The following is a 57,671-nucleotide window of genomic DNA, read 5'->3' as shown; positions in this document are numbered from 1 at the left end:
GAACAAGAACGGTGCCATGCTCGATCCCAATATCGATCGTGCGAGGAAATAACGCTTTGACTTCTGCTGGAAAAGCGCTGGTAGCAATATCCACATCATGGATCGGCTGGTTCAAAATCGTGTCCCGCACGCTGCCGCCGACAAAATAGGCTTCAAAACCTGCTTCTTCGATTTTTTGTAATAACGGGGTTGCCTGAACAAAGGCCTCAGGTAGATTATTCAGCTTCATATACTTGCCCATCTTTTCTTTCAAAGCGATAGCTGTCCCGTTGATTGAACTTTTGCATATTCGCATGGAATACTTCTGTTAAATCAATATTTAAAGAATTCGCCATGATCATGGTCACAAAGAGTACATCGCCCAATTCTTCGGCAACCGTTTTTTCAGCTTCATCATGTTTCTTGCTTTTCTCTCCATAATAATGATTCACTTCTCGCGCAAGCTCACCTACTTCTTCTGTGAGCCGTGCCATTTGCGCGAGGGGGCTAAAGTAACCAGCTTTGAATTGTTGGATATATGCGTCGACTTCTGCTTGCATCGACGACAAGGATTGTTTGTCTGTCATTGTCTTCACCCTTTCTCTGTTATCTTACCAAAAGATCCTGCCCCTGACTAGACACCCGTCTTTAGGTCTGTTATTGTACAATCCCCCATTTCGTGCTACATTGATACTTGTGAATTTATAAAAAACGGAGGATAACAATTTGCGTACTTTATTTTCATGGCGAACAGTTCGTGATATTGTCTTGATTTTATTTGGCACGAGTATTTATGCCTTTGGTCTTGTTTATTTAAATATCCCAAATGACTTAGCTGAAGGCGGCGTGACGGGGATCACCTTGATCATGCGGGCATTATGGGGAATCAATCCAGCCATTAGTACATTGATTTTGAATATTCCCATCATTTTGATCGGCGGCAAGATTTTAGGTCGACGCTCGTTGATCTACACCATATTAGGCACCTTTGGTCTATCTTTTTGGTTGGCTTTTTGGCAAACGATCCCTTTTGCTATCGATTTGCAGCATGACTTGCTGATCGTTGCCTTGCTTGCCGGCTTAGTCGCCGGTATTGGTAGCGGTATTGTCTATAAAGTTGGTGGTACCACGGGCGGTGTCGATGTTTTAGCACGGATTTTAGAAAAAAACTTTGGGGTCACGATTGGCCGCTCCTTACTGATTTTTGATGTCTTTGTCTTACTGCTTTCCTTATCTTATATCGATTTGAAACGGATGATGTATACGTTGATTTTCTCCTATGTCTTTTCTCGTGTGATCGATTCGATCCTTGACGGCGGTTATTCAGCCAAAGGGATCTTGGTCATCAGCAATCATACAGAAGAGATGACACCAGTACTCATGGATGAACTGGAACGGGGCGTGACCTTCTTGCACGGAGAAGGCGGCTACTCTCGCGTAGATAAGCAAATCATTTATATGGTCGTCAGCGGTCGAGAAATCTCAGAGGTCAAACGAATCGTCCATGACTTTGATGCCCAAGCATTTGTTTCAGTCATCAATGTCCATGAGGTGGAAGGTGAAGGGTTTACTTATTTACGACCTAAATCACGCTTTTTGCAACGCAAAACAAATACACCCAAAACAAAATAAAAGGATTGAAGAATCATTGCTGATTCTTCAATCCTTTTTGCTTTTTAATGACTGCCTTCTTTTTGTTGCAGCAAGTAACGATTGACTTCGTCTGATAAAGCCAGAAAAGCATCTCGATCGCCATCTTCTAGCGCCATATCGATTTGTCGATATAAGGTATCGATCTTGGTTTGTGTTTCTTCTTCCGAAAGGAAACGCTGCACATTTTCGGCCATTTCCTGATCTAAATGATCATTCCAGCGATCATTGGGGTTATCTTCTAAAACCGCTAGATAAAAAGCATGGCTCCACGCATCGGGAAACAGACATTCCAAATATAGAGGTTTTTTCCAATTCATCCGTATCTCATGAAATATCTGATCGATATCAAAAAACGTCTGCTCAGCAATCGTCAATACAAAAGGTTCCCCACCGATTTCAGTGCTGCGGACACTCAAACCGCGGTCAGTCAACGCAGCCCCTTCAACAAAATGAACATTGTTCAAGATCGCTTCGTGATTTGCTAAATAGTTCAATACCCATGACACTTCGCGCCGGCTAAAAGACACAGTCGAAACAAGCCAATTCAGAAATTTTTTCTTTTCCTGTACATTGATGTTCATTTCTCTCACCTATCTTTCCAGAAGGTCCTCCAGAATGGATTGTACTTCTAAATCACTGGGTTCGTGGGCCAAATAATGCTGCAGTATCTGTTTTGCTTCTTGCAATCGGCCTTCTTCTCTCAAGAAAAGACCATATTCTTTCATAAAGGCTGGTTCATGATGCAGAGCCTCATTGGCTTCCTCGTAATATTTGGCAGCCAAATCATAGTCTTCCATTGCATGATAGGCTTGCGCCAGATTCCACAATGCATGGGGTTGTTCATTGTCTTCCATTTTTTCAATGGCCAAAACAGCTTCTTGCCAGCGTTCTTCATTTATATACAGATTGCTGAGGGTCAATAAGGTTTCATCTTCCTTTTCACCTGTTTCCAAAGCTTTTAATAAATACTGCTCTGCACTATCGCTATCATGCAGGCGATACGCATTCTCAGAAGCAAAATGATAAAAATCGACTTGAAACGGATCTTCATTGATGCCCTCTTCAATGACCCGCTGTGCTTCTTCTAATTGTTCTTCTTCTTGTAAGGCTTCCGCTAAGTAGAGATAGACTGCACGATATTGAGGATTCATCACCCGCAATTGCTGCAAATAGCGAATCGCCTGTTCATTTTCTTTCAATTGCAAGTATACCAATGCGGTTTGGAACAATCGTTCATCTGTCTGATTGTCCGCCAAACTCGCTTCAAAATACTCCACAGCTTCTTCAAATCGTCCTGCCATGCTCAAGGATGTACCCATCCGTTCCACCACAGAAATACCAGATACATCTGACACATCATCCGTTAAGAGCCCTTGGTAAAGATCTACAGCCTCTTGGTAACGGTCGGTGGTCATCGCTAACTCTGCCAACGCAAAGCGAATCAGCGCTTCTTCAGGCAGCAACGTTTGCGCTTCTTTCAATTTCGCTTCACTGACTTCCGGAATGCCAATCATTTGGTAAAGATCCGCACTCAACAGCAACGCTTGTACATACGCATCGCTGGTTGCCGGAATTTGATCCAGATAGGTGAAGGCTGTTTCGATATCATCATTTTCCATCGCAATTTCTGCTAGCGGTAATAACAGTGCCTCGTTGTCAGGGTATCTTTGCTGCAATGTTTGATAGAGTGTTTTTGCCTCTTCTAAAAAGCCGATTTCAAGTAACTCTCCCCCAAGGGCATCTAATGTTTCATCCTCATCGTTTTGCAAGGCTTCCGTAAAGTTCAACTGTGCTTCTGCTAAATCTTCAGCAGCCAAAGCTTTTAACATTTTTTCGCTATATGTATCCATTTAATTCCCTCTAATCTGCTTGATTAATTGCTCATAAGACGTAAGTGTTTGAACTAAGTCTTCTTCATTGACAGCAACTCTGCCCCCTATTGTACCAACTTTTGACAAGAATAACAGTTTTTTTTCTTTCTTTTGCAAATCCAACACGTGCGTCAAGTAATCGCTGATTGAAAAACTTTCCGGTAAGGCAACAGGATAACCCAAACGATAAAGCCACTGCCCAAACTGCACGAGATCAACAGTCAACTGCTGCTGATTGACTGTCCAAATAAAATGAAACAAAAAACCATAAAATATTTTCATCGTATCAGATAACAAGTGGCCATTTTCGGTTTGATACAAGGCCTCCGTAAACAGTTGCCCAAATTCTTCCAAATACGCGCCTTGCTGCTGATAAAGTTCAATGACTTTATCTGTATATGCTGCAAAGGATTGTTTCATCATGCTCGATTGATCAGGATAACTTCGATATAACGCTTTTATGAACTGCGGATCGCTGACGATGCCACAGCGGATCAAGAGTAAGAAATCAACTATTTTCCCCTCCTGCTGCTTGTCGGCAATCGTTTGATCATAGATCACATAACCCGGCGCATTCGGATTTTCCAACATGGGAATATCCGGCTTTCTGACCACGATTGCCCGTTCTTTGACACTCTTAGCCAACCCCCGCAGCGAGACAGGAATCAACCATAGCTCTGTGTTCAATACAGCTGTTGCATGAATAAAACTGCTCAATGCCATGATGCCTTCATTGCCAAAGCCTACGATCAGCACGCGGCTTTGTTTAGGATAATGCCCTAAAAAATCCATTCCATGCGTAAATTCAGTAAAATTATTGCAATACACTTGATTGGTACAAATATACCAGCTAACAGATTTAGGCAAGAATAAGCGTGTCAGCTTTTCATAAAAGCGATCATAGTAACGCTGATTCGTAAAGATGATCACTTGCTCAGCAACTACTTTCTGTTCTCGTAAAACAGAGGCCAACGTTTCACCGTATAAAATCACCGTTTCCTGTTGCGCCCTAGAAAATAGAAACTCCATAGATTGGCCTCCTTTCATATGCATCTATTATACCAAGAAGGCGCTTAATCACCTACTAAATCGCAAGCCCCTGCGAAATCATGCTGTTTAAACAAAAAAAGTGCCTCATGACTGACAAGCAGTACAAGACACTTCTGATAACATGTTTAGACAAGCAACGAGTATAATGATTGATTGTCCTGCAGATTGATATATTGCGCATCAAACGCGGCAATCCGTGCCAACAAAGCATCTAGATCAGATGTCCGTTTTAACAAGATGCCCAGCATGACCGGTCCTGTCCCACGATTGATTTTTTTGGTGTACTCGAAGCGTGTGATATCGTCATCTGGACCTAATACGTGACTGACAAATTCTTTGAGCGCGCCTGGGCGCTGCGGAAAATTGATGATAAAGTAATGCTTCAAGCCTTGATAAATCAAAGACTTCTCTTCGATTTCCGCCATTCTAGAGCTGTCATTGTTGCCCCCGCTGATCATACAGACAACGGTTTTTCCTTTGATTTGCTCTTTGATCAACTCAAGGGCCGCTACACTTAAAGCCCCCGCAGGTTCAGCAACGATTGCTTGTTTCGTATAAAGTTCGAGAATCGTTTGGCAAACCGCCCCTTCTTCGACGGCTACTAGGTGATCCACATATTCTTTGGCATGTTGATACGTAAGCTGACCGACTTTCTTGACAGCCGCACCATCAACGAATTTTTCGATCTGCGACAGCGCAACTGGTTCCCCCTGATCAAAGGCTGCTTGCATTGAGGCGGCACCGATTGGTTCCGCACCAATGATTTGAATATTGGGTCGTTTCCCTTTTAGGTAAGCCGCGGTACCGCTGATCAAGCCACCGCCGCCGATAGCTGCCACCACGATGTCGATATCATGATTTTCTTTGTCTGCATCTGCCAATATTTCAACTGCTGCGGTTCCTTGTCCTGCAATGATGGCTGGGTCATCGAATGGCGCGATGAAAGCCATCTGATTGTCCGCAGCATACCGCTGAGCTGCTTCAGCCGCAGCATCAAAAGTATCGCCGACCAATTCGATTTTGACGAAATCCCCCCCGAAAAATTTCACCTGGTTGATTTTTTGTTGCGGGGTCGTCGTTGGCATATAGATCACTGCTGACAATTGCCGTTCTTGACAAGTATAGGCAACCCCTTGCGCATGGTTGCCCGCACTGGCACAAACAACGCCGCGGGCGACCTTTTCTTGTTTTGCAGCAATCGCATAATAGGCCCCTCTGAGTTTGAAAGAGCGGACTATTTGCAAGTCTTCTCGTTTCAGCAGAATCGTCGCTTGGTATTTTTCAGACAAGAAACGATCATATTGCAGGGGGGTATGACTCACGACAGGTGCCAATTCTTGATAGGCTTTTTCAATCTCACTGACAGTCACAAACAAATTACTCCACCTCTAGTCTTTTGACACGAAAGGCATCATTTTTCTTAATTCACTGCCTACTTTCTCAATTTGATGGTTGCCATTTTCTTCCCGCATTTTATGGAATTCAGGGAAACCATTTTGATTGTCGGCGATAAAGCCTTTCGCGAATTGTCCATTCTGAATATCTGTTAGTACAGCTTTCATGTTGGCTTTGGCCTGATCAGTGATCACGCGGGCACCGGAAACATAATCGCCATATTCAGCTGTGTTAGAAATAGAATGACGCATTTTTTTGAAGCCGCCTTCGTATATCAAGTCGACGATCAATTTCATTTCGTGGCAAACCTCAAAATAAGCCAATTCTGGTTGATAACCTGCTTCAACGAGTGTTTCAAACCCAGCTTCGATCATACTCGTCAAGCCGCCGCATAACACCGCTTGTTCCCCAAATAGATCGGTTTCCGTTTCTTCTTTGAAGGTGGTTTCTAAGACGCCCACGCGGGTAGCACCGATACCTTTTGCATAGGACAATGCCGTATCTTGCGCTTGACCAGTGGCATCTTGATAAACAGCAAATAATGCCGGTACAGCAAAGCCTTCAGTAAATGTCCGGCGCACCAAATGTCCCGGTCCTTTAGGTGCAACGAGGAAAACATCTACATCTTTTGGTGGTGTGATCACATCGAAATGAATATTGAAGCCATGAGCAAAAGCTAAGGCATTGCCTGCAGAAAGATTCGGTTCGATTTCGTTTTTGTACAAGTCACCTTGGATTTCGTCTGGTGCGAGGATCATCACCACATCTGCTTGTTGCACAGCTTCCGAAACAGGGTACACAGCAAAGCCATCATTTTTCGCCGCATCGGCTGATTTTCCTTCTCGAATCCCGATAAAGACTTCATGTCCGGTATCTCGCAAGTTCTGTGCATGGGCATGACCTTGTGATCCGTACCCGATAATGGCGATTTTTTTGTCTCCTAGATTGTCTGTGACTTCCTCGTTATAATATACTTTTACCATAGCTGTTTCCCTCCGAATTCTTTCTTTATTAAAGCAATAAGATTGCGTTTAACCTCTTGTAAAGCCAGTCACACCTGTCCGTGCCAGCTGTTTGATGCCGTAAGGCCGTAACACATCGATACAGGCTTCGACCTTCTTCGTATCGCCTGCTACTTGGACCACGATCGTTTTCAATGCTACATCTACGATACGGGCACGAAAGGGATCGATCACGGCTTGGATCTCAGAACGGGTAGTCGTTGGCGCATTGACTTTGATCAGTACCAATTCCCGTTCGATGTGGGGCTCTTCTGTGATATCCGATACTTTCATCACATCGATTTGTTTGTTCAATTGTTTGATGACTTGTTCGGTTTCTGCCAACTGATCCACATGGACAATGATTGTCATGCGGGAAAAGTCTGGCTGTTCTGTGACACCAACTGAGATACTTTCAATATTGACTTGTCGCCGATTCAATACGCTAGTAATGCGACTCAATACGCCAGCTTCATTGTGAACGATTGCGGCCAATGTACGTCTCATACTCAAACCCCCATCATTTCATGATTCTCTTTGCCTGGCGGGATCATTGGCAAGACATGCTCAGAAGTTGAGACCATCACTTCAATCAGTTGTGGTCCTTTTTCGGCAAATGCTGCTTCTAGATCCGATGTAAGCTTGTCGTTGTCCGTGATCCGTATGCCTTGGACGCCATAAGCCTCAGCTAATTTGATAAAGTCTGGTTGTTGGCTGAACACCGAAGCAGATCGCCGTTCACCATGGAACGTTTCTTGCCACTGACGTACCATTCCTAGGGATTGATTATTCAGCAGCACGAATTTCACGTTCAAACCGTATTCATTGAGGATCGCAAATTCTTGATTGGTCATTTGAAAACCGCCATCTCCTACGAACACCACGATCGTTTTATCTGGATAAGCAAATTGAGCACCAATACCAGCAGGAATGCCGTATCCCATCGTTCCCAGCCCTCCACTAGTGATCAATTGTTTGGGAAATTGGAATGGATAGTATTGTGCGACCCACATTTGGTGCTGGCCCACATCCGTCACAACGTAAGCTTCTCCTTTTGTGATACGGCCCACTTCTTCAATGACCCGTTGCGGTTTGATCTCTTCTTGTTGTGTGCGGTCATAGCGATAAGGCTTTTCCGCTTTTCGGGTTTGGCAGCAGTCGACCCAGTCATGCCATTGATTCGGACTTGGTTTGTAGCGCAGCATTTGCTGCAGCGCGGCTTTGGCATCCCCTACGATAGGAATCTTTGTTGCAACGATTTTACCGATTTCAACAGGATCGATATCGATATGCGCCACAACGGCTTGCTTGCCGAAACGACTCCCCGCCGTTGCCAAACGATCGTCAAAACGTGAACCGATATTGATGATCAAATCAGCTTCTGATAAAGCCATATTTGCTGCATAGGTGCCATGCATGCCCCCCATTCCTAAAAACAAAGGATGCGCTACTGACAATAAACCTAATCCTAACAGCGTCGTGACCGTCGGTATTTGGTACTTGCCGACAAAACTGTGCAACTCTGCTGCCGCTTCTGCCGCGATCACACCGGCACCAGCTAAGACAACAGGGCGTTTGGCCTTACTGAGGACTTGCATCAGTTTCTCTATTTGCAGGATCGAAGGATCAATGGTCGGTTGATAACTCTTTCGCTGCACCGGCAATGAAAAACGGGCGGCTGTTTCTTGCAGCGTGATGTCTTTAGGCAGATCAATCACTACTGGCCCCTTACGGCCAGTATCTGCAATATGAAAAGCTTCCGCGATTACTTTAGGCAAGTCATCTACACAGCGTACTTGGTAATTGTGTTTTGTGATGGGCAATGTGATCCCCAAAATATCAGCCTCTTGAAATGCGTCCTTGCCAATACCTGCAGTGGCGACTTGTCCTGTGATCACGACTAAAGGCACTGAATCACTCATGGCATCAGCGATGCCAGTCACAACATTGGTTGCACCAGGACCGCTTGTCACTAGCACGACCCCCACTTTGCCAGTGGCTTTGGCATATCCTTCAGCTGCATGGATCGCGCCTTGTTCATGTCGCGTCAATATATTCGGGATAGCCGCATCGTAAAGTTGATCATATAAAGGCAATACAGCACCGCCAGGGTAACCGAAGATCATTTCCACGCCTTGGTCTAGCAGACTATCGACTAAGACTTTGGCACCTGTCCTCAAAAGATTGGGTTGATATTCGATATTTTCCATTGCTATTCCTCCTCTGGCACGCGCATCACGCCGCCGGTATTTGCTGATGTGACAAGTGCTGTGTATCGTCCCAGCCATCCATTTTTGACTTTGGCACGAAACTTTGGTCTAACTAAAGCACGTTGTTGCAAAATTGCTTCTGATACGTCTAAGTGAATAGAACGTTGCTGCAGATCGATCACGATCGTGTCACCGTCTTCTACGAGGCCTAACGGTCCGCCAGCAGCTGCTTCCGGCGAGATATGCCCAACCGCAATCCCTCGTGTTGCACCAGAGAAGCGGCCATCTGTGATCAAGGCCACATCTTTGCCTAATCCTCTACCGACGATACTTGAGGTAGGCGCCAACATTTCCGGCATGCCTGGTCCACCTTTCGGTCCTTCATAGCGAATCACCACTACATGCCCTTTTTGAACAGTATGATTATCAATGGCAGCAACGGCGTCATCATGAGCGTCAAAACAAATTGCTTTACCTTTAAAGACTTGGACACTTGGATCGACTCCGCCAACTTTGATCACACTCCCTTGTGGCGCGATATTGCCATAAAGGATCGATAGACCACCTACCGGACTATACGGATTTTCTTTTGGGTGGATCACTTCTTCATTGTGGATGATCGCATCTGCAACGTTCTCTCGCAGTGTTTTTCCAGTGACTGTCATTCGGTCAGGATGGATTGCCCCCTCGATATCGATCAGTTGTCGAATGATAGCAGATACACCACCAGCTTCATGGACATCATGCATTGAGTATGCGGAGGACGGTGCGATTTTTGATAAATAAGGGACCCGTTCTGCAATATCATTGACACGCTTCAAGTCGTAATCGATCTCTGCTTCACTTGCGATAGCCAATGTATGCAAGACGGTATTGGTGGAGCCGCCCATTGCCATATCTAACGCAAAGGCGTCATCAATGGCCTCTTTCGTGACAATGTCGCGCGGCTTGATTTGCGCTTTGACCAAATCCATCAGATGGAACGCTGCTTGACGCACAAGTTCTCGCCGTTCTTGAGAAACAGCTAAGACCGTCCCATTGCCTGGTAAAGCCAATCCGAGAACTTCCAACAGACAGTTCATAGAGTTGGCGGTGAACATCCCTGCACAAGATCCGCAAGTAGGGCAGGCATTTTGTTCCATAAACTCAAAATCAGCCTTTGACATTTGTCCATCTTTGTATGCCCCCACAGCTTCAAACATAGAAGACAAGGTGGTTTGATGGCCTCGGGGATCGATTCCTGCTTTCATCGGTCCCCCTGAACAAAAGATCGCTGGTACGTTGGTACGCATCGCAGCCAAGATCATTCCTGGTGTGATTTTGTCGCAATTTGGTATATAGAAAACACCATCAAACCAATGGGCATTGATGACCGTCTCGGCCGAATCAGCAATAAGTTCGCGACTAGGTAATGAATACCGCATGCCGATATGCCCCATGGCGATCCCATCATCTACCCCAATCGTATTGAATTCAAAGGGAATTCCTCCCGCTTCTCTGATCGCTTCTTTGGCCACATCGGCTAATTCTCTTAAATGAACATGGCCAGGAACGATACCAATATACGAGTTGCAAATAGCAATAAACGGCTTATTCATATCGTGGATATTTTTTACCTGCCCTGTCGCATACAGCAAACTTCTCGCTGGTGCGGCATCAATGCCTTTTTTGATCTGATCACTTCTCACCTTTACCATCTCCTGCATTCTCGTATAAAAAAAAGCACCCCGGTTATAAAAACTGGGATGCTTTGTCAGAATCCCATTTTACTTACGCAAATAGGACTAAAACAAACGGATAAATTTTGCTTCCGTGTTCTAAGTCCTGGTATCAATAATAATGACTAATAAATATTGAGTGTAATTGCGCATGTAAAATGGCTCCTTCATGAGAAAATATGTTGTTGTTGTAATTGTTTACCAATATACCGCTTAGAAAAACCAAAGTCAACAAATTTTCAGAATTATTTTTCAATGATTACAGAACAAGACGGTTATTTTTCGGAAGTTTCGTCATTTAAGATGATAGGAATATAGGGTTAAAACCTCACAACATAAGCTGTTCAATATGTGCTTGCATTCAAAAGTATTTAGCTAGATAGTTATTTTATAATAACAAAAAAAACAATATATAAATTTGAATTTTCTGACTATTCAAAGGAAAAGAAGAGCAAAAAAACCCTTGATTTCTCAAGGGTTTCATCAGACGAAATTATTTCACTGCGTCTTTAAGAGCTTTACCTGGTTTGAATGCAGGTACTTTGCTAGCAGGGATCTTGATTTCTTCACCAGTTTGTGGGTTGCGTCCTTTGCGTTCCGCACGAGAACGAACTTCAAAGTTACCAAAGCCGATTAGTTGAACTTTTTCACCGTTAGCTAAAGCCTCTTGAATTGTAGAGAATACAGCATCAACTGCTGCAGTTGCGTCTTTTTTAGTTAAATCAGTAGCTGATGCAACTTTTTCGATTAATTCTGCTTTATTTGCCATGGATGGTTTCACCTCCTGATATTTTTTTTGATGTCATACATCAACAAAAATCTTGAGTGGTCCAAGGTTTTTGTCAAATATTGATTACCATCAATATTCTGATATAACGTTATCATAAGAACCTTGTAATATCAAGGATTTTAACGTTTTTGAGCTGCTTTTTTTTGGTTTTTTTGCTTTTTTCTAGAAAAGAATAGATTTCTTTGTAAAAAGAAACAAAGTGTGTTAGAATCCTTACTTTCTTTTGCGTGGAATAATTCGGATCGGTGTCCCTTCAAAGGTGAACGCTTTGCGAATTTGGTTTTCCAAGAAACGATTATAAGAGAAATGCATCAACTCTTCTTCATTGACAAAAATAACAAAAGCAGGTGGTTTGACCGCCACTTGTGTTGCATAAAAAATCTTAAGGCGTTTGCCTTTGTCTGTTGGTGTTGGGTTGATTGCAACGGCATCCATGATGACATCATTCAACAATGCCGAAGGAATGCGCAAGTTTTGGTTCATGCTGACTTCCTCGATCAATGCTGGTAGTTTGTTCAATCGTTGTTTGGTTACCGCAGACACAAAAATGATTGGTGCATAATCCAGATACTGGAATTCTTCTCTGATTTCTTCTTCAAAATCTCGTAGTGTATTGGTTTCCTTCTTCAATGTATCCCATTTATTGACCACAATGATGATCCCTCGACCAGCTTCATGGGCATACCCGGCGATGCGCTTGTCTTGTTCACGAATGCCTTCTTCTGCGTTCAAGACCATCAAGACGACGTCTGAACGTTCTATGGCACGCATCGCACGCATTACGCTGTATTTTTCGGTTGACTCATATACTTTCCCTTTTTTACGCATACCTGCGGTGTCTATCATGGTGAATTCTTGTCCTGAATCGCTGGTAAAATGGGTATCGATCGCATCGCGGGTCGTCCCTTCGATCTCAGAAACGATCACCCGCTCTTCGCCTAAAATTGCGTTGATCAAGGAAGATTTCCCTACATTCGGACGACCGATCAAGCTAAACTTGATGATTGAGTCATCTTCTTCTTCTGCTTCATTGGTAAAATGTTTGACTGCTTCATCAAGAACATCCCCAATACCTAGTCCATGGCTCCCAGAAATCGGATATGGATCACCCAGTCCTAAAGTATAAAACTCATAGATATCGGCCCGCATTTCTGGATTATCGACTTTATTGACAGCTAAAATCACTGGTTTGTTGCTCTTAAATAACATACGAGCCACCATTTCATCGGCATCTGTCACACCTTCTCTGGCACTCGTAATCAAAACAATGACGTCTGCTTCGTCAATGGCAATCTCTGCTTGATGCTTGATCTGATCCATAAATGGCTCATCACCTAAATCGATCCCGCCAGTATCGATCACACTAAATTCTCTGCCTAACCATTCGCCAGTTGCATAGATACGATCTCTGGTCACTCCTGGAGTATCCTCAACGATCGAAATTCGCTCTCCAGCTATCCGGTTGAAAATGGTCGATTTACCCACGTTCGGACGTCCAACGATCGCTATTGTTGGATTTGACATTTTTTACCCTCCATTAAAAAACTGCATCTGTACTTGCCTGCAGTTTTGTATTCAATCTTACTTAGTTTACCTAATGCTGCGAAAAGTTGCAAGCTTTCTAAGAAAACAAAAAACCAGCTTATAACAAATTCAACTATCGAATCGTTATAAGCTAGTTGGCTATTCTTACTCTTCGTCGCTATCCTTTAAAGCATCACCTAAAATATCACCCATAGTGAATCCAGTTGACTCTTCAGGTAATTCATATGTGTCATCAGTTGCTTCTTCTTGGGCATCTGCCTTGTCATTTTTTTCAAGGGCTTTGATACTCAACGCGATCCGATGTTCTGCAGGGTTGACTTCAAGCACTTTCACTTGTACTTCTTCCCCTTCTTGCAAGACCTCATGCGGTGTTGCAATGTGTTTGTGGGAAATTTGGGAAATATGGATCAATCCTTCAACACCTGGGAAGACTTCGACAAAAGCACCGAAACTAGTCAACCGTTTCACGGTTCCAGTCAATACGCTGCCGACTGCTGCTTGTTCTTCAATGTCGTTCCAAGGTCCAGGCAATGTGTCTTTGATAGATAAAGATACACGCTCTTTGTCAGCATCAACAGATAGCACACGGACTTTGACACTGTCGCCAACTGACAATACATCAGCAGGTTTGCCTACATGGCCATGAGAAATTTCTGATACATGGACTAAACCATCAATTCCGCCTAAATCAACAAATGCACCAAAATCAGTCAAACGAGCTACTTTGCCTTCGATTTCTTGGCCTTCATATAAATCAGCCAAAATGGCTTCTTTTTGTTTTGATTTCTCTGCTTCAACAACCGCCTTATGAGAAAGGATCAATCGGTTTTCTGAAGGTTCGATCTCTACGATTTTAAAGGTCAATGTTTTGCCTTTATATTCTTCAAAGTCAGCTACAAAATGATCTTCCACCATTGAAGCTGGCACAAATCCACGCACACCCACATCGACGACTAAACCGCCTTTGACAACATTCGTCACAGGTGCTTCGATGATTTTGCCTTCTTGGAAGTCTTTTTCGATATCTTCCCATACTTTCTTGGCATCTAAGCGGCGTTTAGACAATAGGTAGCTGCCGTTTTCTTTGTCTTTACCGATGGCTGAGATCACAACCAATTCCAAGACATCCCCCACTTTGACTACTTCGTTGATGTCTTCTACAGGTGCAGTAGATAGTTCTTTCGCTGGAACAACACCTTCAACGCCGGCACCTTCGATACCAACGATAGCTTGGCGATCTTCAATGGCCAATACCTCGCCCTTTACGATATCCCCTACATTTACTTCTTGGAAATTATCTAAAGCAGCTTCCATTGATTCATTTCCGTTATCAACCTGTTTATTTTCAAAATCTGTCATCACTCGTGTCCTCCTAACCAACAATTCTGCATAATTGCACTACATCTTTTAGTTTAAATTAGAATGTAAAAAAAATAAAGCGATTTCGCTTATTTTCATAAAAAACTCTTATCTTTTCCCCTTAAAAATCTATTCAAATCAGTTTTCGCAAGATTTACACCATTTTTCTTTCTGAAAATAAAAAAACAGCGGGGAACACCCACTTGTTTTTTTAATATCCTTTTTTTGCTATTGTCTGTTTGATGGCTGAGACAACCGCTTCGATCGACATGCCTGACGTATCGATGCGTACGGCATCGGCTGCTTGTTTCAAAGGTGAAACAGCCCGATGAGAGTCTACGTAATCTCGTTGCTGGATTTCTTCTTTCAATACCTCAAAGGTCGTATCGATTCCTTTTTGCTGATTCTCTTTGAATCGACGGGCTGCGCGTTCTTCCACACTGGCAACTAAGAAAATCTTGACTTCTGCTTGCGGTAGGACTGCGGTACCGATATCGCGACCGTCCATCACGACGCCGCCATTTACAGCAATCGCTTGTTGTTGTTCAACGAGCTTCTTTCTTACAGCCGCATGGGCTGAAACCTCAGACACAGCATTTGTAACGGCGGGTTGACGTATCGCCTCTGTCACTTCTTCAGAACCAACGAAGACTGATTGGCCATTCGTTCCCAGTTTAAAGGTGATGGGATATTGGTCGACCAAAGTGGCAATAGCCAGTTCATCGTTCAGTGCACAGCCGGTTTTTAGTGCCATATAAGTAATGCTTCGGTACATCGCGCCTGTATCGGTATAAATAAAGCCTAAATCGTTGGCAATGATTTTCGCCACGGTACTTTTGCCTGATGAAGCCGGTCCATCAATCGCAATATTGATTTTTTTCATTCGTTGATCGCGCCTCGTTTCCTTGCAAAGAACATCCATCATGTCATGCACTTTGCGTTACTAGATTCTTTCAAGAAAAAAAACCGCCAAAGCGGTTTTTTATTTAATTCGTAACGTGTCTCCTGGATAGAGCATAAAGTTATTCGGATCGATGCCATTTAATTCATACAACGTTTCCACTGAGATGCCGTTACGGGCAGCTACTTGCTCTGGACCTTCACCAGATTGAACCGTCGTATATTGTTCGGTCGTCCCTTGATCCGTCTGTGTATTGTCATCAGCGGCGTCATTGTTTTGTGCTTCAGAAGATGCACTGCTTGATGGTGTTGTCGCTACACTGCTGCTTGATGATGTACTGCTTGATGCACTAGACGAACTCGACGAACTTGAAGATTCACTTGTTGATGAACTGGTAGACTCAGTCGTAGATGATTCTGCCGTCGATGACTCTGTTGTTGAAGATGCAGTCGTACTTTCCGAAGAACTGCTATCAGCGACTGCTGCAGAATCATTGTTATGATTCAAGACCCAGATTCCTGCGCCTACTGGAATCGCAACGATCAAGAAAAGCAAAACTAACACGATCGTCAAAAAGAGTGAATTCCCCCGTTTTTGTTGTCGATGTTGTGATCTTGACGCAGAATCTTCAGACTCTGTATCATAAATTGGTTGTTCCCACGGTTCTTGATTGTCTGAATTGTAGTTGTTGTCTTTCTTACTCACTCGTATTCCCTCCTAGTATCGTTCCGATGTATTATACCATAGGACAATGAAAACTGTCCTGCAAAATCAAAATCAATTTACATCTTTAAACATTTTTAGTAAAAGAGTTTGCCAGGTATCCTGCTGACCAGAAACGTGGCTTTCTTTTTCTTGGTCGATCACCAATCCATCGTTATCACAACACGGATCGATTGTTTGACTATTTTCGCCAAAATACTGCAGCAAAAAAGTACGGCGACAGGTAGTCAGATTGATATAACGCAGCATTTCTCTCAGTTTTGCGCGTTTGTTTTGCTCATTTTGCTCGACGGTTTGCTGCCATTGGTCGACACCGATCTTGCGAGATTTTTGCAGCCATTTTTCTTGCAAAGGGGTCCATGGGACACCCTGGTCGACCTCAGACCGCTCAATAAGCTGATTGATTTGTTCTTGGGTTTCCCGCTGAAAAAAATAATGGATCTGTTCGTCATGTGTTTGATAGAGTAATATCGCCTGACTCGCCAATCCATCCCGACCAGCTCGGCCAATCTCTTGACTATAATTTTCTAAAGAGTCAGGTAAATCGTAATGGATGACAAAACGAATATCACTTTTATTGATCCCCATCCCAAATGCATTGGTTGCTACCAGCAACGTCAATTGATTTTGGGAGAACTGCTGCTGCAGCATTTTCCGTTGGTCACTTGCAAGTCCGCCGTGATAAAAACCGATGGCATAACTGCTCTTCAACGATTGGTAGACTTCCTCTACTTGATGTCGTGTGGCACAATAGATAATGCCCGCCCCATTCAATCGTGCCACGTAAGACCGCAGTGTCGCCATTTTATCTGTCGTCTTTTCTACGATCAAGCCTATATTGCTGCGATTCATCGAGTAGCGGAAAACAGCAGCTTCGCCTGGCAGCAGATAGCGGCGAATATCTGCTTCTACTTCTTTCGTTGCTGTGGCCGTCAAAGCCAATGTGGTCGGATGATGTAATTGTTGTCTTGCATAGGCTAAATCAAGGTACTCCGGACGAAAATCGATCCCCCACTGAGAAACACAATGGGCTTCATCGACTACAAATAAAGCAATCGGTACTTGGCTCAGACGATTGAGCACTGCCTCTTGCAACAGCATTTCTGGACTTAAAAATAAAAACTTATAGGCATGCAAGTGGTGCAGTACATACTGACGATCAGTACCTGTCAGCTGACTATTAAAGGCAATGCCGCGCTTTTCTCCTTGCTTTTGTAAGCCAAATACTTGATCCTCCATTAAAGAAACCAACGGTGAAACGATCACGACCAATCCCTCTAGTAAGTAGCCAGGCAACTGATAACACAGGCTTTTCCCGTTACCTGTAGGCATGATCGCTAATGTATTCTGCTGATGCAGCACACTGTCGATCACTTCTTTTTGGCCAGGACGAAACGTCGCAAAACCGAAATACCGCATTAAATCGTTTTCTAACATATAATCCCTCGTTTTTGTGCAATTTGAAAGAGGCGGATCGGCAGAAAATCTGCACCCAGCAGTTGTTGCAGGTCTTGATAGCGATACTGCCAGGAGGATGCGGGCAATAGCCGATATATCTGACGATCAAAACGTGCATAAGGGAAGTTTTGATCTAATAAGGCCCACTCAATCAAATGGTCATTGACTGTGCCTTCTTTTAAATTCCTTTGGTGCATGATCTCTTTAACGGATAATCCCTCTTGGAACAACCGCTGTGTTTCTAGCATACTTTGATTGGCATTTTGCTGCAAAAACGGTGCTATACTACGATAGAGAACCGATTCTTGCTGCGCCTCGACCAATGCAATAAAGTGTTGGATCGCAGCAGCTGTATAAAGGTGCTGCCACGGTTTCTCCTGATAGTCTTCTGGTACTAGCTGAAAGAATGTCTTCCCTAAAACATGTGGTCCCGTCAAGGTACCCGCCAAAAAGTCAGCCTTTTCTGCCGGCATTTGTTCAAAGATTTGCCATAATTCTTGAAATAGTTTATCCTTTGCATTTGGCACTTGTCGCAAAATCTGTCTCACTGGCTCTGTATACATCGGCGTGTTTTCGACCGGTATGTATCGATTGGTGACCCCTTGATAGCTGGCGGCTTGGATTAACAGGCGCAGCAGGCGCCAAACAGATTGCCACGTTCGTCCATAACGATAAAAAGAAGCAGCTGCCAATATGTCTGTATATCCAGCGCGTGTATCCTCTGCTTGATCAACGGTCTGGATCAACCCTGTTGGATCCGCTACTAAAGCACCTTGCCGCAGCATCTGATCGATTTGCTGCTGAAATGCTTCTTCTGTTAAATCAGGCAAAGCTTGAAAAAGACCCAGACGGTCATAAAAACAGCCATAACTCAACACTGAACTCGTTCGTTTGCCTGTCAACAACTGATAAAGTGTAGACGGGCGCAACTTGTCAGTATGCGCAAATAGCGCTAAAATAAATACATCCATGTTTGCCTCCAGAAAGGAAAGTCTGATGTCACAACGTTGTAAAATCATCCCAGAACGGTGTATTGCTTGCGGTCTATGTGCCCTCTATGCACCAAACACCTTTGATTATGATGAAGACGGAATCGTCTTATTTATCCAAGAACCCAACGCTCGCCAACAGTTTATCATAGATGCTGAACAAGCAAAAGTCCAAACCGCCTATCGCAAATGTCCCACACGGGCGATTCTTTTAGAAAAATAAGCCATAAAAACCCGCAAAACATCGCTGTCAGCGACATTTTGCGGGTTGCTTTGTTTCATTGGATCGATATTATTTTCGAACAGTTGCATGATTGGGCTGTTTTCGAGCCAACCAAGGCAAGAGTTTGGCATGAAGGACCAAAAAGACCCCGCTGACGATCGCACCTTTGATGATATTGAAAGGAAAAATACCGATCGCAACATAACGTGCCAAAGACATCCCTAAGAACTGATCCGCATTCATCCCAAAGAAGTGCAAATATAAAGGGGTGATCACAAATAAATTAGCGATACTCATAAAGATAGCCAATGACAGGATCCCGCTTATGACACCTACTGTTTTATTTCTACGATGGATCCCTTTACGGAAAAAATAATACATCGGTAAGGTAAAGGCACAAGTAGCAAAGAAACTGGCTGTATCTCCTACTAAATCAGTTGGTGAGAATCCAGATAAAAACAAATGCAAAACTGAGCGCAATAGCGCTGTTAAAACACCACTAAATGGACCAAAAAGGAACATAATGATCATCACTGGGATGTCACTAAAATCGATTTTTAAAAAACTAAACGCTGGAAAGATCGGAAAAGCAATAAATTGCAATATCGTCCCCATTGCCGCACACATAGCGATTGTTACCATTCTTCTTGTCTTATTGTTCATCAATACAAAATCCTCCTAAGTTCAGGATTCCTCTTCAAACGAACCTATTAAATTTCCACTGGTATTTCTTGTCGGCGCCTGACAAAAAATGCCCTCTTTTTTCCGCAGGGAAAAAAGAGGGCATTCGAAATAACCATAGGCAAATCAAATACGCTCTATCTTCTTTATCCAGACTATACTGTCGGTATCGGAATTTCACCGATTCAGCTATTTCTAGGAAATAGGTCGTGGACTTTAACCACCGGTCGGGAATTACACCCTGCCCCTGAAGACGAACCTTTATTTTATGTTACACCAATCATTATACACAAAAAATATGATTTGACAAATTCTTTTGTTTCCAAAAAAGGTCATTTGATACTATTTTTCAGCTGGCTCACTTCTTTTTTTGACAATTCACGAAACTCGCCGGGTCTTAAACCTTCTAAAGTCAGTGGGCCATATAGTTCACGTTTCAATTTTTGCACTGGCAATCCAACAGCTTTCAACATATTCTTGACTTGATGGTTGCGCCCTTCATGGATCGTCAATTGCACAATGCTGGTTTGTGCAGTCATATCTGTCGAGAGAATATCAAAGCGTGCTGGCGCCGTTTTGCGCCCTTCGATACGGATACCTTTTGTTAAAGGCAGCAATTGTTTTTTATCTGCAACACCTTTCACTTTAGCCACATAGACTTTATCCACTTCATGTTTGGGGTGCATCAATGTTTGGGACAATTCACCATCATTGGTCAACAACAGTAGACCAGACGTATCGTAATCCAAACGCCCTACCGGATAGATACGGGCAGTCACACCTTCAAAATAATCTAGGACCACTTTTCGTTTTTTATCATCACTGACAGCGGAAATGACTCCCCGCGGTTTGTAAAAGACATAATACACATGTTGTTCTTGTTCAATTGGTACTCCGTCAACTTCTACAGTATCTTTGCTGCTGACTTGCACCCCTAATTCTTTGACTACCTGACCATTGACCCGAACACGGCCGGCGGTGATCAATCCTTCTGCTTTTCTTCTCGAGGTGATTCCTGCATGTGCAATCACTTTTTGCAAACGTTCCATCATCATTCTCCTTCTACTTGCTTGTATCGGTCATAAAAAAGATCAAAAGGCGCATCTTCTTCTAGTTCATCTTCCATTGATTGGATATCTGGCAACTCGGCCAAACTTTTCAAACCAAAATAATCCATAAAATAATCGGTGGTCCCATATAAAATCGCACGTCCTGGACCATCGACACGCCCTTTTTCTTCAATCAAACGCTTGGCAGTCAATTTTTGCACAGAACCGCTGGATTGGACCCCGCGAATCTCTTCGACTTCCATTCGCGTAATCGGCTGCTTATAGGCAATGATCGACAGTGTTTCCAACGCTGCTTGCGACAGCGAACTGCCTATTGGCGATTCCGCATATTTTTTGAGCAATGGGGCAAACACCTTTTTGGTAGATAGGATAAAATGATTGCCGACTTCTAAAATATGCAGTGCTGTCAGCTCATTTTCTTCATATCGCTGATTCAATTCTTGCAGTTGTTGATAGACATTGGCCGTATTGTCCTTGACGAGATAACTTAGCTCTTCAAGTCCGATGCCTTCGTCCCCAACAACAAATAATATGGCTTCGATCTCACTTAATTTATTCATTCACTGTACCTGTTGGGTAGAGCATGATCGACGAAAAATTGTCATCTTGTTCTACACGTATCGTTCCTTTTTTCATTAATTCCAACAATGCCATAAAGGTCACAACGACTTCACTTTTGATGTAGGAATCAAAAAATGAATCAAACGGACGGCCTTTTTTGGCACTAATATACTGCATTTCCATTTGGATTGCAGCCATTTTCTCATCAATCGTATTTTCATCCGGCGTGATCTTTGTTTCCAATACTTGCCGGTTTTTCTTTTTGGCGATCATTTTTTGAAAAGCCATGAACAAATCGATCGTATTGAATTGATTGGCTGTCAAATGGTCGTCTTGTGCTTTGTATGCATCGACATCCATTGGGTCCTTTGTATAATACAGACTGCGCTCTTTTGCTTTTTCTGACAGTTGTTCCGCAGCATATTTATACTTTCGATACTCCAATAATTGGGCCACCAGAACATCGCGGGGATCTTCTTCATATTCTTCGATCTCAACAGCTAGTTCTTGCTTCGGCAACAGCATTTGACTTTTGATCGCCATCAACGTAGCGGCCATGACTAAATACTCGCCTGCCACTTCTAACGCCAAAAATTTCATAGTATGGATATAAGCCATATACTGTTCGGTGATCGCTGCAATGGGAATATCATAGACATCGATCTCTAATTGTTTGATCAAGTGCAGCAGCAAATCCAGCGGTCCTTCAAAGACAGCCAACTTAATATTGATTTCTTCCATCTTTGTCCTCTTTTTCTATGCACGGGGAAAATGCTGTTTGTAAACTTCTGTCATTCGTTTCTTTGTGATATGGGTATAAATTTGGGTCGTTGAAATATCTGCATGGCCCAATAATTCTTGAACAGTCCGCAGATCGGCCCCATTTTCCAACAAGTGGGTAGCAAAACTATGCCGCAACGTGTGCGGTGTGACATTTTTGTTGATCCCGGCTTGACGAACAAGACTTTTGAGATTTTTCCAAATACCTTGCCGTGATAAGTGGCGGCCGTGATTATTGACAAACAAGTGCGGCTCATCGGTATTTTTTCGAGTCAAGTAAGGCCTAGCTTCGCTCAAATAGGTTTCGATCCATTGAATCGCCAAATCTCCCAATGGCACGATCCGTTCTTTATCGCCTTTACCAGTTGTTTGCAACAAGCCCATACTGAGGTGCAGATCATTCAATTTCAATCCAATCAATTCACTGACCCGCAAGCCGGTGGCATACATGACTTCCAAAATCGCACGATCCCGAATGCCCAAAACTTCCCGTGTATCTGGCGATTCGATCAAACGTTCTACTTCGTTCAAACTTAATGTATCTGGTAATTTTTGTTGTTTTTTTGGTGAATCAATATGCTGCATCGGATCATGGTCCGTCACTCTTTCTTGTCGCAAGTATTGATGAAACCGTCTTAAACTCGACACCATGCGAATGATTGTCGCGGATGACTTTCCAGCAACTTGCAAACTTTGTAAGAATGTTAAGACAACGACTCGATCCACTTGCTGCCAATCCCTCACCTGATGTGTCTTCAAAAATGCAGCGTACTGCATAAGATCCCGTTGATAGCTGACGCGAGTGTTTTGAGATAAGCCGCGTTCGATCGTTAAATAATGCAGATAATCTGTGATTTGTTCTTCCATCTCGCACCCCTTCGTTCAACTTTCTTATCATATCAAATTCTTGCCCGTTATGCTAGGTGATTGAGGCAATCCCAAGTGAAAAACAAAAAAACCAGAAACACAGGGAGAATCGTGCTTGCAGCAAATGATCATGCTGCAAAGATCCACCTATGTTCCGGTCACTAACTACCGTGATGCCCCTAAGGGAATTACTGTTTGTTCTGACAATTTTGGCAGACACCATGAAAAGTCAAACGATGGTCTTTGACCAAAAAATGATACTTCTGTTCAACGATTTCTTCTACACTGCCTAAAAGATCTTCTTCGACCTCTTCAATATTGCCGCACTCTAAGCACAGCAAGTGGTGATGAAAATGTTTGGCGCCTTCTTTACGCAGATCATAGCGTGCCACGCCATCATTGAAACTGACTTTATCAACAATCCGCAAATCGGTCAAAATTTCCAATGTTCGATAGACTGTCGCTAAGCCAATCTCAGCATTTTTTTTCCGAACAAAAAAGAAAATCTCTTCAGCGGATAAATGGTCTTTCTCATTTTCTAACAAAACCTGCAGTGTTGCTTCACGCTGCGGGGTCAATTTAAATCCTGATTCATGCAATTGTTTTTTGGTCTTTTTTAAAGCTGCTGTTGTATTCATGGCTGCCTCCACACGAAAATAATTTATAATTATTACAATCTAGGCAGAAACCACCTCGATGTTTATTGTAATCATTATAAATTAGAACGCGAAAAGATACAAGCATTCTCAATTAGGTTTTTTGATCAACTTTGTAACCCCATCTTTTTGTTCGATCAAACGTTGTTTGAAGAGATTGCCTATCGCACGTTTAAACTGACCTTTACTGATACCAAAAGTTTGTAAGATTTCTTCTGGTGTCGATTTATCTGTATATGGGATTTGATGATCTGCCGCTCGTTCTAGGAAAGTCAAAATCATGGCTGCATCATCTGATATAGCTTCATATGCCCGAGGCTTCAAGGATACATTCAACACACCATCTGGTCGCACACCAATCACACGTCCTTTGACCACTTCCCCTAAGCGAGGCTCTTGATACCGCTCTGACGGATGCACAAAGCCAACATGAAAGTCTTCCGTCAATAGATAACTGCCCGCCAATTTCAAACGATAGACCGTGCCAGTGATATCTTGATTTTTCATGGCTTCTGTGCCATTTTTGCTTAATGCTTTAAAGATTTTCTCGTCTGCTACTGTTGCCCAGATCCGTTCTTTCTCATCTACTCGAAGGCTGACCATCAAACGATCGCCTTTTTTGGGCCACAATTCCCGAATCGTTGGCAATTCATCTAAAGAAACCACCATATCTTTGTCTTTCAATCCGATATCAACGAAAACACCTAAATCCCGACGACTGCCCGTCACTGTACCAAAAGCATAATGCCCTTTACGGCTTTTCGGGATAATGGTCGTCAGTACATTTTCCTGTTTTTGGTTTTGATAACCAAAGCCTTCCACGGCTTCCCCTAAATGATGTTCGCCTTCTTCTTTTGCTAAGCGGAATGTCACACCGCTTTTTTGAACAAAATAATTTTGATCATTTTCATCGATGATCAGTCCGCTAAAAACGGACGCTAATAAATCTATCATGTGTTCCTCCTTCAATTAAATACAACGTTGGTCAAGGAAAGACCAACCGAATCAATGCCATGGTCACGATACCTGTCACAACGATTTTCATCAGATCTTTCGTATAATAGCCAACGACAAGTGCTGGCAAACAAGCAATCGTTTCTTTGATTTTCAACAACGGCAATTGTCCTTCTCGAAAAACCAATAGATTCTGCACAAGCAGCGCGGCCAAAATACACAAAGGCAAGTAGCTCAAAAATACCGTAAAAGTTTCAGGAAACGCCATTTTTTTAGAAAACATAAACGGCACTACCCTAGGTATCCAAGTGACGATGCCGCAAGCTATCATCAGTATAACAAATTCACCCATGATGTGTCACCGTCCCAACCAAACAACCGGCAAGTGTAGCAATGATCACTGCTACCTCGGCCGTAGTCCAAGCCATACAGACCACAAGTGTCCCTATGACGGTCGCCAGGATCATGAGGGTTTGTTTTGTTTTTTTCTTCAGCGGCCGCTCGACTTGAAATAAAAATAAACCGATAAACATAGCCACGAGGGCGAAGTCCAACCCTAGTAATTCTGGATCTGGAATAAATGAACCCAGCAATCCCCCTAGGAAAGTTGCCAAGATCCAACTCAAATATGCCATGACATTCAACCCATGGGTCCATTTGGCTGTCACTGGTTTATTTTGTTGCAGCGCAGTCGTCAACACACCGTATGATTCGTCTGTCAATAATGAGCCGATCCCGATTGCAGACAAAAAGGGTGTTTGCTTAAAATAAGGGGCAACCGATAGACTCATCAAGAAATGGCGCAAATTGACCAAAAAGACAGTTGCCACGATCGTGGTCATCGGGGCCTGGATGGCCAGAAGTGCACAAATAATAAACTGCGCACTGCCAGCATAAACAATAATGGACATGATAATAATTTCTGCAACCGATAACCCAATGCCTTTTCCTACGACACCCATCGCAAATCCAATACCTAAATAGCCTAGAATAGTTGGAATACACGCGATCACGCCGTCTTCAAAACGATCATACCTTTCTATTTTCTGCACACAAAAACCTCCTTGTTCGAACGATTATCTTCCATCATATCGAAATCAAGGAGGAGAAACAAGTGTTTTTCACATCTCTATGGTATCTCTAGATTGTCTGTTGCCGATCATTAGGCGTTAGCGAACAGTGTGGTCGTTCCCATTGCCTCTAAAGTACCCTGTTTTGGCATTCACGGTAAACAAGTACATTGGCAAGGCAGCGTCGCCTGTTCCTTTTAATAAACTGCCTTGGGCGTTGGTAGCATAGAAATTATAATACCCTTCGCCATCAACGATGCGTACGCGCTCAAACGTATACCCGCCTTCAACGACATAGCCTCGGGCGATGGCTGTTGCAATGATTTTTTCCTTCACGCCATCTCCCCAGTTCCATGCACTATTGTTGGTGTCTGCCAAATCACTTTGGCGTGCAGGAATGATCGGCTGGTTATTGGTATTTGTTGGTGTGTTCGGCGATAAAATATATTCTTCTTCAGAAGAACTTTGCGCAGTGCTGTTGCTTGCACTTTGGGCAGCTTCAGCGGCAGCGGCTTGTTCAGCAGCAGCTTTTTCTGCAGCGGCCTTCTCGGCAGTTTCTCTTTTGGTCAAACTGGTATCGACTGTCTTGAGCGCTTCAGACAAAGTCGTTACCTCTGATTCGATTGGCAGTGCTTGGACTTTCTTCACCAAATCATTGTAGTTCGATCGGGTCACACTGTCTGGTGCCTCACCGTCTTTGATCAATGCAGTCATGCTTTTGACTGCATTTTGAACTTCTTGTATTTCTTGGTACTGAGATTGTCCCATGGTGATTGCTTGATTGATCAATGTATCAAAATCATCATTTTCTGCTCTCTTACTCATTGAAACAGCTGTAGCTTCTTTGAGTGACACTTGATTCAATTGGTCCTCGACAACTGCTGGGTCTGTAAAGTAAGCATTGATCTCATCCAATGCAGCTATTTTATCTGAGAGCGCCGCAGCTTCTGCCGACAAGTCTTGGTAGCGATCACTTTCCTTGAACGCGTCTAATTGTTCCTGCAATGCTTCCACAGAATCTGCCGTCACATCGCTGTTCAAGTAAACGTGTGCTTGGCTTGTATACATATCGTTCAGGGCTGACTCAATTTGATCCAACTCAACTGTATCTTGTGCCGCTTTAGCTTCTTGGGCTTCTTGGGCTGCGGTTTGTTGTTGCTGATAATACAGCCAGCCACCGCCAGCAGCGATCAAACAAACAGCCGCGGCTAGATAAACGATTCTCTTTGATTTTTTCTTTGGGGCTGGTGATCCTTTCGTCGAGTTGCTGTCATTCGTTGCTTCTACTGCAGGGACTGATTGCTGAGGCACTGTTTCCTCTGTATCTATTCTCTGGGTTTCCGCAATCGGACTAGTTGGCTCTTGCACTTTTGCTTCGTTTTGTTTCTCTATTTCTGCTTCGGCATCAGGGGGCGTAAGCTGTTGTGCTGTTGTATCCTTCGTATCAGCGGGCACAACTTGATCCGCATCCTCTGCTTCCGCCGATTCTTCCAATTCCCCTTTGTGACGACGGATATAAGCAGACAAAATTTCGGCATCATGCGCGGCCAACATCTCTGCTGTTTGCTCGTCATCTGTTTCTCTCGTCACTGGGTCTGCTGTTTGTTTATGTGAAAATACCGACGTGTCCTCAGGGTCTTCATCGACAGCTTCATCTTTTGGCTGAAAACCAGTCACACGGGAGGTCGTTTTATTTTTTTCTTCTGGGTCACGGTGCGCTTCACCAAAGTGTTCTTCCATTTCACCGATCGACACGTGTTTATAATCTGACCAGCGAATATCATCATTTTCACGACCAAGTTGCTCATCCCCGATGGGTGCACCAGTGGACGGATCTTCTTTTTCTGCCCATTTAAAACCACAATTAGGACAAACTGGGGTTATTTCACTTGCTTTAAATCCACAATTAGGACATATCTTTTCCATATGGCTGTATTTGCTCCTTTTTACATCTGAATAAGGCGAAAAATTGAATTCACAAATTTAAATTTATCATATTCTGGTCCATTAGCCAACACTTGCTTGGTTACGTTTTTATTAAGTTATCTTACAAATGATCGGTTTTTTTATAACAAATAAAATCGGACTTTCCAAAGCATCGCTTTGAAAAGCCCGATCATTCTTGAATTATTCCAAGAAATCTTTCAATTGTTTTGAACGAGAAGGGTGGCGTAATTTCCGCAACGCTTTTGCTTCGATTTGTCGGATCCGCTCTCTAGTTACCCCAAAGACTTTACCTACTTCTTCCAATGTCCGTGTACGGCCATCATCGATCCCGAAACGTAAACGCAGTACGTTTTCTTCACGGTCAGTCAAGGTGTCAAGAACGTCTTCTAATTGTTCTTTCAACAATTCATAAGCCGCATGTTCAGCTGGACTTGTCGCATCTTGGTCTTCAATAAAATCGCCTAGATGTGAATCATCTTCTTCACCGATCGGTGTTTCCAATGAAACCGGCTCTTGTGCGATTTTAAGGATTTCCCGGACTTTTTCAGTTGGAAGATCCATTTCAGCACCAATTTCTTCTGGTGTAGGTTCTCTGCCTAGATCTTGCAGCAATTGACGTTGGATCCGAATCAATTTATTGATGGTTTCTACCATATGAACTGGAATACGAATCGTCCGTGCTTGGTCAGCGATCGCGCGAGTGATTGCTTGACGGATCCACCAAGTGGCATAGGTCGAGAATTTGAATCCTTTGCGGTAATCAAATTTTTCTACAGCTTTCATCAAGCCCATATTGCCTTCTTGGATCAAATCTAGAAATTGCATGCCCCGACCAACATAACGTTTGGCAATACTGACAACCAAACGCAAGTTCGCTTCTGCTAAGCGTTGTTTGGCTTCTTGGTCGCCTTCTTCGATTTTAAGCGCTAAAGCAACTTCCTCTTCCGCAGTCAGTAATGGCACACGGCCAATTTCTTTCAGATACATCCGGACTGGATCATTGATTTTGACACCTGTTGGCGCAGATAAATCTTCTTGAGGTTGGGTATCTTGTCTTTTTTCATTGCTCTTTAAGCTATGAACAGACGGTTCGCCATTTTCATCAACCACACTGATACCAGAATCTTCTAGCTTTTGGATCAATTTGTCCATTGCCTCGGCATCTAAGGTATAAGGTGTCGCCAAACGATTAGAAATATCGTCATATACCACTTGTCCTTTGGTTTTGTTTTCTCGGATGTAATCGGCAACTGCTTTGTCGTACGTTTTTTTTGTTTCTTCTGCCATGAAAGAAAGCCCCTTTCAGTTCGCTATTTAGCTTGTTTCAATCGTTTGGTCAATTCGATGATCTCAATTGCAAGTTCAAGTTCCAATTGCTGGTTTCCTTTTTGCCGGGCCTCTTGCTGCTGGATTCTTTTTTGGTTGATTTCTTCAGCAATACCCGATTTTTGGAAGACCTGCAGAATGTCCTGAAATTCCTGTTCAGTGCCTTCATCAGAAACTTTCAAATCGGCAATCTCGATCACCATGTTTTTCATTGTTGTTTCTTGTAAAAAATCTAAGAACTTTGCCAAGACAAATTGTTCTTCTGTTTCCATAAATGCATCATATAATAGATACAATTGTTGGTATCGATCATGGATAAAGGAAATACCCGTCCTGCGAAACCGGTGGTTCAAGGTTTCATCGTGAAACAAACGATAAAGCAGCAATTCTTGTGCTTTTTCCACTTGTGTTTTGACTTGTTGCCGTACGGGTGGTTGAAAGACCATTGTATCCGCAGGCGGCGGTTGGACTTGTTGGACGGGCTGTGATTTGCGGGATTGCCGCAATTGTTGCTGCAGCGTTTCACGACTAATATGAAATTCTGTCGACAACTGCGTCAAGTACCGATCTTGTTCTAATAAGGAATCGACTTTCTGCAACTCTTGCAGCACGACCTGTACATAGTCCAATTGTTCTTTTTCATTCGCTAAATTCCGGTTGATCCGATGATAATCCATTTTAAAGGCAAAAACCGTTTCCTTGCCATGGTTCGCCAATTTAAAGAATGCTTCAGGACCGTATTTTCTCAGATACTCGTCAGGATCTAATCGCTCCGGTACACGAACGATCGACATCCGCAAACGGCTATTGCTTTGCAACAGGTCAATGCCTCGGTTAGTGGCTTCGATACCTGCTTGGTCTCCGTCGTAACACAAGACAACTTCTTCAGCTGCCCGTTCGATCGCTGCGATCTGCTGATTTGTCAAGCTGGTACCCATTGAAGCAATCCCATTTTCGATCCCTGCCTGCCATGCGGCGATCACGTCCATGAATCCTTCAAATAGAAAGACTTGCCCGTCTTTTCTCATCACGCGTCGCGCCTTATCAAAGTTGAATAAAACCTCTCGCTTATTGAAAAGCGGCGTTTCCGGACTATTCAAATACTTGGGTTGATCTTGCTCTCCTACCGCTTCACTGGCTAACCACCGCCCGGAAAAACCAATGGTCTTCCCTTGCGGGTTGCGAATCGGAAACATGATCCTTTGATAAAAACGATCCGCTAGCGAACCATCATTTCGCTGGACGAACAATCCAGTATCAGGAAAAAATTCAGCATTGGCCTTTTCGTTTAGAAAGACTTTTTCTAGAAAAGCCCGCTCATTTGGTGCAAAACCGATCTCAAAGGTGTCGATCAGCTCCATCGTCAAGCCTCGATTTAACAAATAATCCAACGCTTCTTGGCCTGCAGCTGTGTTGACGAGCATGTGATGATAGACTTCAACAGCTTTCTCGTGCAAAGCAATCAATTGGCTTGTTTGCGAGCTGTTGCCATCCACCTCTTCTGCTTGTACATAAGACGGATCCAAAGGGATATCATTGAGAGCAGCCGTCTTCACGACTGCTTCCGGAAAACTGATCCCTTCTAATTCTTGCAAGAAACCAAAGATATTCCCACCACGCCCGCAACCAAAACAATGAAAAATCTGTTTGTCTTCTGCAACAGAAAACGAAGGCGATTTTTCATTATGAAAAGGACACAAGCCGAAGTAGTTTTTGCCTGATTTTTTTAATTGTACATACTGACCAACGACATCAACGATGTTGCTGCGTTCACGAATATCATCGATCACAGTTTGAGGAATTCTTGCCATCCACTCACCTCCAAATTGGTAAGCATCCATATATCACTAGGTAAAAAATCGCACCAATTGACATTAGTGCGATAAATAATTAGACGGAATCACTCATAATGAGTGTACCATATCCAGTTTAAATTTCAAGTATTTTCACTTTATTTTCATTCAGTCTGCTCAATCAAAGAAACGCGCAGTTGCTGTGACTTTCCATTGATTCATCTTGACTAGATCGGCATAAAATAAATTCCCGCCATTATGGTACAAATAACCGCCATTATAAAAGAAAGACTGAATTCCCCAGTAGCGATACATTTCTTGGTCATCGTTGCCTAACAGCGGCGACAACACTTCTTTCGAATAGGACTCAGCTAACTCCAATGTATTTTGACCGCCATTTTCAGCAACATAATCGATATAATCTGTGCCAAAATTATACGCTTGGACAGCTGTCCACAAATCACAGCCTTGCTGCTCTGCTTTATCTATCAACTCTGCCAAGTAGGCAACACCTTGCGCAATACTTTCTTCAGGTGAATCAAATTGATTTTGCTGCCCATACACACTCTCCGAGCTTTGCATGGGATCATCGCCTTGTCCTTTTGATTCAGTCAGCATGATCGCCAATGCCAAAGAACTGTATTCAGATATGTCATTGTCAGCTGCTTCTTGTGTAATCAGTGCTTCATACGTATAGACCTGCTTTAATGCTGTGTAGTTGCGATAGCCCCAAAACAAGGCAGCACATACCACTAAAAGTAAGATCCCTGCCAGCATCACTTTAAGGAAACGTCGAATTTTTTTCATCAAATACATCCTATCTTTTTGTGATTCAGCATCTATCGTACTATGAATTTTTATAAGTGACTAGCACTTTTTATTCTGCCAAAAATACTTAATAAAATCACAAGATTATTTAGAAAAAAACAAGACAGTGTTTGTCTATATTCGTTTGAGAAAACTGCTGCAATCAAAAACAGTGCTCCCGAAATTCCGGAAACACTGATAAAAAAACTTATTTTTCGATCGCAGTTACGATACCAGAACCGACTGTTCGGCCACCTTCGCGAATCGAAAAGGTCGTGCCGTTTTCAACAGCAATCGGATGGATCAATGCCACATCGATCGTCACGTTATCTCCCGGCATCACCATTTCTGTTCCTTCAGGCAATGTAATATTGCCAGTCACATCAGTCGTACGGAAATAAAATTGTGGGCGGTAATTATTGAAGAACGGCGTATGACGGCCACCTTCTTCTTTCGTCAATACATAGACTTCCGCTTGGAATGTCGTATGAGGCGTGATCGACCCTGGTTTTGCCAAGACTTGTCCTCGTTCGATCTCATCCCGCGTGATCCCCCGCAACAATACACCTACATTGTCACCAGCTTCTCCAAAATCCATTGTTTTACGGAACATTTCCACACCAGTCACAATCGCTTTATGGGTTTCTGGTTTAATTCCAACGATTTCAACTTCATCGCCGACTTTGACCATACCTCGATCAATACGTCCAGAAGCCACAGTCCCACGACCGGTAATCGAAAAGACATCTTCGATTGGCAAAAGCAACGGTTTGTCTGTATCCCGTTCAGGTGTTGGAATATAGTCATCAACTGTATCCATCAACGTAAGAATCGCTTGTTCTGCTTCGGCATCTCCTTGCAGCGCCTTTAAAGCCGAGCCTTTGATCACTGGTATATCGTCACCTGGAAAATCATATTCATTCAGTAATTCTCGAACTTCCATTTCCACAAGATCAATCAATTCGTCGTCATCGACCAAATCGATTTTATTTAAGAAAACGATCAAATGTTTGACACCCACTTGTCGTGACAATAAAATATGTTCTCTCGTTTGCGGCATAGGCCCGTCTGTCGCGGAGACTACCAAGATGGCGCCGTCCATTTGCGCAGCACCCGTGATCATATTTTTGACATAATCCGCATGTCCTGGCGCATCGATATGGGCATAGTGCCGTTTTTCCGTTTCATACTCTACATGCGCCGTGTTGATCGTAATGCCACGTTCTCGTTCCTCTGGGGCCGCATCGATACTTGCATAATCTTGCGGATTGGCAAGTCCTTTCTTCCCCAGCACCGTAGTGATTGCAGCTGTCAATGTCGTTTTTCCGTGATCGACGTGGCCAATCGTGCCGATATTGACATGTGGTTTGGACCGATCATAATGTTGTTTTGCCATAATTTCCCCTCCTAGAGAAATGAGTCCCATTGACTCGATTCAAATGATTGTGCTTCATCAAAAGCCGTTTACTTATCTTTTGTAAGTTTGAAGCTATCTCCATTATAGGTCAAAATTAGTCAAAGTCAAGAAAGACGCATCATAGGCTAAACCCTAAGTTTTTCTTTTGTTTTTCTTAAAGATTGGACGTATTGATCCTCCTAATGAATAATAGATAATGAGGTGAATTTCGTTGAAAAAAATATTAGCCAGCATATTGGTCGTTGCCATCTTCATTGGCGGCTCTCTATTCACGTACCACTATTATTATGGCGGCACCGCCTACTATACGCAGATCACATCAAGTGGAGAACACGATACGGATATCTCTGATGACGGTGTTGTCAATGACATCTATCGCTATGAACAAACGGCTTATAATGATGATGGTGAAAAGAAAGTCGTTGAGATGGCGGAATATCGGTCCACCCCTTTGAAAGAAGGCGCCTATTTAAAACTGATCGTTAATCCCAATAAAGGTGTTATGCGCTGGGAAGAAGTGACAGCTGAGGAAGTACCGCAAAAAGCCTTGACGAACATCACAGAGTAAGACAAAAACTGCGTTTAGACCAACTATTGAATGGCCTAAACGCAGTTTTTTTTTACATACGGTTAATCACTTCTTCGACATTTTTGATGGTGACTGAAATCGTCCCATCTGGATTGTTGATAAATTCAATCAAATTGGGATCACGGTAAACATCTAACGGCACGATCAATTCAATTCCATTGGATAATTTCAATTTTTGTTTGCCGAACTTTTTCTCAGAAATCTCTCGGACATCTCTTAACATCGGTGCTTGATCGACAAATCCTTTTTCTGTGACTTCTTCCTTAAAGCTCATTTGGGCCGTGATATTATCTTTAAACACTTTCTCAGCGATTTCTTGCACATCGATATGGCCTGATTCTTCAATCGTATCATAGACTGCTTCTTTTAAATCAGCGACGACATGGTAAGACGGGGTCTCAAATTTTTGGCCAATCTTTTCAGCAACTTTTTTGATGACTTTGACATTTTCTTCTAAAGACGGCAAGGGTTCTGCTTCAATGACTTTTGTTGAAAAATACCATTGCTTTTCCCCAGAAAAACTATATTTTTTCTCAATCAACTCAAAGGTCAAGTTATGAACATCGATCGTGATCCCCTCATCGGCTTTTTGGGTTTTCCCTGCCAAAATTGCCCGATGAAGAATCAATGTATTTTCGATCCCCGCTTCTCCATTGTCGATAAAATGGGTATAGCCATCTTGGTAATTGACTTTCAAAAATGCAACTTGCATCTGGGTATCTAATTCATACAGCACCACGAATGCATCGCAACTCGGCGCATCTTCGCTTTCTTTGTATGCGTCATACCAGCGTTGCACGATTCCTTCACTAGCAGCAGCGAAATTGGCTTCTGCTGATTTGACCAACTCAGCGATTGCTGATGTTTCAACCAATTTTCCTGTCTTTGTTTGCGGGTTAGCTAATTTCTGAATTTTTTTGGTCAAATAATCTCGTACGTATTCAGTGGTCAAATCTAACTCGACTTGAGAAAAAACCGGATCGCCTGTTTGCCGATCGACAATATGTAAAATTGCATGCTTTAAGTATATATCCATTATTATCGCTCCTTATCCATTTGTCTAGTGTACAAAAAAAAGTGCGGCACTGACAAGTAAATCTGTAAAATAAATCAAGAGCTGCTTGGAAATCAAGGTTGCTTCCGTTGGAAAATGACGATACCTCTGCTACACTTAAGATACCAACAAATAGGAGGAGAAAAGATGAACAATTACACATTATCAAACAATGTCACTATTCCGGAACTAGGATTTGGCACTTGGCAGACACCTAATGGCGAGGTGGCCGTCGATTCTGTCAAAAAAGCCCTTGCAGCAGGGTATCGTCATATTGACACCGCACAAGGCTACAAAAATGAAGCCAGCGTTGGTCAAGCCATCAAAGAAAGCGGCATTCCTCGAGAAGAGATTTTTTTGACAACCAAATTGTGGAATGGCAATCATTCCTATGATTTGGTGATGTCTTCCTTTGCGGAATCTTTGGAAAAACTGCAAACAGACTATGTTGATCTATTCTTGATCCATTGGCCAAACCCAGTCGCCTTTCGCGAAAACTGGCAAACAGCCAATGCTGAATCATGGCGTGCTTTTGAAGAGTTATACGAAGCAGGCAAAATCAAAGCGATCGGTGTCAGCAATTTCTTGCCCCACCATTTAGAAGAATTGAAAAAAACCGCCACCGTTTTTCCAATGGTCAACCAAATTTTCTTAGCACCAGGTGAATTACAGCCGGAGGTTGTCCAATACTGCCAAGCGCATGATATTTTATTGGAAGCTTACAGCCCACTAGGTACTGGAAAAATTTTTGATGTACCGGAAATGAAAGAACTAGCGGCAAAATATAACAAAACGATTGCCCAAATTGCTTTACGCTGGTCTTTGCAGCACGGTTTCTTGCCTTTACCAAAATCAGTCACACCTAGTCGGATCGAAGAAAACTTAGCTGTTTTTGATTTTGAACTATCTCCAGAAGATCTGCAGACCATCGATCAACTCGATGGCGTTGTCGGCAAAGCATCCAATCCAGATACCACAGGGTTCTAAAAGAAAGAGAAGGAGCACTTATGGCGAGACGCGATTTAGATACATTACCGCAAGCTGTGAAACAAGCCTTTCATCCAGATTTTGTTTTCTTGATCTATCCAGACAAGCTGCAGCATTTTCCTGCGCGGCAATGGACTGAAAAGGAGTATCAGCACATGCTGCAAGAACAATTGGGTGCCAATCCTTCTTACTTTGTTTGGCAAGGGATGTTGGTGGCTCAAGGCACAACAGATTTATTGGTGTTGATGCCAAAATATCAGCATACCGACACTTTCAGCAAAACACCTCATCAGCTTGACTGACGAGGTGTTTTTTCACCGATAAAGTAAAGTTTTTTGATTTTTTCATGATAATCTCTGTTCATTTGCATCAATTTTCCTTATAATCGATAGTGATCGAGAGGAGAAGATTATGAAAAAGAAACAATTAGCTAAATTGAAACAACAATTCCGCCCTTCTTATGAAACGGCGCGTCAGCAGCTATTTGCTGCTATCGAAAGCAAAACGGCTGCCAATCATGACTTGCCAACAACTGTTTATATCAATCCAAAAAATCAAGACGAATTATTGATTGAGTTGTTGAAAGACACCACGAAAGAGCAAAAAATCGCTGTACCTTTAGATGAAAATTTCAAAATCGTAGTCAAACGAATCCAACGCCAAGAAGCTGGTCTATTGGATCGTTTTAGTGATAACTTAGTTGACGAAATTGCCGCTTACTGGGTGCCAGCTGCTGCGCAACCTGCTGATGACACTGACACGACACAAGAAAAGCACGTATCAGAAGCGAAAACAACTGAACCTGTCATGGATGCGTCCTCCACAGCAAGTCAAGGGTTAGACCCGCAACAATCTGCATCCGCCGGCCTGACATTTGCTGATTTTTCAGAAAAAATTGCTGCCTTTCCTAAATTCAGTGTGGAAAAAACCAATGGTGAAGCCACCGTTGTGGAAGCAACCCCTAAAGAACAACGTATTTTAGCCACGATTTCCGAAGACGCACCAGGTCAATTTGAGATCCTGCCTGCTTTGGAACGCAAATATAAAATCAAATTAGATGTGATTCCTTTGATTGAAGCATACGCAGCTACTGCACTCGATCAACGTTAATCACACGATACAAAATACCCGAACCAAAATTGGTTCGGGTATTTTTTTATGTGATTGATTGTCCTCGCAGCTGTTCAAGAAGCGACAATGCTTTGGCTTGATCCATCTTTTCTCCTGCCAATGCCTGCGCCACAGTATCGATTTCTGTCCCAGCAGCCCCTACAGCGATTGCTAAGGCTCTTGCTTGCATACGCATATGCCCTTGTTGGATTCCTTCAGCGACAAGTGCCCGCAAGGCGGCCAAATTTTGCGCCAAGCCAACCGCTGCTGCTACTGATGCGAGTTCAGCAGCTGACTTCACGCCACTCAAAGCCAAGGCAGCAGTTGCTTTAGGCAAAATGCGGGTCGCTCCCCCAACTGTTGCAATAGCCAATGGCAAAGTGATTTCTCCTACCAGCTGCCCGTCTTCGATATGCCAAGTGGCCAGTCCACGGGTTTGCCCGCTTCTTGCTGCATAGGTATGACAAGCAGCAGATACAGCTCTTGTGTCATTTCCAGTAGCCAAAATCAGCGCCTCTACCCCATTCATGATTCCTTTGTTGTGGGTCGCAGCTCGGTAAGGATCCAGTTGGGCGAAGTCTGAAGCATGACAAATTTTCGTTGCAATCGGCGCGCCGTCGCCTATTTTAGACAAAACAGAAAATGGCACGACACACGTCGCTGTTACCAATGATTCGGTCGCATAATTTGTCAGAATACTAAACAAAATCTCCACATCGGGAAACCAAGTGCGTAGATTGGACGTCACACCTTCTAAAATCGTATTGATGATGTTGGCACCCATGGCATCTTTGACATCCACCAGCAAATCAAGGGAGATATAATTGGTATCTAACCCTGAGTCAGCAGCCAGAAAAGCCCGGTGCGCTATTCGCCGCAGCCCGCCGCCTCGTTTGACGATCGATGGGTAGCTTTCTTCCGCAGTTTTAAAGATGGCTGCTTCGGCTTGTTCGATTTGGGCGGCAACTTTTGCAATATCCTGGACATCCATCAAAACAATTTGTCCCCGCAATAACCGTTCTTCTGCCGTAGTGACAATCTCGCCTGCCATCCTTGCACCATTGCTCATCGCAGCAATCACCGATGGTTCCTCTGTTGCCAACGGGACTGTGTAAGTTTTCCCGTCTACTTTCAGATTCATGCCTACGCCTAATGGGATTTCGACTTCACTGATTTGATTTTCGATCAAGTTGTTGGCAAGATCAGTACTTAATGCCATTGACTTGAAAATCGCTTGTTCTTCCGATGTGATCCGTTGGTCATCAACCAATTGTTCAAGACGCTGCTCAGGACTTAAGGTGTAAAACTTGGCTTTTTTTTTTGACGAATCATGTGCTGGCTGACTATCTGCGGCTGGGTTTTCTAACAACATCGCCAATCCAAGCCCACCGCCGACACATAAAGATGCAACACCCCATTTTTGTTGGGTATCTTGCAATTGATAGGCCAATGTTGTCGCAATTCGTGCACCTGTGGCCCCTATGGCATGCCCTAACGAAATGCCCCCGCCGTAGCGATTGACTTTATTTGGATCTAACCCAAGCTCTCTTTCAACAACGATCGAAGAGGCTGCAAAAGCTTCGTTGATCTCAAAAATAGCAATCTCTTGCATTGAGACTTGCTGTTCTTCTAATAATTTGCTGATCGCTTTGATTGGTGAAATGCCCATGATCTCTGGATCAAAGCCCACTTCCACGATGCCTTTGACGATCGCTAGATAAGGAATTTGATGGGCTTCACAATAGGATTTAGAGGCCAACAACACCATCGCCGCGCCATCATTGATCGTTGAGGCGTTGCCCGCAGTCACCGTACCATTTTCTTTGAAGACAGTTTTTAATTCAGCCAGTTTATCGATAGTCGTTCCAGGCCGAATGCCTTCATCTTGCGTAACAAGCCCATCTTCCTTCGGTAAAGGCACGATTTCTTTGATAAATTTGTTGGCTTTTTGGGCAGCAACTGCTTTCATTTGTGAAGCATACGCATATGCATCTTGTTCTTCACGAGAGACGCTGTATCTCTGAGCTACATTTTCAGCGGTCAGTCCCATCGGTTGACTGCTGAAGGCATCCGTTAGCCCATCATGCATCATGGTTGATACCGGTTTTGAATACTGATTTTCTGCTTTATCATAGAAACTAAATAACGGCGCATTGGTCATGCTTTCGATCCCGCCGGTCAAAACGACCGAAGCTTTGTTGAGTTGAATTTGTTCCATCCCCATCAACATTGCCTTCATGCCTGAACCACATACTTCATTGATCGTTGAGGCAGGGATCTCCGCAGATAAACCGCTTTTTAGTGCGACTTGTCTGCCAGGATTTTGTCCATTCCCAGCTTGCAACACATTGCCAATGACTACTTGATCAATTTGATCTTGCATCCCTTGGTTACGCGCTAGGATTGCTTTGGCAGCAAAAGTACCTAAAGCAACTGCTGAATATTCTTTTAATGACCCATGGTATTTGCCAATTGGCGTTCTAATTGCGTCGATTATGACAACTTCTTCCACGTACGTCACCTCCTCTTGCAATATATCATTAAATGCGCGAAAAAAGAATACCTCAGCCGCCATCCTGTTGGCTTTTTTCGATTCTTTAATAAAGTTTAAATTCTAATCAAATCTTTTTTTATTTTTTCACAAAATGTGATAACTTAAAGAGAGTGAGAAAATAACGCGAAGAACATAAAGGAGCGTCAAGATGAACGTTGGTATAGATAAACTTAATTTTTTTGTTCCACCTCATTATATAGATATGGTTGATTTGGCTCATGCCAGAGGCGTGGATCCAAACAAATTCACGATCGGTATTGGGCAAGACCAAATGGCTGTCAGCAAAATGACGCAAGATATCGTTACATTTGCGATGCATGCAGCACAGCCTTTATTGACTGCAGAAGATCTAGCTGCGATCGATATGGTGATCGTAGGGACTGAAACTGGCATTGATGAGTCAAAAGCATCTGCTGTCATCTTGCATCGATTGTTAGGTGTCCAACCTTTCGCCCGTTCATTTGAAATCAAAGAAGCTTGTTATGGTGCAACTGCGGGTATACAGTTTGCAAAAAATCATATTCAGGCCAATCCAGAAAGTAAAGTTTTAGTCGTTGCTTCAGACATTGCGCGATATGGCTTAGCCTCAGGCGGTGAACCAACGCAAGGTGCAGGTGCCGTTGCGCTCTTGATCACTGCGGATCCGCGGATCCTGACCTTGGAGGATGACAATGTCATGCTGACACAAGATATTTATGATTTTTGGCGGCCAGTCGGCCACCAATATCCAATGGTAGATGGTCATCTGTCAAATGAAGTCTATATCAATTCCTTCAAACAAGTTTGGCAAGAAAACTGCCGCAGAAACAAACGAACAGCTGCTGATTATGCAGCTATCTGTTTCCATATTCCATACACAAAAATGGGCAAAAAAGCCTTATTGGCTGGCTTCGAATCTGAGGAGCAAGCACAACAAGACCGGTTGTTGGCTCGCTACGAGGAATCAATCACATATAGCCGCCGCGTAGGGAATCTCTATACCGGCTCTTTGTATCTGGGCTTGATTTCATTGATCGAAAACGCAACGATCCTCAATGAAAATGATCGGATCGGTCTTTTCAGTTATGGCTCTGGTGCAGTCGCTGAATTTTTTAGCGGCCGCTTGGTCAAAGGTTATCAACAACAATTGAACAAACAAGGCCATGAAGCATTGCTCGATGCCCGTCAAAAATTATCCATTGAGGAATATGAACAATTATTTGATGAAAAAATAGATGTGGATGTGAATAAGACTTTCAATGATGATTTACTGTATAGCATCCAAGAAATCAGAGATACAATTCGTTATTATAAGGAATCGAATGAATAATTATTGATAAACCTTTGATTTCCAACAAGCATAAACACTTGTTGGATCAAGGTTTTTTTATGTATACCTATCTTTCTAAACCGCTAACAAAAAAAGGAGCGAAACTAACTGTTATTCCAAAATTTTCAGAAAATTGCTATTTCCCGTTGACAGTCCTCTTTTTTTTGACTATACTATAAACAATTCAAGTTTGGAGGAACAAGCGATGTTATTATCAACCCGTACCCCACAACTGAATAGTTTTTACTTTAGCTACTTTAGATAGTTTGTATTCATATTCATTATGGATGCAAACCAAAAAACGATTTTTGTTTGTATCTATGATGGCTAAAGCATTTTAACTTGAACTTGCAGCCATGTAGAAATTCTTCTAAATGGTTGCCATGAATGTCATTCTTATTGGTATGTTCACATCCATTTAGACGATTGTCTGAATGGATTTTTTTGTTCAGGTCATGCTAAAAAAAGAAAAAAAGGACATTTTAGGAGGAATCATCATGAACATGAAAAAGTGGATCACATCAGGAATTTTAGCAGCCAGCGTACTTGCATTGGCTGCCTGCGGAGACGGAAGCAACGAATCATCTGGAGATGACAATATGAAGACCGTCGGTGTCTTGCAATTAGTCGAGCATGGCTCACTAGATGCTGCGTACGAAGGATTTAAAGAAGGTTTGGCTGAGGCTGGTTATACTGAAGGTGAAAATGTGACATTTGACTATCAAAATGCCCAAAACAGTCAAGACAATCTAAAAAGTATGAGCGAAAAATTGTTGAAAGGTGATCCAGATCTACTGTTAGGGATTGCAACACCTGCTGCCGTTTCATTGGCAAATGAAACAACAGACGTCCCAATCATCGTAACAGCTGTCACAGATCTCGTTGAAGCAAAATTGGCAGATTCAAATGACGCACCCGGACGCAACATCACAGGTACTTCTGATATGGTGCCGATCGAACAACAAATCGCACTTCTATTAAGCATCGTTCCTGACGCCAAAACGATTGGTGTTATGTATAACGCTGGTGAAGCCAACTCTAAAATCCAAGCTGATCTTGCGGAAGCGGCCCTGAAAGAAGCAGGCCTTGAGGTTAAGGTATTAACGGCCAATACAACAAATGATGTCCAACAAGTTACCACAAGTTTAGCCAAAGATGTCGATGGCATCTATGTACCAACTGACAATACCTTTGCATCTGCTGCAGCCATTGTAGGAGAAGTAGCCAAAGAAACCAAAACACCAATCGTTGCGGGTTCTGTTGATCAAGTCAATGATGGTGCCCTTGCAACTTATGGCATTGATTACAAATCACTAGGTATCCAAACGGGTAAACTCGCTGCCAAAATTTTAGATGGTGATGCTGAACCTGCAACAACACCTGTCGAAACAGCTGAAAACTTAGAATTGGTGGTCAACGATGAAATGGCTGAAGCGCTAGGCATCGATCCTGCCAGTATCGTGGCTCCAGAATAAAAATTAAACCATAGATTTGAGGAAACAATATGAATTTGTTAAACACGTTCTTGGTCTTGCTCCAATCCGCAACTTCTCAAGGTGTCCTTTGGGCATTGTTGGCGATTGGTGTCTACCTCACCTTCCGAATTTTAGATATCGCTGATTTGACTGCTGAAGGGAGTTTTCCTTTGGGGGCAGGAATCGCCGCGATCAGTATCACAAATGGTTACTCGCCAATTGTTGCAAGTTTGTTCGGTTTTTGCGGAGGACTTTTGGCGGGTCTGGTTTCCGGACTGCTGCACACAAAACTAAAGATTCCCGCCCTTTTAGCTGGGATCATCACGATGACTGGTCTTTATTCGATCACGAACCGTGTAATGGGGGCACCAAATATTGCCCTATTGGGACAAAAAACAGTCTTTACTACTTTTCAAGACATGGGATTTGCTAAGAACAATGCGGTGATCATCGCAGGATTTCTATTTGCTGCCATCGTGATTCTTCTCCTATTTCTTTTCTTTAGAACAGAAATAGGATTGGCACTGCGCGCGACCGGCGATAACTTGGCTATGAGTGAAGCCAACGGTATCAACACCGATAATATGAAGATCATCGGGTATATGATCTCTAATGGCTGTATTGCACTATCCGGTGCTTTACTGGCGCAAAACAACGGCTTTGCCGATTTGAACTCCGGCATCGGAACGATCGTGATCGGTCTTGCTTCGATCATTATCGCTGAAGTGCTTTTTGCAAACAAATCATTACTTATTCGCTTGATCACCATCGTGATCGGTGCGATCATCTATCGCTTCATTTTGGCCGTTGTCTTTGAGTTTAATGTCGAAGCGAATGATATCAAATTGGCTTCAGCTATCGTTTTGGTCATTTGTCTGTCATTGCCTCAACTGCGTACAAAACTCGGCTTGCAAAAAATAGGTCCCAAACCAAAAGGAGGTCAATCATGACACAGCCTGTTTTAACGATTGATCAATTACATCAAACCTTTGAAAAAGGAACAATCAATGAAAACCATGTGCTAAAAGGAATCGATCTTACCATGAACCATGGTGATTTCATTACGATTATCGGGGGCAACGGTGCCGGAAAATCGACCCTGTTGAATAGTATCGCAGGGACGATCCCAACCAATCAAGGTCGTATTACATTAGATGGTAAAGATATCACGCGGTTATCAGTAACGAAACGGTCGAAAGCAATCAGTCGTGTTTTTCAAGATCCTCGTATGGGTACCGCGGTTCGTTTGACTGTGGAGGAGAATTTGGCTCTGGCTTACAAACGAGGTCAGGCACGCGGTTTTTCAACTGGCGTGAAAAGCAAGAACCGTGCGTTCTTCCAAGAAAAATTGGCTAGCCTCAATCTCGGTTTGGAAAATCGGCTGACAACTGAGATTGGTCTGCTATCTGGTGGTCAACGACAAGCGATCACGCTGTTAATGGCGACTTTGCAGCAACCTAAATTGATTTTACTAGACGAACATACTGCGGCATTGGACCCGCAAACATCTTTGACAGTTATGACGTTGACGGATCAATTGATTCGGACCCAGCAATTGACGGCTTTCATGGTCACCCATGATATGGAAGATGCCATTCGCTATGGCAACCGCTTAGTCATGCTGCATCAAGGGAAAATCGTTGTGGATATTGCCGGCGAACAAAAGCAACACTTAACGGTACCAGAATTGATGGAGATGTTCCATCAAAATAGCGGTGCTGAATTGAAAGATGATCAACTATTATTGAACGCCTAATAAAAAAGACGCTTTACCAGCCAAATCAATGGTTGGTAAAACGTCTTTTTTTAATAGGGTTGATCGGCTTCATTCTCGGCAATGATATCTGTGACTTTCATCAAGCGCGTCAATGTCGCCCGCTCATCTTCAGCCAGATTGCTTTCAATATATTGGATCGTTTCCGTTAATTTAGGGATCGTCATATATTCCAACGCATTCACACGACGTCGCGTCCGTTCAATCTCATTGGCCATCAATTGACACGTTTTCTCAATCTCAGCCAATTGCAACATCACTGGCAGCATTTGATCCAAATGGGACAAAGAAAGATCCAATTCACTCGTAGTGCTGACAAATCCGTAAGAAAAATCATCATCGGTTGTTTCATCTTCATAGACTGGATTCAGCACCGGTACATCCATATTCATGATCGTACGGCTTTGTATATCTAATGTCACCTTGTTTAAAGGAATCATAAAGGCTTCTTGCAGCACGACATCTGGAATACTGCTGGAGGCCAAAACATATTCGGCCATTCCCGCTTGCAAGGCTGCCTCCATCTTTTGGCGCAGCGCCTGATTCTTCTTAACTAGCTGAATGAATTGGCGGACCAGTTCATCTTGTTTGTCCTTTAATAATTTGTGTCCTCGCGTTGCTGTGGTCAGCCGCTTTCTTAAACGACTCAACTCCATACGCGTAGGATTGACATTCAAAATCGCCATTAAGCATTCACATCCTCGGTGCTGGGATAATAGGCGTCGATATATTCTTCCTTGATACGGCTCAATTCTTGTTTCGGTAATGTGGCCAAAAGTTTCCAGCCTAAATCTAATGTTTCTTCAATCGTTCGATTGGTTTCAAATCCTTGATTGACATATTCTTTTTCAAAAAGATCTGCAAAACGGGCATATTTTTTGTCCATATCAGACAATGCAGATTCTCCTAAAACGATCGATAATTCCTTCGCCGCTTTTCCATCAGAATAAGCTGCATAAATTTGGTTCATCGTTGCTGCATGGTCCCCACGGGTCTTGCCCTCACCAGTCCCCTTGTCTTTCAACCGTGATAAGCTCGGCAGTATATCCACTGGCGGGTTGATATTGCGCTTATAAAGATCACGAGATAAAATGATTTGCCCTTCTGTGATATAACCAGTCAAATCAGGGATAGGATGGGTTTTATCTCCATCTGGCATGGTCAAAATCGGAATCTGGGTGACAGATCCCTCTTTCCCTGTCAAACGTCCAGCCCGCTCATATAAAGTCGCCAGGTTGGTGTACAGATAGCCGGGATATCCTCGGCGTCCAGGTACTTCTCTACGGGCAGCAGAGATTTCTCTTAGGGCCTCACAGTAATTGGTCATATCTGTCATGATCACTAACACATGCATGCCTTTTTCAAATGCCAAATATTCAGCTGCTGTCAGCGCCATTTTAGGCGTTGCAATCCGTTCAATGGCTGGATCATTGGCCAAATTCATAAATAGGACCGAGCGATCCAAGGCCCCTGTTTTACGGAATTCATCAACAAAAAACTCAGCTTCTTCGAACGGAATACCAATAGCAGCAAAAACGATCGCAAAGTTGCCTTCTTGACTTGGTACCGTTGCTTGACGTGCAATTTGGGCTGCGATTTCTTTATGGGGTAAGCCAGAAGCAGAAAAAATCGGCAGTTTTTGACCGCGCACCAATGTATTTAAATGATCAATGGTAGAGATGCCCGTCTGAATAAACTCATCTGGAAAGTCCCGTGCCATTGGATTGATGGCTTCTCCATTCACATCCAAGCGTTTTTCAGGTAAAATCCTCGGGCCATTGTCTTTGGGTTTTCCGATACCGTCAAATACCCGGCCGAGCATATCTAGGGAAACACCTAATGTCAATCCATTGCCTAAGAAACGCACTTTGCTCTCTTCCGCACTCAAATTACTGGTTCCTTCGAAAATCTGAACGACCGCTTTGTCATCACTAACTTCCAATACTTGACCCTGACGGATTTCGCCAGAATCCATCCGAACTTCTACTAGTTCATCAAATTTGACGCCCTTGACGTTTTCAACCACCATCAACGGCCCAGCAATTTCGGAAACTGAACGATATTCTTTTAACATCAATGAACACCTCCAGTTTCAATGATTTTTTGCATGATTTCTTTGATGTCTTCTTTGACTTTGTCTATTCGGTCCAATTCTTCTTCAGGTAAGTATTTGCTGCGGGCGATTCGCTCACGCAAATCAACGGTTCCTTTGATGATCTCATCAAGATAAGCCCCTAATTGCAAGGCCCGCTTGGCTTGCGCATCAAACAGCAAAATATTGTCTAACATCTTGAATTGTTTGGTTCGAGAAGTATATGTATCGACATCATCAAACGCATTTTGCTGTAAATAGTCCTGTCGTAAAGAACGTGCTGTCATCATCGTCAATCGGTCTTTTTGCGAAAGAGAGTCCATCCCTACCAACTGAACGATCTCATCTAAACGACTTTCCTCTTGTAAGATAGACATCGCCTCATTGACCAACTCAGACCAACGACTGCTCAACAATTGATTCAGATAGGTATTGATTTGATCCTCATACAAAGAGTAGGAGTTCATCCAATTGATGGATGGAAAATGACGTTTTTGGGCCAATGTGCTGTCTAGCGCCCAGAACACTTTAACAATACGCAATGTATTTTGCGTGACAGGTTCAGAAATATCTCCCCCAGCCGGTGAAACTGCACCGATTGCGGTGATACTGCCTTCTCTAGGTTGCGTGCCTAATGTTTGGAAACGCCCTGCGCGCTCATAATACTCTGCGATTCGGCTGCCTAAGTACGCTGGATAGCCTTCATCTCCAGGAATCTCTTGCAGACGTCCGCTCATCTCCCGCAAAGCTTCTGCCCAACGTGAAGTTGAATCAGCCATGATCGCCACGCTATAGCCCATGTCCCGGTAGTATTCCGCGATCGTGATCCCTGTATAGATCGACGCTTCTCGCGCAGCTACAGGCATATTCGAGGTGTTTGCAATCAAAACTGTCCGTTCCATGATCGACTCTCCGGTATTCGGATCGATCAACTCAGGAAATTCATTCATGACATCGCGCATCTCATTGCCACGCTCGCCACAACCTACATAGACCACGATATCCACATCAGACCATTTGGCGATTTGATGTTGTACCACAGTTTTTCCCGCACCAAATGGACCTGGTACTGCCACAGAGCCACCTTTTGCAACAGGGAAGAACGTATCGATGACCCGTTGTCCTGTAACTAGCGGCTCTCCTGGATTTAATTTCGTGGACACCGGACGCGGTTTTCGTACGGGCCATTTTTGGACCATAGTTAATGCTGTTTCACCTTCAGCTGTATCCAACCGGCAGATCACTTCGGTTATGGCAAAGTTTCCTACCATGACTTCTGTCACCTTGCCGCTTTTTCCGGGTGGAACCATGATTTTGTGCTCAATGACCGATGTTTCTTGCACCAAGCCGATGATATCTCCTGCTTGTACGTCATCACCAACTTGGACTTGCGGCACAAAAGTCCATTTCTTTCGTCGATTCAATGGATCGATCGTCACGCCACGTTCCAAAAAATCACTTTCTGTTTGACTCATAAACGTATCTAATGGACGTTGGATCCCATCAAACATCTGTGCCAATAACCCTGGTGCCAATTCGACTGATAAGGGTGCCCCAGTCGTTTCTACCGGTTCTCCTGGACCAATCCCGGCCGTTTCTTCATAGACCTGGATCGAAACCAGACCTTTTTTGATTTCAATGATCTCTCCGATCAGCCCTTTTTCGCTGACTTTGCATATTTCGTGGATTTTTGCTCCGCTTAATCCTGAGGCGGTGACCAATGGTCCCGAAACTTTTTCAATAGTGCCAAATGCCACATTCATTCCTCCTAGCTGGCTAGCTGGTCTGTTAGGAATCTAAAATATTCATTCCTACAGCCTTTTCTACATTTTGCTGAATCCTTGCCATACCGATTCCTAAGCTGCCAGTACTGCTGGGGATCGGAATGATCGCGGGTGTCGGCATTTCTTCAAAACGGCGAACGATTGATTCTAATTGCTCGATCAAACGCTCCGTGAGAAAAATCACACCATACGCTTCAGCCATTTCTTCTAATTGCTGGGCTGCTTGTTCCAGATCGTCCACTGGATAGATATCGATTCCTAGTCCCTTGAACGGTAGAATCGAGTTTTTTCCACCCATCATTGCAATTTTTTTATTCATAACTATCACGCACCCGACTTCTTAAAATCTCCTCTGGTACTTTATTGATTTTGCCAATCAAGAGAATCCGCAAATTTTTGCTTTCGATTTCTTTTGCATACAAATAGCCAATCAATGCCGCTGGGCCAAAGGGGACGATTTTTTGTTCTTTTAACTTTCCCATCAAGAAATTGTCTTTGCGTAAATCAAATGTATTCAAGGTTTTCTTTTCAATCAACTCTTCGTAACTCGCGTTGATCAATACTTTATACGGTGTATTTTGCAAGTAGGCAACAAATGCTTCTAATGAAGTCGTGATCTCCGTCAATAGCTCCTCCGCTGGCAAGCTACCATTGTCTGCGAGAACTGCACTGATAAACCCGCGTTTTCGCTTCATGGCATAACTGCGCAAGACCGTTGAAATATTGAAGATATCGATTTGTCTTTTGATCAGTTTTTGCAAAACTTCATCTTCATGATCCTTGCCTATTGCCCACAAATGCGCCCAATAATGATTGTCGAAAATAATATCGATCGATTGTACTTCATGATAATTTTCGATATAGGAATAGACCTCTTCAATACACGCCACCATTTCTGAAGCGACTTGATTGCTTTTTCTTGTCGCCACCAACTCTTTCAAGACGGCTAACGGTTGCGTCCCGATGGGTACCAAAAATGAAGAAAAATCAGCTTGCATATAACTGGCCTTGACCAGTACTTTCAAATTTTGGTAATCGTATTTTAAAGCAAAATAATCAATGATCCTGCGATCTGGCGCTAATCGATACATGTTTTCATAAACACGCTTCAGTTCTGCCGTCAACACTTGTTCAAAATCGTGGACACGGTCATCCTCATTAATAAAATCACCGTATACAGTTTCTTGGAGCATCCCATAAATCTCCTCTGCCGATTGCGCATTCAGCATGCGCTCATAGCGGGTTCGATCAAATAGTTGCGACTCATAGGTGCGGATTCGTGTATTGAGGGTGTTGTATTTGATGTCATTCATCTTATTCCACCTACTTACTGTTCAAAAATCATTTGCAGTAATGTATTGCTCAATTCTTCTTTGTTGGCATCAAGCAATGCATCGAATGTAAAATTCAATTCGATCGCCTCTTGACGCAGTAAAAAGCCGCCTTTGTGGGGCAATTTTTTTGCTGCGACATGTAATTGTCCATTGGTAACGGATGCTTGCAATTTTGCTAATGCGGCATCATCTAGAAGATTAGCCGTTTTTTCACCTAAGATTAGGTCGATGTCGCCGGAAAGATTGGCTTGCTGCATGCCATTTTCCACAAAACGAACAAACGCCGGTGTATCCATTTGATTCAAACGTACCAACGCTTCTGCAAACAGTTCATCCAATACAGCTTGTTTGGCTGCCAAAACTTTGTTACGTGATTGGATATGCACATCAGAAATTTCTAAGAACATCGCTGCGCGTTTTTCTTTTTCATAAAAAGCCATTCTTTCAGCCAATTCTTCTTCTAGCTGGCTGCGACGAATCCGTTCTTGATTTTCATTTTCTTTTTTCGCTTCATTGATTTGAAGCTGGTACTTCTTCTCGGCGTCAGCCTTGATTTTATCCGTCAATTTTGTAATATCAGACATGTATTTTTTCCTCCTCTTAATTCAAGACAAGCAAGAAGGAAATAACGAACCCTAAAATACAATACGTTTCCATCATCGCCACAAAGATAATTCCTTTGGTCACATGTTCTGGTTTCTTGGCCAAAATCTGCATCGCTGCACTCGCCGCACGCCCTTGCCACTTTCCGGCAACGATCGCTGTCAAAGCAATCGGTAAAGAAGCGATAAATAGATACAATCCACGGTCCAGTGAGATACTTCCGCTGATTTGTCCGAAGATCATAAACGAAATAACGAATCCATACAATCCTTGGGTACTTGACAGCAATTCTAAGATCAACGCTTGTCCAAATTTTTCTGGTTGTTCTGCAATCAATCCGGCTGCCGATTCACTGGTCATACCGACACCGATGGTTGAACCGATCCCACCGCAGATCGTGGCTGTTGCCACACCTAAAGCTGCAAAAACAATACCGCCATATTCATAAAAGAAACTAATCCAATTTTCCATTCTTTTCCTCCTGTATCTCATGCTCTGAGATAACTTCTACATATTTTTCGTTTGATTTAAATGGGTCGAAGGCACGTCCGCCTCCGGTGAAAAACTTACCAAAATACTCTAAATACTGTAAGCGGATCCCGTGCACATAAGCACTCAGATAACTTAAAAAGATGTTCAAGCCATGCAAGGCTACAAAGAGCAAAATACCGACTGTAAATCGAGCGGGTACTGGTAAATAGCTGATGATCAAGTTAAAAGCCGAAGCAATACTACCGCCAGCTACACCCAAAGCCATCAGACGTGTATAACTGATCAGGTCGCCTACATAATTGGTGACATCCATCAACCCATATAACCCTGAGCCGATTTTGCCTACCAATGTATTGCCTTCAAAACTCCCCCCCACTACGACCGCCAATAAACTTGCGGCCAATAAGAACAAACCGATTGTTTGCATTGGTGTATCTGGGAAGAGCAACATGCCTAAAGCAACGAAAACGACACTAACAAGAAAGACCATCCATGAGCCAGCTTGGAACAAGGCTTGCAGCTTTTGATCTTTCTTCTTCCAGAGCACATAAAATTTCAAGGCCAATCCGAACATGATTTGGATGTAACCAAAGATCACGGAAAGGACTAAAATTTGATTGACATCATCTTGGGCAGATAGTAACTGGAATGAAAACTCAAAACCAAAGAAATTGCCATAGATCAATCCCCAAATAATCGTCGGAATCGAGCACAACTGGAACAATGTCAAATTCTCAGCAAGTCCTTTGCTCAAATGAAAGACTTTTTTACCAATCAATGTTGCCAGGAACAAGAGCAGGCCATAACCGAAGTCAGCCACCATCATACCGAAAGCTACCATATAAAAAGGCGCCATAAACGGTGTCGGGTCCAGCTCATCGTATTGCGGTAAGCTGTACATCCGAACGAGCCCTTCAAATGGTTTGATCCAGCGGGTATTCTCGAGTAATATCGGTACATCTGCGATTTCTTTTTCCATCACTTCTTGGTATTCAAGGTAATAGTTTCCAGCAGCGCCTTTTTGGATACGCGCTTCCAGTGATTTGGCCGCATCGACAGGAATCCAACCTGAAATCGATACTGCATGGGCTGAGCGCAATAACAAGCCATTGCTTTTCGCCCGTTTGATCGCACCATCTAAATATTCAGCAACGATGTTCAACTGTTCTTGTTCTGACACCATCGCTTCTAAAGTTGCTTTGATTGCGTTTTCTTCATCTAATAAGATCTGGGATTTATTTTTCAGAGCCGCTAAATCTTCCTCTGGCATTCCGTCATAAGGATAGATATATTGCTCGAAAGCTGCTTTTTTCAAAAGGGTGTTGGCTTTGTTTTTGATGTCTTTATGAAACAGAACCAATACATAAGCTGTTGATTGAGATTGATAAATCGTTTCGACATAGAGGAGCGGCATTTTTTCACTTTCTTGAAGGAAAGCATCGATTTCTGTATTAGGGATCATCCCTAGTTGTCCGCCCGCCTTCTTCAACTCATTGAGTACGCTAGGCCGTTCTTTAAAATACTGCCAAATCGATAACTCTGCTTCCTGTGCCAGTATATCTCGTTTTTCTTGATCGATCAGTCGAAGACGTTTGTCGTGTTTACGAAGGGTTTGGCAAAGATCTTGCCATGGATAGGTGTGGGCGACGTGCGCCAATTCTTGAATGGTGTATTGTTTGATTGGCTGACGCAATTTCGCCAGCATGCTTTGTTTAGGTACATATTCTTCGATAAAATTTAAACTCCAGTTGACTTGACCAAACTGGTTTTCAAGTTCCTCCGCCTGTTCCTCACGTACAGGTGCCAATACACCTGTCGTTTCTTCAGTTGCATAATATTTCTCTGAAGCGAGCAATTCTACACCTTGAAAGTCTTGCAGCTGTGACAAAACAGCTTCTTTCTGCTCGTAAAAGGTTAGCAGACTGAACTTTTGCATTTTTGCAATTGCCATTTATGTCACAACCTTATTTATTATTATTGCTAAAGCTTCTTCTTTCAATGAATCAGGAATTGTTCGCAGTGTTTTTACCTCTGCTTGTGTTTTTTCCAATAAAGGTTCCTTTGATTGGATCAGTTCAGCGGCGATCTTCTCTTTGATCAACGCTTTTTGTTGTACTTCTTGTTGGGCCAATTCCTCTTGAAACGATTTTAAGCGAAGCGATCTTTCTTCTGATAATTGTTTTTTATCCGCTTCTGCTTCTTTATTTTTTGTTTCCGCAAATTGCTCTGCTTCTTGTAATAAACGAATTGCATCGACTGCCATTTTCTCACCTGCTTTCTCTTTTTTCCCGCAAAAAAAAACCACTACAAATCATGCATGTGGCATTCGCTGTGCGTAAGCTGTTCAAAATTAATAAGTGGCAAATACCTTCACCTATTCATGTTTTCTAATATAACCGTAACATAGATTTCTTATCAGAACAAGGTTTACTCTGTTTTTTTATAGTCTTTACATATAAAAGTCATAAAAAATACATAATTCAACTCAAAGAAACCCTTTTCTTAAAATAGGTAGGTATTTTAATATCAAAAAAGAAAGATGAGAAAAGCAAATGCAATTCAAATCTTTCTTTTAGTAAATTCTATTTTATTTTTAGTCTAGTTTGCTTAACAATAGTCATCTCACTTTTAAAATAACGTTGTCTATTGTTTTTCACGGATAAAAGGCATGCTCATACACCGTGGACCGCCTCGACCTCTGACCAGCTCACTGCCAGGTATTTCGTTCAATTGGACGCCCGCTTCTTTTAGTAGGCGATTCGTCACGACGTTTCGATCATAAACAATCACCTCTCCAGGAGCAATCGCCAAGGTATTTGAGCCATCGTTCCATTGTTCCCGAGCGGCAGCTGTCAAGTCGTCACCACCGCATCGGATCAATGCTACCTCTGGCAAGTCTAAGTAGCGGCAGAGAATATTTGCCAAAGTATCTCGTTCCTCAAAAATTTGGACGCCCCCTTGATACTTGCTAATGGAATAAACGGACAGTTCGCCTTCTATTTCGGGATGGATCGTAAACTTATCAACATCCACCATCGTGAATACCGTATCTAAATGCATGAATTTCCGTTCTTCACCAATATTGAAAGCCAGAATATGTTCGAAACTCGGTTCTGTATCAAAAATCGTTTGCGCGATTTTCTCAATTGATGCCACTTCTGTCCGCTGAGAAATGCCGATCGCAACCAACTTATCAGATAAAACCAATTGATCGCCCCCTTCGATACGGGTCGTATCATCTCTATGATATAAAAAATTGATTTTATTCTGAGCAAACATTGGATGATGATGAAAAATTTGATTGCCATACAATGTTTCTCGACGGCGTGTAGGTGCATACATGCGATTCATGGACACGCTGTTGCCTATCGTCGCAAAAGGATCACGGGTAAAATAAAGATTGGGCATCGGATCAATCAGAAATGGATAATTTTCTGCGACAAGCGACGTTAAGTTCAAACGTTGAGGGAGCGCCAACTCATTTTTTTTCAGTCCAGCCATCGTATGATCAATAAATGCCCTAGGCTCTTTGATCGACATAAAGAAGTCGAACACTTCATTACGCATAAAATCATCATGGATCATCGTTTCATCTAAATAACTATTTAAAAAAACTTCTTTGTCTTCTGCACTTTGTAAAGTCTCTGCCGCCAGATCTTCAAGGTATAAGACCTCAACCATATTCTTCTTCAATGTTTCAGCAAAAAAATCATGTTCTATTTGCGCTTGCTGCAAAAAAGGAATATCGTCAAACAGCAACCGATCTAAATAATCCGGCATCAAGTTTTCTAATTCAGCCCCCGGCCGATGCAGCATGACCGTTTGCAAACGTCCGATTTCTGAAAATAATTGGATAGGTTTATTCATTTTGTAAGCTCCTTTGATAGAATAACTGGGTGATTCTGTGCCATCCTCAGTTTTAGTTCATACATATTCATGTAAAAGCGCATAAAGCAAGTATGGATAGACCAGCTTGAATAAAAATAGATTCTACATAGGTGATGATCGAATTAAAATAACGATAGTAAAAAAACTAAAACGATAAATAACTTTAAATAATCTATTATAAACCATTTTAACTTGCAAATAAAAAAACAGCAAACCAAAAGAGTTACAAGGCGTCTGTTTCACCTTTTCACGGCGCTTCGCTTCAATTTTTTTTGAACAATTTTCGTATTTTTGCAAAATTTAAAGCATTGCTTTGTTAGCGCTAACAATAAATAGTTGGTTTTGTTATCATGAACTTATCAACTATCTTTCCTATGAGGTGAACAAAAGATGAAAAAACAAACCCAGATGTATTATGGTGCCGATTATAATCCCGAGCAATGGTCAAAAGAAGTCATATTAGAAGATATGGTATTGATGAAAGAAGCCGGTGTCAACTACGTTAGTATCAATATCTTTGGCTGGGTCTCGATTCAGCCGAATGAAACCACTTTTGATTTTGACTTTTTGGATTGGCTGATCGACTTGCTGTACAAGAACGATATCATGATTGATCTAGCCAACGGTACTGCGTCTCCCCCAGCCTGGCTGGTCCACAAATACCCGGACATGATGCCAATGACTGTTCATGGCAATCGTCTGGTTCATGGTTCAAGACAACACTATTGTCCGACTTCAGATGTCTATCGACAATACGCTGCTGCTTTATCAAGTGAAGTGGCAAAACGATACCATGATCATCCCGGCATTGTCATGTGGCATATCAACAATGAATATACTTGCCACATCCATGAATGCTATTGTGATCGTTGCCGTTCAAGATTTCAACAATGGCTGAAAGAAAAATACCAAACCATCGCTACCCTCAATAGTGCTTGGTCGACAACATTTTGGAGTCAAAGTTATGGTGACTGGCACGAAATCTATTTACCTGAAGAAATGCCTACCTTCAAAAATCCAGCGCAGCAGTTAGATTATGCCCGTTTTATTTCGGCAATGAATCTTGAGATCTATCAAATCGAAAAAGCAGCGATTGCTGCTTACTCAAAAGAGATTCCGTTTATGACAAATCTAATGGGGCTGCATAAATATGTCGATGGGTTTAAATGGGCAACCGAAATGGATGTTGTTAGTTGGAACAGTTATCCCAATCCGTTTAATGAGATGCCCTATCCACAATTTTTAGCCAACGATCTGACACGTAGTTTGAAGAAAAAACCGTTTTTGATCATGGAGCAAGCGCCTAGTGCCGTGAACTGGCGAGCCGTCAACGGTGCAAAAAAAGCAGGTCAAATGCGTTTGTGGAGCTATGAAGCCATTGCCCATGGTTCTGATGGCATCATGTTCTTTCAATGGCGGCAATCCAAAGGTGGCGCGGAGAAATTTCATAGTGCTGTTGTCCCACACGGTGAGCCAAAAGAAAGCCGCGTCTTCAAAGAAAGTTGTCAATTTGGCAATGAGCTAAAGAAATTACAAGCCGTTGTTGGCACAACATTCATTGCTGATGCAGCGATTGTTTTCGACTGGGAGAATTGGTGGGCACTGGAATTAGACGCAAAACCACGCAAGTTAAAATATATTCATCAATTGAGCCGCTTATATGAAGCTTTGAGCGGTTTAAATCTAACTGTCGACTTCGTACACCCAGATGAAGACATCAGCGGTTATTCATTTGTCATTGCGCCAAACCTATATTCCGCCTCATCATCATTTGGTAAAAAAATCGAAGAGTACGTTACAAGGGGAGGTATCTTCTTAACCAATTTCTTTAGCGGCATCGTCAATGAACATGATCAAGTATATTTAGGCGGTTATCCTGGTTTATTCAAAGACGTATTAGGTCTCACCGTAGAAGAATTCTATCCATTAAAAGATTCCATGCATGGGCAAATCAGTTTTGATGGGCAAACGTTCACCACTCACTTATGGGAAGAAGTCATCCATTTGGATCATGCCACAGCTCTTGCCCATTTCAACAATGATCACTTGCCTGGTGTTCCAGCGATTACAAGTAATCAGTATGGTGACGGCTATGCTTACTACATTGGCACAGAATTAGCCCCCGCTGACTTAGCTATTGTTTTGACTAAGATCATTCAAGACAATGATTTACACAAAGCCACAGAAGAATTCATTGAAGGAACGACACCTGTATCTGTGACCTGTCGCAAAGGAAAGGACTATTCGCTGCTTTTCTTACTCAATCACACAGATTCTACTCACCAAATCGTTCTTAAGAAAAAAGGTTATTCTATTCTCGATGAAACAAATGTTACTGAACTCGAGGTAGATGCAAAAAATGTACAAATCATCAAATTTTCTCATACATCGGATCATAAATAATACATGCTTATCAGTCATTTTATTATAGCCAAATTGGACAAAAACCATTGTCCAATTTGGTTTTTTGTTTTTTAAAATACCAATGAATGCAAAAAAAAGATGTATCGAATCTTCTAAGAAGACTGATACATCATCGATACCGGCGGCCGGGGTCGAACCGGCACGCCCTCAACGGGCACTGGATTTTGAGTCCAGCGCGTCTGCCAATTCCGCCACGCCGGCATGTTGAAAGTGTATAATTTAGTACGAAGGCGGTAACCGGATTTGAACCGGTGATGAAGGTTTTGCAGACCTCTGCCTTACCACTTGGCTATACCGCCATTATACTATTGTTGCGTTATACAATCAAGTAAAGATTGTAACTGGGGTAGCTGGATTCGAACCAACGCATGACGGAGTCAAAGTCCGTTGCCTTACCGCTTGGCTATACCCCAATAATGAAAAGGGCGAATGATGGGAATCGAACCCACGAATGCCGGAGCCACAATCCGGTGCGTTAACCACTTCGCCACACCCGCCATGATGTGAAATCTGCTTAAAAATATATAATGGCAGGGGCAGCAGGAATTGAACCCACACTAACGGTTTTGGAGACCGCTGTTCTACCTTTAAACTATGCCCCTAAGAATGGAGGAGAGTGGATTCGAACCACTGAACCCTAAGGAACGGATTTACAGTCCGTCGCGTTTAGCCACTTCGCTACTCCTCCATGGTGGCGCGGGACAGAATCGAACTGCCGACACATGGAGCTTCAATCCATTGCTCTACCAACTGAGCTACCGAGCCATATAGTATATATATAAGATAAGCTTTACAAAAATAATGAAAAACGGTCTGGACGGGACTCGAACCCGCGACCTCCTGCGTGACAGGCAGGCATTCTAACCAACTGAACTACCAAACCGTAATGGGGGTTAACGGGTTCGAACCGCTGACCCTCTGCTTGTAAGGCAGATGCTCTCCCAGCTGAGCTAAACCCCCAGGGTTGTTCATTAAATTGTAATGATCCGTACGGGACTCGAACCCGTGTTACCGCCGTGAAAGGGCGGTGTCTTAACCACTTGACCAACGGACCAATGTTTAAACGGAGAGTAAGGGATTCGAACCCTTGAGACAGCGTTAGCCATCTACATGATTTCCAATCATGCTCCTTCGGCCACTCGGACAACTCTCCAGGCGTAAAGAAGCTCAATACCCTTGTTTGTTTCTCTATTAGAGAACTCCGGCAGTAGGACTCGAACCTACGACATCATGATTAACAGTCATGCGCTACTACCAACTGAGCTATGCCGGAATGATACAGCGTGGCGACGTCCTACTCTCACAAAGGGAAACCCTTCACTACAATCGGCGCTAAGAAGCTTAACTTCTGTGTTCGGCATGGTTACAGGTGTATCCTTCTTGCTATCGCCACCACACTATTCAATTG

The 57,671-nt window shown here is 43.0% G+C and carries 54 protein-coding genes, 12 tRNA genes, 1 rRNA gene and 1 riboswitch (1 of these 68 running past the window's edge); of the genes, 11 read left to right on the top strand and 56 right to left on the bottom strand.

The window, feature by feature from the left end; translation table 11 throughout:
* Positions 1-229: the 5' portion of a CCA tRNA nucleotidyltransferase gene (locus tag AEQ18_RS11465; protein WP_054116474.1), read on the bottom strand. Its footprint begins 1,007 nt before the window's first position; the window shows 229 of its 1,236 coding nt (coding positions 1-229); it begins with the start codon at positions 227-229; its stop codon lies off the left edge, out of view.
* Positions 216-566 carry a nucleotide pyrophosphohydrolase gene (locus tag AEQ18_RS11460; protein WP_054116473.1) on the bottom strand — a complete coding sequence of 117 codons (351 nt, stop codon included), beginning with the start codon at positions 564-566 and terminating at the stop codon, positions 216-218. The genes AEQ18_RS11465 and AEQ18_RS11460 overlap by 14 nt, the downstream gene beginning before the upstream one ends.
* A gap of 139 nt (positions 567-705) precedes the next feature.
* Between AEQ18_RS11460 and AEQ18_RS11455 the strand changes: the two genes are divergently transcribed.
* Entirely contained in the window at positions 706-1,611 is a 906-nt protein-coding gene (locus AEQ18_RS11455) for a YitT family protein (RefSeq protein WP_054116472.1), read from the top strand.
* A gap of 44 nt (positions 1,612-1,655) precedes the next feature.
* On the opposite strand, the gene AEQ18_RS11450 is transcribed toward AEQ18_RS11455, so the two are convergent.
* The 15 genes from AEQ18_RS11450 to AEQ18_RS11380 all read right to left on the bottom strand — a co-directional run bounded on the left by AEQ18_RS11450 (position 1,656) and on the right by AEQ18_RS11380 (position 18,624).
* A complete protein-coding gene (locus tag AEQ18_RS11450) occupies positions 1,656-2,213 on the bottom strand; it encodes a YpiB family protein (RefSeq protein ID WP_054116471.1) in 558 nt (185 codons plus the stop codon).
* Positions 2,214-2,222: 9 nt separating this feature from the next.
* Positions 2,223-3,482 carry a tetratricopeptide repeat protein gene (locus AEQ18_RS11445; protein WP_054116470.1) on the bottom strand — a complete coding sequence of 420 codons (1,260 nt, stop codon included), beginning with the start codon at positions 3,480-3,482 and terminating at the stop codon, positions 2,223-2,225.
* Positions 3,483-4,532: a hypothetical protein gene (locus AEQ18_RS11440; RefSeq protein WP_054116469.1), complete on the bottom strand. Its 1,050-nt coding sequence runs from the start codon at positions 4,530-4,532 to the stop codon at positions 3,483-3,485.
* A gap of 146 nt (positions 4,533-4,678) precedes the next feature.
* Positions 4,679-5,929 (bottom strand): threonine ammonia-lyase IlvA, encoded by a 1,251-nt coding sequence (ilvA, locus tag AEQ18_RS11435; protein ID WP_054116468.1) that lies wholly within the window; start codon positions 5,927-5,929, stop codon positions 4,679-4,681.
* Positions 5,930-5,941: 12 nt separating this feature from the next.
* Positions 5,942-6,931: a ketol-acid reductoisomerase gene (gene ilvC / locus AEQ18_RS11430; RefSeq protein WP_054116467.1), complete on the bottom strand. Its 990-nt coding sequence runs from the start codon at positions 6,929-6,931 to the stop codon at positions 5,942-5,944.
* Between the two features lie 48 nt (positions 6,932-6,979).
* Positions 6,980-7,456, bottom strand: a complete 477-nt coding sequence (ilvN, locus tag AEQ18_RS11425) for an acetolactate synthase small subunit (protein WP_054116466.1) — start codon at positions 7,454-7,456, stop codon at positions 6,980-6,982.
* Between the two features lie 2 nt (positions 7,457-7,458).
* Positions 7,459-9,159 (bottom strand): biosynthetic-type acetolactate synthase large subunit, encoded by a 1,701-nt coding sequence (gene ilvB / locus AEQ18_RS11420; protein WP_054116465.1) that lies wholly within the window; start codon positions 9,157-9,159, stop codon positions 7,459-7,461.
* Positions 9,160-9,161: 2 nt separating this feature from the next.
* Positions 9,162-10,847, bottom strand: coding sequence for a dihydroxy-acid dehydratase (gene ilvD, locus AEQ18_RS11415; protein ID WP_054116464.1), 1,686 nt, complete (start codon positions 10,845-10,847; stop codon positions 9,162-9,164).
* A gap of 523 nt (positions 10,848-11,370) precedes the next feature.
* Entirely contained in the window at positions 11,371-11,646 is a 276-nt protein-coding gene (locus AEQ18_RS11410) for an HU family DNA-binding protein (protein ID WP_054116463.1), read from the bottom strand.
* A gap of 234 nt (positions 11,647-11,880) precedes the next feature.
* A complete protein-coding gene (gene der, locus AEQ18_RS11405; protein ID WP_054116462.1) occupies positions 11,881-13,191 on the bottom strand; it encodes a ribosome biogenesis GTPase Der in 1,311 nt (436 codons plus the stop codon).
* A 165-nt stretch (positions 13,192-13,356) separates the two neighbouring features.
* Positions 13,357-14,571 (bottom strand): 30S ribosomal protein S1, encoded by a 1,215-nt coding sequence (rpsA, locus tag AEQ18_RS11400; RefSeq protein ID WP_054116461.1) that lies wholly within the window; start codon positions 14,569-14,571, stop codon positions 13,357-13,359.
* 211 nt (positions 14,572-14,782) lie between these two features.
* Positions 14,783-15,454, bottom strand: coding sequence for a (d)CMP kinase (gene cmk / locus AEQ18_RS11395; protein ID WP_054116460.1), 672 nt, complete (start codon positions 15,452-15,454; stop codon positions 14,783-14,785).
* Positions 15,455-15,553: 99 nt separating this feature from the next.
* Complete coding sequence (locus tag AEQ18_RS11390; protein ID WP_054116459.1) at positions 15,554-16,177, bottom strand: SAG1386/EF1546 family surface-associated protein; 624 nt, start codon at positions 16,175-16,177, stop codon at positions 15,554-15,556.
* 72 nt (positions 16,178-16,249) lie between these two features.
* Entirely contained in the window at positions 16,250-17,632 is a 1,383-nt protein-coding gene (locus AEQ18_RS11385; RefSeq protein WP_054116458.1) for a RecQ family ATP-dependent DNA helicase, read from the bottom strand.
* Entirely contained in the window at positions 17,626-18,624 is a 999-nt protein-coding gene (locus tag AEQ18_RS11380; protein ID WP_054116457.1) for a helix-turn-helix domain-containing protein, read from the bottom strand. Before AEQ18_RS11380 ends, AEQ18_RS11385 begins: the two co-directional genes overlap by 7 nt.
* Before the next feature lie 25 nt (positions 18,625-18,649).
* Here AEQ18_RS11380 and AEQ18_RS11375 point away from each other — a divergent pair, with 25 nt between their 5' ends.
* Positions 18,650-18,865, top strand: coding sequence for a ferredoxin (locus tag AEQ18_RS11375; RefSeq protein WP_054116456.1), 216 nt, complete (start codon positions 18,650-18,652; stop codon positions 18,863-18,865).
* A 69-nt stretch (positions 18,866-18,934) separates the two neighbouring features.
* Here AEQ18_RS11375 and AEQ18_RS11370 read toward each other — a convergent pair whose 3' ends face one another.
* The 14 genes from AEQ18_RS11370 to tuf all read right to left on the bottom strand — a co-directional run bounded on the left by AEQ18_RS11370 (position 18,935) and on the right by tuf (position 32,773).
* Positions 18,935-19,528 (bottom strand): ECF transporter S component, encoded by a 594-nt coding sequence (locus AEQ18_RS11370; protein WP_082348656.1) that lies wholly within the window; start codon positions 19,526-19,528, stop codon positions 18,935-18,937.
* Positions 19,529-19,681: 153 nt separating this feature from the next.
* Positions 19,682-19,805: riboswitch (FMN riboswitch) on the bottom strand.
* Between the two features lie 73 nt (positions 19,806-19,878).
* The gene (locus AEQ18_RS11365) at positions 19,879-20,595 is read right to left on the bottom strand and encodes a pseudouridine synthase (protein ID WP_054116454.1); all 717 of its coding nucleotides are present in this window, start codon (positions 20,593-20,595) and stop codon (positions 19,879-19,881) included.
* A gap of 2 nt (positions 20,596-20,597) precedes the next feature.
* On the bottom strand, positions 20,598-21,176 hold the full coding sequence (gene scpB / locus AEQ18_RS11360; RefSeq protein ID WP_054116453.1) for an SMC-Scp complex subunit ScpB: 579 nt from the start codon (positions 21,174-21,176) through the stop codon (positions 20,598-20,600).
* Positions 21,169-21,918: a segregation/condensation protein A gene (locus tag AEQ18_RS11355; RefSeq protein WP_054116452.1), complete on the bottom strand. Its 750-nt coding sequence runs from the start codon at positions 21,916-21,918 to the stop codon at positions 21,169-21,171. Before AEQ18_RS11355 ends, scpB begins: the two co-directional genes overlap by 8 nt.
* A 15-nt stretch (positions 21,919-21,933) precedes the next feature.
* The gene (xerD, locus tag AEQ18_RS11350; protein ID WP_054116451.1) at positions 21,934-22,824 is read right to left on the bottom strand and encodes a site-specific tyrosine recombinase XerD; all 891 of its coding nucleotides are present in this window, start codon (positions 22,822-22,824) and stop codon (positions 21,934-21,936) included.
* Positions 22,825-23,012: 188 nt separating this feature from the next.
* Positions 23,013-23,462 (bottom strand): ferric iron uptake transcriptional regulator, encoded by a 450-nt coding sequence (gene fur / locus AEQ18_RS11345; RefSeq protein ID WP_054116450.1) that lies wholly within the window; start codon positions 23,460-23,462, stop codon positions 23,013-23,015.
* A 108-nt stretch (positions 23,463-23,570) separates the two neighbouring features.
* Positions 23,571-24,434: a CvfB family protein gene (locus tag AEQ18_RS11340; protein WP_054116449.1), complete on the bottom strand. Its 864-nt coding sequence runs from the start codon at positions 24,432-24,434 to the stop codon at positions 23,571-23,573.
* Between the two features lie 31 nt (positions 24,435-24,465).
* A complete protein-coding gene (locus AEQ18_RS11335) occupies positions 24,466-24,786 on the bottom strand; it encodes an AzlD domain-containing protein (protein ID WP_054116448.1) in 321 nt (106 codons plus the stop codon).
* Positions 24,779-25,486: an AzlC family ABC transporter permease gene (locus tag AEQ18_RS11330; protein WP_054116447.1), complete on the bottom strand. Its 708-nt coding sequence runs from the start codon at positions 25,484-25,486 to the stop codon at positions 24,779-24,781. The genes AEQ18_RS11335 and AEQ18_RS11330 overlap by 8 nt, the downstream gene beginning before the upstream one ends.
* Positions 25,487-25,603: 117 nt before the next feature.
* Positions 25,604-27,430, bottom strand: a complete 1,827-nt coding sequence (locus AEQ18_RS11325; RefSeq protein ID WP_054116446.1) for a cell division site-positioning protein MapZ family protein — start codon at positions 27,428-27,430, stop codon at positions 25,604-25,606.
* Positions 27,431-27,631: 201 nt separating this feature from the next.
* On the bottom strand, positions 27,632-28,738 hold the full coding sequence (rpoD, locus tag AEQ18_RS11320; protein ID WP_054116445.1) for an RNA polymerase sigma factor RpoD: 1,107 nt from the start codon (positions 28,736-28,738) through the stop codon (positions 27,632-27,634).
* 23 nt (positions 28,739-28,761) lie between these two features.
* Positions 28,762-30,588, bottom strand: a complete 1,827-nt coding sequence (dnaG, locus tag AEQ18_RS11315; protein ID WP_054116444.1) for a DNA primase — start codon at positions 30,586-30,588, stop codon at positions 28,762-28,764.
* Positions 30,589-30,747: 159 nt separating this feature from the next.
* Positions 30,748-31,377, bottom strand: coding sequence for a lysozyme family protein (locus AEQ18_RS11310; RefSeq protein ID WP_082348655.1), 630 nt, complete (start codon positions 31,375-31,377; stop codon positions 30,748-30,750).
* 208 nt (positions 31,378-31,585) lie between these two features.
* The gene (tuf, locus tag AEQ18_RS11305; protein WP_054116442.1) at positions 31,586-32,773 is read right to left on the bottom strand and encodes an elongation factor Tu; all 1,188 of its coding nucleotides are present in this window, start codon (positions 32,771-32,773) and stop codon (positions 31,586-31,588) included.
* 232 nt (positions 32,774-33,005) lie between these two features.
* On the opposite strand from tuf, the gene AEQ18_RS11300 reads away from it, so the two are divergent.
* Positions 33,006-33,362, top strand: coding sequence for a YxeA family protein (locus AEQ18_RS11300; RefSeq protein WP_054116441.1), 357 nt, complete (start codon positions 33,006-33,008; stop codon positions 33,360-33,362).
* Positions 33,363-33,414: 52 nt separating this feature from the next.
* Here the strand turns inward: AEQ18_RS11300 and AEQ18_RS11295 are convergent, their stop codons facing one another.
* On the bottom strand, positions 33,415-34,419 hold the full coding sequence (locus AEQ18_RS11295; RefSeq protein WP_054116440.1) for a nucleoid-associated protein: 1,005 nt from the start codon (positions 34,417-34,419) through the stop codon (positions 33,415-33,417).
* A 165-nt stretch (positions 34,420-34,584) separates the two neighbouring features.
* On the opposite strand from AEQ18_RS11295, the gene AEQ18_RS11290 reads away from it, so the two are divergent.
* From AEQ18_RS11290 to AEQ18_RS11280, 3 genes are all read left to right on the top strand, one after another.
* A complete protein-coding gene (locus AEQ18_RS11290; RefSeq protein WP_054116439.1) occupies positions 34,585-35,424 on the top strand; it encodes an aldo/keto reductase in 840 nt (279 codons plus the stop codon).
* Between the two features lie 20 nt (positions 35,425-35,444).
* A complete protein-coding gene (locus tag AEQ18_RS11285) occupies positions 35,445-35,726 on the top strand; it encodes a hypothetical protein (RefSeq protein WP_054116438.1) in 282 nt (93 codons plus the stop codon).
* A 109-nt stretch (positions 35,727-35,835) separates the two neighbouring features.
* The gene (locus AEQ18_RS11280) at positions 35,836-36,534 is read left to right on the top strand and encodes a hypothetical protein (RefSeq protein WP_054116437.1); all 699 of its coding nucleotides are present in this window, start codon (positions 35,836-35,838) and stop codon (positions 36,532-36,534) included.
* Between the two features lie 46 nt (positions 36,535-36,580).
* Here AEQ18_RS11280 and AEQ18_RS15475 read toward each other — a convergent pair whose 3' ends face one another.
* Positions 36,581-39,046 (bottom strand): hydroxymethylglutaryl-CoA reductase, degradative, encoded by a 2,466-nt coding sequence (locus tag AEQ18_RS15475; RefSeq protein WP_082348654.1) that lies wholly within the window; start codon positions 39,044-39,046, stop codon positions 36,581-36,583.
* A 190-nt stretch (positions 39,047-39,236) separates the two neighbouring features.
* Here AEQ18_RS15475 and AEQ18_RS11265 point away from each other — a divergent pair, with 190 nt between their 5' ends.
* From AEQ18_RS11265 to AEQ18_RS11250, 4 genes are all read left to right on the top strand, one after another.
* Positions 39,237-40,397 carry a hydroxymethylglutaryl-CoA synthase gene (locus tag AEQ18_RS11265; RefSeq protein ID WP_054116436.1) on the top strand — a complete coding sequence of 387 codons (1,161 nt, stop codon included), beginning with the start codon at positions 39,237-39,239 and terminating at the stop codon, positions 40,395-40,397.
* Positions 40,398-40,894: 497 nt separating this feature from the next.
* The gene (locus AEQ18_RS11260; protein WP_054116435.1) at positions 40,895-41,872 is read left to right on the top strand and encodes an ABC transporter substrate-binding protein; all 978 of its coding nucleotides are present in this window, start codon (positions 40,895-40,897) and stop codon (positions 41,870-41,872) included.
* Between the two features lie 29 nt (positions 41,873-41,901).
* Complete coding sequence (locus tag AEQ18_RS11255) at positions 41,902-42,822, top strand: ABC transporter permease (protein ID WP_054116434.1); 921 nt, start codon at positions 41,902-41,904, stop codon at positions 42,820-42,822.
* Positions 42,819-43,628 (top strand): ABC transporter ATP-binding protein, encoded by an 810-nt coding sequence (locus AEQ18_RS11250; RefSeq protein WP_054116433.1) that lies wholly within the window; start codon positions 42,819-42,821, stop codon positions 43,626-43,628. Before AEQ18_RS11255 ends, AEQ18_RS11250 begins: the two co-directional genes overlap by 4 nt.
* Positions 43,629-43,678: 50 nt before the next feature.
* Here AEQ18_RS11250 and AEQ18_RS11245 read toward each other — a convergent pair whose 3' ends face one another.
* The 10 genes from AEQ18_RS11245 to arcA form a co-directional block, all read right to left on the bottom strand.
* Positions 43,679-44,332, bottom strand: a complete 654-nt coding sequence (locus AEQ18_RS11245) for a V-type ATP synthase subunit D (RefSeq protein WP_054116432.1) — start codon at positions 44,330-44,332, stop codon at positions 43,679-43,681.
* The gene (locus AEQ18_RS11240; protein ID WP_054116431.1) at positions 44,332-45,720 is read right to left on the bottom strand and encodes a V-type ATP synthase subunit B; all 1,389 of its coding nucleotides are present in this window, start codon (positions 45,718-45,720) and stop codon (positions 44,332-44,334) included. Before AEQ18_RS11240 ends, AEQ18_RS11245 begins: the two co-directional genes overlap by 1 nt.
* Positions 45,720-47,495, bottom strand: a complete 1,776-nt coding sequence (locus AEQ18_RS11235) for a V-type ATP synthase subunit A (RefSeq protein WP_082348653.1) — start codon at positions 47,493-47,495, stop codon at positions 45,720-45,722. Before AEQ18_RS11235 ends, AEQ18_RS11240 begins: the two co-directional genes overlap by 1 nt.
* A 31-nt stretch (positions 47,496-47,526) precedes the next feature.
* Positions 47,527-47,841 (bottom strand): V-type ATP synthase subunit F, encoded by a 315-nt coding sequence (locus tag AEQ18_RS11230; protein WP_054116429.1) that lies wholly within the window; start codon positions 47,839-47,841, stop codon positions 47,527-47,529.
* Positions 47,834-48,835, bottom strand: a complete 1,002-nt coding sequence (locus tag AEQ18_RS11225) for a V-type ATP synthase subunit C (RefSeq protein WP_054116428.1) — start codon at positions 48,833-48,835, stop codon at positions 47,834-47,836. Before AEQ18_RS11225 ends, AEQ18_RS11230 begins: the two co-directional genes overlap by 8 nt.
* 14 nt (positions 48,836-48,849) lie before the next feature.
* Positions 48,850-49,440: a V-type ATP synthase subunit E gene (locus tag AEQ18_RS11220; protein ID WP_054116427.1), complete on the bottom strand. Its 591-nt coding sequence runs from the start codon at positions 49,438-49,440 to the stop codon at positions 48,850-48,852.
* Positions 49,441-49,456: 16 nt separating this feature from the next.
* Positions 49,457-49,930 (bottom strand): V-type ATP synthase subunit K, encoded by a 474-nt coding sequence (locus tag AEQ18_RS11215; protein ID WP_054116426.1) that lies wholly within the window; start codon positions 49,928-49,930, stop codon positions 49,457-49,459.
* Positions 49,914-51,902, bottom strand: coding sequence for a V-type ATP synthase subunit I (locus AEQ18_RS11210; protein ID WP_054116425.1), 1,989 nt, complete (start codon positions 51,900-51,902; stop codon positions 49,914-49,916). Before AEQ18_RS11210 ends, AEQ18_RS11215 begins: the two co-directional genes overlap by 17 nt.
* On the bottom strand, positions 51,903-52,214 hold the full coding sequence (locus tag AEQ18_RS11205) for a hypothetical protein (RefSeq protein ID WP_054116424.1): 312 nt from the start codon (positions 52,212-52,214) through the stop codon (positions 51,903-51,905).
* Between the two features lie 380 nt (positions 52,215-52,594).
* On the bottom strand, positions 52,595-53,818 hold the full coding sequence (gene arcA, locus AEQ18_RS11200) for an arginine deiminase (protein ID WP_054116423.1): 1,224 nt from the start codon (positions 53,816-53,818) through the stop codon (positions 52,595-52,597).
* Between the two features lie 411 nt (positions 53,819-54,229).
* Between arcA and AEQ18_RS11195 the strand changes: the two genes are divergently transcribed.
* Positions 54,230-56,242, top strand: coding sequence for a beta-galactosidase (locus AEQ18_RS11195; RefSeq protein WP_054116422.1), 2,013 nt, complete (start codon positions 54,230-54,232; stop codon positions 56,240-56,242).
* A 137-nt stretch (positions 56,243-56,379) separates the two neighbouring features.
* Here AEQ18_RS11195 and AEQ18_RS11190 read toward each other — a convergent pair.
* The 13 genes from AEQ18_RS11190 to rrf form a co-directional block, all read right to left on the bottom strand.
* Positions 56,380-56,464, bottom strand: a tRNA-Leu gene (locus AEQ18_RS11190).
* A 27-nt stretch (positions 56,465-56,491) separates the two neighbouring features.
* A tRNA-Cys gene (locus AEQ18_RS11185) sits at positions 56,492-56,562 on the bottom strand.
* 42 nt (positions 56,563-56,604) lie between these two features.
* Positions 56,605-56,676: transfer RNA gene (locus tag AEQ18_RS11180), tRNA-Gln, on the bottom strand.
* A gap of 11 nt (positions 56,677-56,687) precedes the next feature.
* Positions 56,688-56,760, bottom strand: a tRNA-His gene (locus tag AEQ18_RS11175).
* Between the two features lie 31 nt (positions 56,761-56,791).
* Positions 56,792-56,865, bottom strand: a tRNA-Trp gene (locus tag AEQ18_RS11170).
* A gap of 5 nt (positions 56,866-56,870) precedes the next feature.
* Positions 56,871-56,951: transfer RNA gene (locus tag AEQ18_RS11165), tRNA-Tyr, on the bottom strand.
* A gap of 1 nt (position 56,952) precedes the next feature.
* A tRNA-Phe gene (locus tag AEQ18_RS11160) sits at positions 56,953-57,028 on the bottom strand.
* Positions 57,029-57,072: 44 nt separating this feature from the next.
* Positions 57,073-57,146: transfer RNA gene (locus AEQ18_RS11155), tRNA-Asp, on the bottom strand.
* 4 nt (positions 57,147-57,150) lie between these two features.
* Positions 57,151-57,223: transfer RNA gene (locus AEQ18_RS11150), tRNA-Val, on the bottom strand.
* A gap of 22 nt (positions 57,224-57,245) precedes the next feature.
* Positions 57,246-57,317: transfer RNA gene (locus AEQ18_RS11145), tRNA-Glu, on the bottom strand.
* Positions 57,318-57,327: 10 nt separating this feature from the next.
* Positions 57,328-57,416, bottom strand: a tRNA-Ser gene (locus tag AEQ18_RS11140).
* Between the two features lie 46 nt (positions 57,417-57,462).
* Positions 57,463-57,536: transfer RNA gene (locus AEQ18_RS11135), tRNA-Asn, on the bottom strand.
* 8 nt (positions 57,537-57,544) lie between these two features.
* Positions 57,545-57,660: ribosomal RNA gene (gene rrf / locus AEQ18_RS11130) — 5S ribosomal RNA — on the bottom strand.
* Between the last annotated feature and the right edge of the window lie 11 nt (positions 57,661-57,671).

The organism is Enterococcus sp. RIT-PI-f, assembly GCF_001297065.1.
Taxonomy (GTDB): domain Bacteria; phylum Bacillota; class Bacilli; order Lactobacillales; family Enterococcaceae; genus Enterococcus_D.
Note: the sequence above shows the minus strand (reverse complement) of the source record. Positions and strands in the feature narration are given on the sequence as shown.

Excerpts from the sequence above, each read along its gene's own strand:
- AEQ18_RS11195 (WP_054116422.1), top strand. The coding sequence starts at position 54,230 with ATGAAAAAACAAACCCAGATGTATTATGGTGCCGATTATAATCCCGAG.
- AEQ18_RS11355 (WP_054116452.1), bottom strand. The coding sequence starts at position 21,918 with ATGGAAGAAATCAATATTAAGTTGGCTGTCTTTGAAGGACCGCTGGAT.
- dnaG (WP_054116444.1), bottom strand. The coding sequence starts at position 30,588 with ATGGCAAGAATTCCTCAAACTGTGATCGATGATATTCGTGAACGCAGC.
- ilvC (WP_054116467.1), bottom strand. The coding sequence starts at position 6,931 with ATGGTAAAAGTATATTATAACGAGGAAGTCACAGACAATCTAGGAGAC.
- AEQ18_RS11290 (WP_054116439.1), top strand. The coding sequence starts at position 34,585 with ATGAACAATTACACATTATCAAACAATGTCACTATTCCGGAACTAGGA.
- AEQ18_RS11295 (WP_054116440.1), bottom strand. The coding sequence starts at position 34,419 with ATGGATATATACTTAAAGCATGCAATTTTACATATTGTCGATCGGCAA.
- cmk (WP_054116460.1), bottom strand. The coding sequence starts at position 15,454 with ATGAAAAAAATCAATATTGCGATTGATGGACCGGCTTCATCAGGCAAA.
- AEQ18_RS11385 (WP_054116458.1), bottom strand. The coding sequence starts at position 17,632 with ATGTTAGAAAACGATTTAATGCGGTATTTCGGTTTTGCGACGTTTCGT.
- AEQ18_RS11265 (WP_054116436.1), top strand. The coding sequence starts at position 39,237 with ATGAACGTTGGTATAGATAAACTTAATTTTTTTGTTCCACCTCATTAT.
- scpB (WP_054116453.1), bottom strand. The coding sequence starts at position 21,176 with ATGAATAAATTAAGTGAGATCGAAGCCATATTATTTGTTGTTGGGGAC.
- AEQ18_RS11250 (WP_054116433.1), top strand. The coding sequence starts at position 42,819 with ATGACACAGCCTGTTTTAACGATTGATCAATTACATCAAACCTTTGAA.
- AEQ18_RS11255 (WP_054116434.1), top strand. The coding sequence starts at position 41,902 with ATGAATTTGTTAAACACGTTCTTGGTCTTGCTCCAATCCGCAACTTCT.
- AEQ18_RS11365 (WP_054116454.1), bottom strand. The coding sequence starts at position 20,595 with ATGGAACGTTTGCAAAAAGTGATTGCACATGCAGGAATCACCTCGAGA.
- tuf (WP_054116442.1), bottom strand. The coding sequence starts at position 32,773 with ATGGCAAAACAACATTATGATCGGTCCAAACCACATGTCAATATCGGC.
- AEQ18_RS11220 (WP_054116427.1), bottom strand. The coding sequence starts at position 49,440 with ATGTCTGATATTACAAAATTGACGGATAAAATCAAGGCTGACGCCGAG.
- AEQ18_RS11440 (WP_054116469.1), bottom strand. The coding sequence starts at position 4,532 with ATGGAGTTTCTATTTTCTAGGGCGCAACAGGAAACGGTGATTTTATAC.
- rpoD (WP_054116445.1), bottom strand. The coding sequence starts at position 28,738 with ATGGCAGAAGAAACAAAAAAAACGTACGACAAAGCAGTTGCCGATTAC.
- AEQ18_RS11215 (WP_054116426.1), bottom strand. The coding sequence starts at position 49,930 with ATGGAAAATTGGATTAGTTTCTTTTATGAATATGGCGGTATTGTTTTT.
- AEQ18_RS11240 (WP_054116431.1), bottom strand. The coding sequence starts at position 45,720 with ATGTTAAAAGAATATCGTTCAGTTTCCGAAATTGCTGGGCCGTTGATG.
- AEQ18_RS11370 (WP_082348656.1), bottom strand. The coding sequence starts at position 19,528 with ATGAACAATAAGACAAGAAGAATGGTAACAATCGCTATGTGTGCGGCA.
- AEQ18_RS11375 (WP_054116456.1), top strand. The coding sequence starts at position 18,650 with ATGTCACAACGTTGTAAAATCATCCCAGAACGGTGTATTGCTTGCGGT.
- AEQ18_RS11460 (WP_054116473.1), bottom strand. The coding sequence starts at position 566 with ATGACAGACAAACAATCCTTGTCGTCGATGCAAGCAGAAGTCGACGCA.
- arcA (WP_054116423.1), bottom strand. The coding sequence starts at position 53,818 with ATGAATAAACCTATCCAATTATTTTCAGAAATCGGACGTTTGCAAACG.
- AEQ18_RS11325 (WP_054116446.1), bottom strand. The coding sequence starts at position 27,430 with ATGGAAAAGATATGTCCTAATTGTGGATTTAAAGCAAGTGAAATAACC.
- AEQ18_RS11410 (WP_054116463.1), bottom strand. The coding sequence starts at position 11,646 with ATGGCAAATAAAGCAGAATTAATCGAAAAAGTTGCATCAGCTACTGAT.
- AEQ18_RS11230 (WP_054116429.1), bottom strand. The coding sequence starts at position 47,841 with ATGAATAAAAAAATTGCAATGATGGGTGGAAAAAACTCGATTCTACCG.
- AEQ18_RS11445 (WP_054116470.1), bottom strand. The coding sequence starts at position 3,482 with ATGGATACATATAGCGAAAAAATGTTAAAAGCTTTGGCTGCTGAAGAT.
- AEQ18_RS11280 (WP_054116437.1), top strand. The coding sequence starts at position 35,836 with ATGAAAAAGAAACAATTAGCTAAATTGAAACAACAATTCCGCCCTTCT.
- ilvN (WP_054116466.1), bottom strand. The coding sequence starts at position 7,456 with ATGAGACGTACATTGGCCGCAATCGTTCACAATGAAGCTGGCGTATTG.
- ilvB (WP_054116465.1), bottom strand. The coding sequence starts at position 9,159 with ATGGAAAATATCGAATATCAACCCAATCTTTTGAGGACAGGTGCCAAA.
- AEQ18_RS11380 (WP_054116457.1), bottom strand. The coding sequence starts at position 18,624 with ATGGATGTATTTATTTTAGCGCTATTTGCGCATACTGACAAGTTGCGC.
- AEQ18_RS11245 (WP_054116432.1), bottom strand. The coding sequence starts at position 44,332 with ATGGCGATTTTGAATGTCAATCCTACGCGTATGGAGTTGAGTCGTTTA.
- AEQ18_RS11310 (WP_082348655.1), bottom strand. The coding sequence starts at position 31,377 with ATGAAAAAAATTCGACGTTTCCTTAAAGTGATGCTGGCAGGGATCTTA.
- AEQ18_RS11285 (WP_054116438.1), top strand. The coding sequence starts at position 35,445 with ATGGCGAGACGCGATTTAGATACATTACCGCAAGCTGTGAAACAAGCC.
- AEQ18_RS11450 (WP_054116471.1), bottom strand. The coding sequence starts at position 2,213 with ATGAACATCAATGTACAGGAAAAGAAAAAATTTCTGAATTGGCTTGTT.
- rpsA (WP_054116461.1), bottom strand. The coding sequence starts at position 14,571 with ATGACAGATTTTGAAAATAAACAGGTTGATAACGGAAATGAATCAATG.
- AEQ18_RS11335 (WP_054116448.1), bottom strand. The coding sequence starts at position 24,786 with ATGGGTGAATTTGTTATACTGATGATAGCTTGCGGCATCGTCACTTGG.
- AEQ18_RS11210 (WP_054116425.1), bottom strand. The coding sequence starts at position 51,902 with ATGGCAATTGCAAAAATGCAAAAGTTCAGTCTGCTAACCTTTTACGAG.
- AEQ18_RS11225 (WP_054116428.1), bottom strand. The coding sequence starts at position 48,835 with ATGAATGACATCAAATACAACACCCTCAATACACGAATCCGCACCTAT.
- der (WP_054116462.1), bottom strand. The coding sequence starts at position 13,191 with ATGTCAAATCCAACAATAGCGATCGTTGGACGTCCGAACGTGGGTAAA.
- xerD (WP_054116451.1), bottom strand. The coding sequence starts at position 22,824 with ATGGAAGAACAAATCACAGATTATCTGCATTATTTAACGATCGAACGC.
- AEQ18_RS11260 (WP_054116435.1), top strand. The coding sequence starts at position 40,895 with ATGAACATGAAAAAGTGGATCACATCAGGAATTTTAGCAGCCAGCGTA.
- AEQ18_RS11340 (WP_054116449.1), bottom strand. The coding sequence starts at position 24,434 with ATGATAGATTTATTAGCGTCCGTTTTTAGCGGACTGATCATCGATGAA.
- AEQ18_RS11205 (WP_054116424.1), bottom strand. The coding sequence starts at position 52,214 with ATGGCAGTCGATGCAATTCGTTTATTACAAGAAGCAGAGCAATTTGCG.
- fur (WP_054116450.1), bottom strand. The coding sequence starts at position 23,462 with ATGAATACAACAGCAGCTTTAAAAAAGACCAAAAAACAATTGCATGAA.